The organism is Flavobacterium sp. S87F.05.LMB.W.Kidney.N, assembly GCF_004366435.1.
Classification (GTDB): Bacteria; Bacteroidota; Bacteroidia; order Flavobacteriales; family Flavobacteriaceae; genus Flavobacterium.
The window spans coordinates 370,456-428,126 of record NZ_SODX01000002.1; the positions used below are offsets into that span (position 1 = coordinate 370,456).

59 protein-coding genes and 1 tRNA gene (2 of these 60 only partly in view) are annotated in these 57,671 nt (G+C 32.6%); 8 read left to right on the forward strand and 52 right to left on the reverse strand.

The annotated features are described in order from the left end of the window. The 3 genes from purL to EDB96_RS07420 form a co-directional block, all read right to left on the reverse strand. Positions 1 to 1,241, reverse strand: the beginning of a protein-coding gene (purL, locus tag EDB96_RS07410; RefSeq protein WP_134139952.1) for a phosphoribosylformylglycinamidine synthase. The gene continues 2,413 nt to the left of window position 1, outside the view; 1,241 of the gene's 3,654 nt are visible here — the first part of the coding sequence; its start codon is at positions 1,239 to 1,241; its stop codon lies beyond the left edge, outside the window. A 394-nt stretch (positions 1,242 to 1,635) separates the two neighbouring features. Then, the gene (locus tag EDB96_RS07415; RefSeq protein ID WP_134139953.1) at positions 1,636 to 3,480 is read right to left on the reverse strand and encodes an endonuclease; all 1,845 of its coding nucleotides are present in this window, start codon (positions 3,478 to 3,480) and stop codon (positions 1,636 to 1,638) included. Positions 3,481 to 3,731: 251 nt separating this feature from the next. Further along, complete coding sequence (locus tag EDB96_RS07420) at positions 3,732 to 5,240, reverse strand: hypothetical protein (RefSeq protein ID WP_134139954.1); 1,509 nt, start codon at positions 5,238 to 5,240, stop codon at positions 3,732 to 3,734. A gap of 289 nt (positions 5,241 to 5,529) precedes the next feature. Between EDB96_RS07420 and EDB96_RS07425 the strand changes: the two genes are divergently transcribed. The 4 genes from EDB96_RS07425 (at position 5,530) to EDB96_RS07440 (ending at position 7,967) form a co-directional block, all read left to right on the forward strand. Then, the gene (locus tag EDB96_RS07425; RefSeq protein ID WP_057117009.1) at positions 5,530 to 5,961 is read left to right on the forward strand and encodes a PaaI family thioesterase; all 432 of its coding nucleotides are present in this window, start codon (positions 5,530 to 5,532) and stop codon (positions 5,959 to 5,961) included. Positions 5,962 to 5,964: 3 nt separating this feature from the next. After that, positions 5,965 to 7,029 (forward strand): chorismate-binding protein, encoded by a 1,065-nt coding sequence (locus tag EDB96_RS07430; protein ID WP_134139955.1) that lies wholly within the window; start codon positions 5,965 to 5,967, stop codon positions 7,027 to 7,029. A gap of 81 nt (positions 7,030 to 7,110) precedes the next feature. Then, positions 7,111 to 7,827 (forward strand): bacillithiol biosynthesis deacetylase BshB1, encoded by a 717-nt coding sequence (gene bshB1 / locus EDB96_RS07435; RefSeq protein ID WP_057116665.1) that lies wholly within the window; start codon positions 7,111 to 7,113, stop codon positions 7,825 to 7,827. Positions 7,828 to 7,893: 66 nt separating this feature from the next. Beyond that, positions 7,894 to 7,967: transfer RNA gene (locus EDB96_RS07440), tRNA-His, on the forward strand. A 572-nt stretch (positions 7,968 to 8,539) separates the two neighbouring features. On the opposite strand, the gene EDB96_RS07445 is transcribed toward EDB96_RS07440, so the two are convergent. The 9 genes from EDB96_RS07445 to EDB96_RS07485 all read right to left on the reverse strand — a co-directional run bounded on the left by EDB96_RS07445 (position 8,540) and on the right by EDB96_RS07485 (position 20,812). After that, entirely contained in the window at positions 8,540 to 9,388 is an 849-nt protein-coding gene (locus EDB96_RS07445) for a neutral zinc metallopeptidase (protein ID WP_134139956.1), read from the reverse strand. A gap of 135 nt (positions 9,389 to 9,523) precedes the next feature. Further along, positions 9,524 to 13,576 (reverse strand): PAS domain S-box protein, encoded by a 4,053-nt coding sequence (locus tag EDB96_RS07450; RefSeq protein WP_134139957.1) that lies wholly within the window; start codon positions 13,574 to 13,576, stop codon positions 9,524 to 9,526. Positions 13,577 to 13,663: 87 nt separating this feature from the next. Continuing rightward, a complete protein-coding gene (locus tag EDB96_RS07455; protein WP_134139958.1) occupies positions 13,664 to 14,458 on the reverse strand; it encodes a hypothetical protein in 795 nt (264 codons plus the stop codon). 118 nt (positions 14,459 to 14,576) lie between these two features. Next, positions 14,577 to 15,905 (reverse strand): aldehyde dehydrogenase, encoded by a 1,329-nt coding sequence (locus EDB96_RS07460; protein WP_057116661.1) that lies wholly within the window; start codon positions 15,903 to 15,905, stop codon positions 14,577 to 14,579. Positions 15,906 to 15,981: 76 nt separating this feature from the next. After that, on the reverse strand, positions 15,982 to 16,671 hold the full coding sequence (locus EDB96_RS07465; protein ID WP_057116660.1) for an RluA family pseudouridine synthase: 690 nt from the start codon (positions 16,669 to 16,671) through the stop codon (positions 15,982 to 15,984). Between the two features lie 62 nt (positions 16,672 to 16,733). Further along, positions 16,734 to 17,084 (reverse strand): four helix bundle protein, encoded by a 351-nt coding sequence (locus EDB96_RS07470; protein WP_134139959.1) that lies wholly within the window; start codon positions 17,082 to 17,084, stop codon positions 16,734 to 16,736. Between the two features lie 135 nt (positions 17,085 to 17,219). Beyond that, on the reverse strand, positions 17,220 to 18,038 hold the full coding sequence (panB, locus tag EDB96_RS07475) for a 3-methyl-2-oxobutanoate hydroxymethyltransferase (RefSeq protein ID WP_057116658.1): 819 nt from the start codon (positions 18,036 to 18,038) through the stop codon (positions 17,220 to 17,222). Positions 18,039 to 18,088: 50 nt separating this feature from the next. Further along, the gene (locus tag EDB96_RS07480) at positions 18,089 to 19,282 is read right to left on the reverse strand and encodes an SH3 domain-containing protein (protein ID WP_057116657.1); all 1,194 of its coding nucleotides are present in this window, start codon (positions 19,280 to 19,282) and stop codon (positions 18,089 to 18,091) included. 102 nt (positions 19,283 to 19,384) lie between these two features. Then, complete coding sequence (locus EDB96_RS07485) at positions 19,385 to 20,812, reverse strand: L-serine ammonia-lyase (protein WP_057116656.1); 1,428 nt, start codon at positions 20,810 to 20,812, stop codon at positions 19,385 to 19,387. A gap of 301 nt (positions 20,813 to 21,113) precedes the next feature. Between EDB96_RS07485 and EDB96_RS07490 the strand changes: the two genes are divergently transcribed. Genes EDB96_RS07490 through EDB96_RS07505 form a run of 4 tightly spaced genes read left to right on the forward strand, consistent with a single transcriptional unit; the run spans position 21,114 to position 24,524 of the window. After that, the gene (locus EDB96_RS07490; RefSeq protein ID WP_057116655.1) at positions 21,114 to 23,261 is read left to right on the forward strand and encodes a cation:proton antiporter; all 2,148 of its coding nucleotides are present in this window, start codon (positions 21,114 to 21,116) and stop codon (positions 23,259 to 23,261) included. 12 nt (positions 23,262 to 23,273) lie between these two features. Continuing rightward, on the forward strand, positions 23,274 to 23,714 hold the full coding sequence (locus EDB96_RS07495) for a hypothetical protein (protein ID WP_134139960.1): 441 nt from the start codon (positions 23,274 to 23,276) through the stop codon (positions 23,712 to 23,714). Between the two features lie 2 nt (positions 23,715 to 23,716). Beyond that, positions 23,717 to 24,139: an SMI1/KNR4 family protein gene (locus tag EDB96_RS07500; protein ID WP_134139961.1), complete on the forward strand. Its 423-nt coding sequence runs from the start codon at positions 23,717 to 23,719 to the stop codon at positions 24,137 to 24,139. Between the two features lie 22 nt (positions 24,140 to 24,161). Continuing rightward, positions 24,162 to 24,524: a glyoxalase gene (locus EDB96_RS07505; RefSeq protein ID WP_134139962.1), complete on the forward strand. Its 363-nt coding sequence runs from the start codon at positions 24,162 to 24,164 to the stop codon at positions 24,522 to 24,524. A gap of 70 nt (positions 24,525 to 24,594) precedes the next feature. Here EDB96_RS07505 and EDB96_RS07510 read toward each other — a convergent pair whose 3' ends face one another. From EDB96_RS07510 to EDB96_RS07705, 40 genes are all read right to left on the reverse strand, one after another. After that, positions 24,595 to 25,278, reverse strand: a complete 684-nt coding sequence (locus tag EDB96_RS07510; protein ID WP_134139963.1) for a 2'-5' RNA ligase family protein — start codon at positions 25,276 to 25,278, stop codon at positions 24,595 to 24,597. Between the two features lie 6 nt (positions 25,279 to 25,284). Beyond that, on the reverse strand, positions 25,285 to 25,653 hold the full coding sequence (locus EDB96_RS07515; protein WP_134139964.1) for an iron chaperone: 369 nt from the start codon (positions 25,651 to 25,653) through the stop codon (positions 25,285 to 25,287). 264 nt (positions 25,654 to 25,917) lie between these two features. Beyond that, entirely contained in the window at positions 25,918 to 26,385 is a 468-nt protein-coding gene (locus EDB96_RS07520; protein WP_134139965.1) for an SRPBCC family protein, read from the reverse strand. 114 nt (positions 26,386 to 26,499) lie between these two features. Next, a complete protein-coding gene (locus EDB96_RS07525; RefSeq protein WP_057116648.1) occupies positions 26,500 to 27,177 on the reverse strand; it encodes a porin family protein in 678 nt (225 codons plus the stop codon). Positions 27,178 to 27,231: 54 nt separating this feature from the next. Continuing rightward, positions 27,232 to 27,813, reverse strand: a complete 582-nt coding sequence (locus EDB96_RS07530; protein WP_134139966.1) for a TIGR00730 family Rossman fold protein — start codon at positions 27,811 to 27,813, stop codon at positions 27,232 to 27,234. Between the two features lie 183 nt (positions 27,814 to 27,996). Further along, positions 27,997 to 28,533 (reverse strand): GNAT family N-acetyltransferase, encoded by a 537-nt coding sequence (locus EDB96_RS07535; RefSeq protein WP_057116647.1) that lies wholly within the window; start codon positions 28,531 to 28,533, stop codon positions 27,997 to 27,999. Between the two features lie 61 nt (positions 28,534 to 28,594). Beyond that, positions 28,595 to 29,719, reverse strand: coding sequence for a lactonase family protein (locus EDB96_RS07540; protein WP_134139968.1), 1,125 nt, complete (start codon positions 29,717 to 29,719; stop codon positions 28,595 to 28,597). Between the two features lie 206 nt (positions 29,720 to 29,925). Next, positions 29,926 to 31,029 (reverse strand): MBL fold metallo-hydrolase, encoded by a 1,104-nt coding sequence (locus EDB96_RS07545; RefSeq protein WP_134139969.1) that lies wholly within the window; start codon positions 31,027 to 31,029, stop codon positions 29,926 to 29,928. Between the two features lie 2 nt (positions 31,030 to 31,031). Beyond that, positions 31,032 to 31,454 carry a DUF1801 domain-containing protein gene (locus EDB96_RS07550; RefSeq protein WP_134139970.1) on the reverse strand — a complete coding sequence of 141 codons (423 nt, stop codon included), beginning with the start codon at positions 31,452 to 31,454 and terminating at the stop codon, positions 31,032 to 31,034. Between the two features lies 1 nt (position 31,455). Then, on the reverse strand, positions 31,456 to 32,505 hold the full coding sequence (locus tag EDB96_RS07555; protein WP_134139972.1) for a serine hydrolase domain-containing protein: 1,050 nt from the start codon (positions 32,503 to 32,505) through the stop codon (positions 31,456 to 31,458). Positions 32,506 to 32,625: 120 nt separating this feature from the next. Continuing rightward, positions 32,626 to 32,994, reverse strand: coding sequence for a nuclear transport factor 2 family protein (locus tag EDB96_RS07560; protein WP_057116642.1), 369 nt, complete (start codon positions 32,992 to 32,994; stop codon positions 32,626 to 32,628). An 80-nt stretch (positions 32,995 to 33,074) separates the two neighbouring features. Beyond that, positions 33,075 to 33,287: a hypothetical protein gene (locus tag EDB96_RS07565; RefSeq protein WP_057116641.1), complete on the reverse strand. Its 213-nt coding sequence runs from the start codon at positions 33,285 to 33,287 to the stop codon at positions 33,075 to 33,077. A gap of 58 nt (positions 33,288 to 33,345) precedes the next feature. Then, positions 33,346 to 34,260: a helix-turn-helix domain-containing protein gene (locus EDB96_RS07570; RefSeq protein WP_134139975.1), complete on the reverse strand. Its 915-nt coding sequence runs from the start codon at positions 34,258 to 34,260 to the stop codon at positions 33,346 to 33,348. Positions 34,261 to 34,272: 12 nt separating this feature from the next. Beyond that, on the reverse strand, positions 34,273 to 35,169 hold the full coding sequence (locus EDB96_RS07575) for an NAD(P)H-binding protein (protein ID WP_134139976.1): 897 nt from the start codon (positions 35,167 to 35,169) through the stop codon (positions 34,273 to 34,275). A 103-nt stretch (positions 35,170 to 35,272) separates the two neighbouring features. Beyond that, a complete protein-coding gene (locus EDB96_RS07580; protein WP_134139978.1) occupies positions 35,273 to 35,758 on the reverse strand; it encodes an SRPBCC family protein in 486 nt (161 codons plus the stop codon). Between the two features lie 206 nt (positions 35,759 to 35,964). Then, the gene (locus EDB96_RS07585) at positions 35,965 to 36,501 is read right to left on the reverse strand and encodes a hypothetical protein (protein WP_134139980.1); all 537 of its coding nucleotides are present in this window, start codon (positions 36,499 to 36,501) and stop codon (positions 35,965 to 35,967) included. Positions 36,502 to 36,530: 29 nt separating this feature from the next. Then, positions 36,531 to 36,971 (reverse strand): hypothetical protein, encoded by a 441-nt coding sequence (locus EDB96_RS07590; protein ID WP_134139981.1) that lies wholly within the window; start codon positions 36,969 to 36,971, stop codon positions 36,531 to 36,533. Positions 36,972 to 36,991: 20 nt separating this feature from the next. Beyond that, entirely contained in the window at positions 36,992 to 37,588 is a 597-nt protein-coding gene (locus EDB96_RS07595) for an NAD(P)H-dependent oxidoreductase (RefSeq protein ID WP_134139983.1), read from the reverse strand. An 85-nt stretch (positions 37,589 to 37,673) separates the two neighbouring features. Then, complete coding sequence (locus EDB96_RS07600; RefSeq protein WP_057116634.1) at positions 37,674 to 37,880, reverse strand: helix-turn-helix domain-containing protein; 207 nt, start codon at positions 37,878 to 37,880, stop codon at positions 37,674 to 37,676. 10 nt (positions 37,881 to 37,890) lie between these two features. After that, a complete protein-coding gene (locus tag EDB96_RS07605; protein WP_057116633.1) occupies positions 37,891 to 38,433 on the reverse strand; it encodes a DUF2975 domain-containing protein in 543 nt (180 codons plus the stop codon). Positions 38,434 to 38,713: 280 nt separating this feature from the next. Beyond that, complete coding sequence (locus EDB96_RS07610) at positions 38,714 to 39,394, reverse strand: DUF4919 domain-containing protein (protein WP_243839317.1); 681 nt, start codon at positions 39,392 to 39,394, stop codon at positions 38,714 to 38,716. A 109-nt stretch (positions 39,395 to 39,503) separates the two neighbouring features. Continuing rightward, a complete protein-coding gene (locus tag EDB96_RS07615; protein WP_134139985.1) occupies positions 39,504 to 40,496 on the reverse strand; it encodes an ankyrin repeat domain-containing protein in 993 nt (330 codons plus the stop codon). A 108-nt stretch (positions 40,497 to 40,604) separates the two neighbouring features. Continuing rightward, entirely contained in the window at positions 40,605 to 41,339 is a 735-nt protein-coding gene (locus EDB96_RS07620) for a DUF2625 domain-containing protein (RefSeq protein ID WP_208326185.1), read from the reverse strand. Positions 41,340 to 41,352: 13 nt separating this feature from the next. Then, positions 41,353 to 41,754 carry a DUF1801 domain-containing protein gene (locus EDB96_RS07625; RefSeq protein ID WP_057116631.1) on the reverse strand — a complete coding sequence of 134 codons (402 nt, stop codon included), beginning with the start codon at positions 41,752 to 41,754 and terminating at the stop codon, positions 41,353 to 41,355. Between the two features lie 19 nt (positions 41,755 to 41,773). Next, positions 41,774 to 42,205 (reverse strand): GNAT family N-acetyltransferase, encoded by a 432-nt coding sequence (locus EDB96_RS07630; protein ID WP_057116630.1) that lies wholly within the window; start codon positions 42,203 to 42,205, stop codon positions 41,774 to 41,776. A gap of 12 nt (positions 42,206 to 42,217) precedes the next feature. Continuing rightward, positions 42,218 to 44,563, reverse strand: coding sequence for a hypothetical protein (locus EDB96_RS07635; RefSeq protein ID WP_134139986.1), 2,346 nt, complete (start codon positions 44,561 to 44,563; stop codon positions 42,218 to 42,220). A 95-nt stretch (positions 44,564 to 44,658) separates the two neighbouring features. Then, on the reverse strand, positions 44,659 to 44,997 hold the full coding sequence (locus EDB96_RS07640; RefSeq protein WP_134139987.1) for a n-acetylglutamate synthase: 339 nt from the start codon (positions 44,995 to 44,997) through the stop codon (positions 44,659 to 44,661). 10 nt (positions 44,998 to 45,007) lie between these two features. Then, positions 45,008 to 45,655, reverse strand: a complete 648-nt coding sequence (locus EDB96_RS07645; RefSeq protein WP_134139988.1) for a suppressor of fused domain protein — start codon at positions 45,653 to 45,655, stop codon at positions 45,008 to 45,010. 107 nt (positions 45,656 to 45,762) lie between these two features. Continuing rightward, positions 45,763 to 46,254 (reverse strand): TPM domain-containing protein, encoded by a 492-nt coding sequence (locus EDB96_RS07650; protein ID WP_134139990.1) that lies wholly within the window; start codon positions 46,252 to 46,254, stop codon positions 45,763 to 45,765. Positions 46,255 to 46,398: 144 nt separating this feature from the next. Next, positions 46,399 to 47,148, reverse strand: coding sequence for a DUF2314 domain-containing protein (locus EDB96_RS07655; RefSeq protein ID WP_134139991.1), 750 nt, complete (start codon positions 47,146 to 47,148; stop codon positions 46,399 to 46,401). A 93-nt stretch (positions 47,149 to 47,241) separates the two neighbouring features. Then, positions 47,242 to 48,009, reverse strand: a complete 768-nt coding sequence (locus tag EDB96_RS07660; protein ID WP_134139992.1) for a hypothetical protein — start codon at positions 48,007 to 48,009, stop codon at positions 47,242 to 47,244. 122 nt (positions 48,010 to 48,131) lie between these two features. Continuing rightward, a complete protein-coding gene (locus EDB96_RS07665; RefSeq protein ID WP_134139993.1) occupies positions 48,132 to 49,085 on the reverse strand; it encodes a DUF6620 family protein in 954 nt (317 codons plus the stop codon). A gap of 23 nt (positions 49,086 to 49,108) precedes the next feature. Further along, positions 49,109 to 50,044, reverse strand: a complete 936-nt coding sequence (locus tag EDB96_RS07670; protein ID WP_134139995.1) for a hypothetical protein — start codon at positions 50,042 to 50,044, stop codon at positions 49,109 to 49,111. A 13-nt stretch (positions 50,045 to 50,057) separates the two neighbouring features. Further along, complete coding sequence (locus EDB96_RS07675; RefSeq protein ID WP_057116621.1) at positions 50,058 to 50,300, reverse strand: hypothetical protein; 243 nt, start codon at positions 50,298 to 50,300, stop codon at positions 50,058 to 50,060. After that, complete coding sequence (locus tag EDB96_RS07680; RefSeq protein ID WP_134139997.1) at positions 50,300 to 51,250, reverse strand: SPFH domain-containing protein; 951 nt, start codon at positions 51,248 to 51,250, stop codon at positions 50,300 to 50,302. The genes EDB96_RS07675 and EDB96_RS07680 overlap by 1 nt, the downstream gene beginning before the upstream one ends. A gap of 251 nt (positions 51,251 to 51,501) precedes the next feature. Beyond that, positions 51,502 to 52,890, reverse strand: coding sequence for a dihydrolipoyl dehydrogenase (lpdA, locus tag EDB96_RS07685; RefSeq protein WP_134139998.1), 1,389 nt, complete (start codon positions 52,888 to 52,890; stop codon positions 51,502 to 51,504). A 468-nt stretch (positions 52,891 to 53,358) separates the two neighbouring features. Next, complete coding sequence (locus EDB96_RS07690) at positions 53,359 to 53,943, reverse strand: NUMOD4 domain-containing protein (RefSeq protein ID WP_111285499.1); 585 nt, start codon at positions 53,941 to 53,943, stop codon at positions 53,359 to 53,361. A 223-nt stretch (positions 53,944 to 54,166) separates the two neighbouring features. Then, the gene (locus tag EDB96_RS07695; RefSeq protein WP_134140000.1) at positions 54,167 to 54,931 is read right to left on the reverse strand and encodes a LytR/AlgR family response regulator transcription factor; all 765 of its coding nucleotides are present in this window, start codon (positions 54,929 to 54,931) and stop codon (positions 54,167 to 54,169) included. 148 nt (positions 54,932 to 55,079) lie between these two features. Continuing rightward, positions 55,080 to 56,399: a RagB/SusD family nutrient uptake outer membrane protein gene (locus tag EDB96_RS07700; RefSeq protein ID WP_134140001.1), complete on the reverse strand. Its 1,320-nt coding sequence runs from the start codon at positions 56,397 to 56,399 to the stop codon at positions 55,080 to 55,082. 11 nt (positions 56,400 to 56,410) lie between these two features. Then, positions 56,411 to 57,671: the 3' end of a SusC/RagA family TonB-linked outer membrane protein gene (locus EDB96_RS07705; RefSeq protein WP_134140003.1), read on the reverse strand. Its footprint extends 2,078 nt past the window's final position; only the last 1,261 of its 3,339 coding nucleotides appear in the window; its start codon lies beyond the right edge, outside the window; the stop codon is at positions 56,411 to 56,413.

Here is a 57,671-nt window from a genome sequence, read left to right on the forward strand (position 1 = left end):
ATTCCTGAACCAAAAGCGCCAGTATCTGCAGATGAAACCGCAGCACCACCCATTCCGATTCTATAATTTTCTCCACCAAGAATTACAATTTTATCGCCTTCTTGTGGTTTCTTTTTAATGGATTGATCCAGTTTTCCGTATCCAATTCCTCCCGCCTGCATGATTACTTTATCGTAACCAATTTTACGGTCGTTTTCTGAATGTTCAAAAGTTAAAACAGAACCTGTAATAAGTGGCTGCCCAAATTTATTTCCAAAATCAGAAGCTCCGTTTGAAGCTTTGATCAAAATATCCATTGGGGTTTGATACAACCATTTTCTTTCTTCAACAGCATTTTCCCATTTTCTGTCATCGTTCAAACGAGAATATGAAGTCATGTAAACTGCAGTTCCTGCTAATGGTAATGAACCTTGTCCTCCAGCTAAACGGTCACGGATTTCTCCTCCAGAACCTGTTGCAGCTCCGTTGAAAGGCTCAACTGTTGTTGGGAAATTGTGTGTTTCTGCTTTTAATGAGATAACAGAATCAAATTCTTTTATTTCATAAAAATCAGGTTTGTCGGCAGATTTTGGTGCAAACTGCTGCACTTTTGGTCCTTTTACAAAAGCAACGTTGTCTTTGTAAGCAGACACAATATCGTTAGGATTTTCCTGAGATGTTTTTTTGATTAATTTGAAAAGAGAAGTCTCTTTTTCTTCACCATCAATCACAAATGTTCCGTTGAAAATTTTGTGGCGGCAGTGTTCTGAATTGGCTTGAGAGAAAGCAAAAATCTCAGAATCAGTTAATTTTCTTCCTAGTTTTGAAGCAAGATTATTTAAGTAATCTACTTCTTCTTCGCTTAAAGCTAAACCTTCAACTTTGTTGTAAGCTGCAATATCATCAATTTCCAGAATTGGTTCCGGCTGAATGTTGATAGTAAAAATCTCTTGATCTAATTCATTGAATTTTTGAAAAAGCATCGGATCAAAATCAGTAAAATCTTCCGTTGCAGGATGAAATTCTTCAATTCTGATAATGCCCGGAACACCCATATTTTGAGTGATTTCTACAGCATTTGTGCTCCAAGGTGTGATCATAGTGGCGCGTGGACCAACAAAAAAACCCGTCAATGCGGATTTTTCGATCTTATTCGAGTCGGCAAATAGCCAGTTTAATTTTGAAATGTCTTGAGCTGAAATTTCGTTTTGCGTTTGTACGGCAAAAACAGTTTTGCTTTGGTTTTCAAAGAAATGGATCATTGTGATGTGTAGTTTGTTGTATTGAGCTGCAAATTTAGTTTAAATAAATAGTAAGCGCAAATTTGATAACAAAGTCTTTAGAAAAAATATAAAACTGCTTTTTTCTGGCAGATTTCGTTTAACCACAATGGATGCAAAGTCATAAACTTTTTTTGAATCAAAGTCTTTTGCAAAGGTTTTTATTTCAAGAAGATTATGAAAATGACGGCAATTTTTGAGCTGCGAAAAATCCAAAATTACCAAACCTTTTGTTTTTCGTAGATTTTGCAAATTTTGCGGATTTTTTTCAGTTTATAAAGTGAAAAAGTTCTGCGAAGTATATTATTTCACGCAGATTTTAGTGATTAAACAGGTTTAATTTTGTAAAATCTGCGTGAAAATATAGTTTTCTGACTTAGTTAATAATTATCTTTTCAATAATAGTTTTAGAGTCTTTGACAATTTTAACTAGATAAATTCCTTTTGGAAGATTCCCTGCGGTAATTACAGCATCTGTACTATTTTGTTTTTTAAACACTTTTTGTCCAGTAAAAGAAATAATCTCTATCGAATAAGGAGATTCAAAATTGTTTAAACCAACATTGAAATTTCCATCTGAAGGATTTGGAAAAATAACAATATCCTCTGATGTTTCAGCAATTTCCTCTTCAATTGGCAGCGCTTGTTTGCTTGCTAAGTTGCCGCACGTGTCGGTTGTATAAGAATCCCATTGTGAGCTTAAATTGAAAGTTGTACTTGGAGAAGTCACAGTAGATTTTCTTCTTAAAGTAACATCAATAGCAAAATTAGCTGTTCCGCCATTAAAAGTTCCAATGATATCAATTAGTACTCCGTTTTTGAATAAACCTACAGCGTCATTTCCGTTAAAAGTCAATTCGGTTGCCGTTGTCGAAATATTGGCTGAACTTGTAGAAAAACAGCTTGAAGAAATAGAGCTGTTTACAATTACAAATTTACTTCCAGTTGTTAATGTTCCCGTTAAAGCCAAACCTGTGCTCCAAGAACCAGCACCATTAGTTTGTTTTTTGATTGTATAAGCAGCTAAACTAACCGAACTACCTGTATTATTGGCAATTTCCAACGCTTTGTTGTTTCCAGAACCTTCAATGTATTCAGAGAAAAGCAAGTCGGTTGCTGTTCCAGTTCCGCTGCTGTTGGTTGTAACTGAAATTGTATTGCTTGAAGCAGAAGTGTTTCCAGCTGCATCTTTTGCTTTTACATAAATAGAATAAGTGGTAGAAGCTGTTAATCCAGTAATTGTTGCTGTTAACCCAGTAACAGTTGTTTTTAAAGCACTGTTGGCGTAAACATCATAACCTGTAACTCCAACATTATCTGAAGAGGTATTCCAAGCAAGTGTAATTGAAGTTGCAGTTTTTGATGTTGAAGCCAAACTCGCAGGTGCAGTTGGCGCTTGAGTATCTGTAGAAGATGTTCCGCCCCAAATTTGATTTACATATTCTGGATGGTCTATGTATGGATTTCTATTGCCTTGACGTGCATAAATAGCATTATTTCTAGCAATTTCTCTTGCACTAACAGGATCTTGAGCATGCCAGGCTAATAAAGTATTTAGAAAAGCAGTTGTAAAAACTTTATTGCTTGAACCATCAAACATAGCATATGAATAACCTGCAACTGTATTTTCATATCTTGTTGCAAAGTAAAAATACATTCTAGCAATATCACCTTTAAAGGCATTGATAGGTTCAAATACAGTCCCTGAATATCCAGATACTGAACTTGATCCTAATTTACTTCCGTTTTGAGAAGTGTACGTCACAGAGCTTACCGTTCCGTGCGGGTAATTAGAACGTATTCCATTTACTTTTCCATCTGTAGGAGTAATAAAATGCGCATCGGCTACCATTGGAGACTGCTCATTAAAAACAGATTGCGGAATAATGTGTTCTCTGTTATAACAATCGCCTTCTACAGAATAGCTGCCGCATCTTTGCGTGCTTCCAGTACTGTAGCTGTAAGGATCTGTTCCTGATGGATTTTCAGAATACATATCTAAAACTGTTCCGTCGTTTTCGTAAAAATTGTCAACATCAGATGTTTGGTAGGTTGTGTATAAACCTGCATAACCGTTATCAGTATGTCCTTTGATAATGTTGTACAATTGAGTTTTTAAGGTATAACCTGTGCCAGTTGCCGTGTTGTAGTAGCCGGATGGAATTTGAGCAAAACCAACAGCGGTAAACATCAATAAGAATAAAAAGTAGTTTTTTTTCATAAATTAATAGTTAAGATTTGGGTTAATAAATGCATTTTAAAAATCTGATTTTTAGAAGTTTAAAAATGTATTGTAACAAATCTACTACTTTTATGAATGCGATACGTTAAGCGATGTTTAATTTTAGATACATTTTCTTACGATTTGTTTTTTAATCATATAAGTTATGTAAGTTCATTTAAAAGTATTAGTGATATACTTTAAATAGAAAAAACTTAAATTTCTTATATGACTTATATGGTTTAAAAAAGTTACTTCGGAAAATCTTGACTCTGATAAGCACCTAAATCTGGTGGAGAAGTTCTCGTAATTCCTAAAATATCTAACGAAATTATATATGCCGGATTCCCTTTCGCGAAAGCGGCAGAAGTTTTGTCAATATTGAATTTATTCTGAGCAGCATTATAAAACTTCGGATTTTCATTTAGAATAATGTTGTTATAATGCTCTGTATCGGTTTTAAATTGATAATCAGGATTTGTGGTATTTCCGAATTTCAATAAACAATTATTGAGATGATATACAAAAGCTGCATTTGCATTTTTACTCAAATTCAATTCGTTAAAATTAGAACCGTAAATAATGCAGTTGTTGAAAGTTGCATTTGTCAACGAATTTGCTTCAGGAGTTTTGCCAGTTAAACTATTGCTTAAAGTAACTGCGAAATGCGAAGGGTTTGACCAATTGTTATTAAAAGTACAATGTGTGAAACTATAATTGCCGCCGTAAACGCAAGATAAACTTGCTATACCAGCATAATTGATTACGATGTTTTCGCCAATGATATGAGTGTTTTCAGCTAAAATTCCGTATTCAACACAATTGTAAATTTGGGTGTTTTTAATTTCAACCGTATTAGATGGATTTTTAAAGTCTAACCCAGTAACCGCATTTTTTAAAGTTAAATGATTGATAGAATGATTGGCACTTCCATTAGAAAAAATAACCGATTTCCACTGTCCAGGAATATCAGAATACAAAGATTCTAAACGATCTCCTTCAAAGATAACTTCATTTTCTAATTGATCGGTTTTTGAGATAGTTCCGTTAATCTGCAATGAAGCATTTTTACCAACATATAAACCAGAATTAGCATGAAAATGGACTCTTGCGCCGGCTTCAAAAGTTACTGTTTTGTTCTCTGGAACTCCTGCATATCCGTAAATTACGTAGGGTTTTTGTTTGGTGAAAATCAATTCATTTCCGTTTACGGCATCATCTTCACTCAAATAAAATCCATCAACATCTTTGCCGTCAATTTGTATTTTTTCTTTTGTTCCATCAGGATTTTGGTTAGGATATAAGAAAACAGCATCTTGGATCAAAGTAACTAAAGCTACTTCCTGAAGATTAGCCCCGCTGTCGAACTGAATTTCATCAGTATATAAAAAATCAGTAGGGTTGGCGTCTGTAATATCAGCCGTTGTTTCTATAAAAATATACAAACTGTCTTTCGCTAAAAGCGTAACATCTTTAAAAATCTTGCCGTTAGTGCCGGTCATTCCGTCAACGGTCATGCGGTATTTAGAGCTTAAACCTTTTTTGAATTGAACAATTGGAATCGAAATGTCGTTTTTACTTCGGTTGTAAACTTTCAGCTGGTAAGTACTCGAACCAATATTTTTAAAAACAGTATCTAAATAAACAGTGTCTTTTGAAAACTTTAAATCTCCAGTGCTGGCAACAGTATCAAAATCAGTTCGACAGGAACTAAAAGCTAGAATTAAACTCAGAATTAAGATTGTAAAGTATTGACGCATTTCTATGTTTTTTTTGCCAGAAAAGAATTTTTTTTCGCCACGAATTTCTCGAATTTTCACAAATTTAATTCGCGGAAATTCGTGCAATTAGTGGCTATGTTTTTAAAATCCTTTAAATCTGTGAAATCTGTGGCAAAAAAACATTGCATTTCAGCCTCAGATGTATATTGATAGTTTTTGTAAAAATAGCAAAAAACTGACAAGTTCATAAATGATTTTCAATTTAGAATCCGATTTTTCGATTTGTGTCTTATCTTTCTTTAATTTTACGTTTTTAAAGTTTATTTTAATGAATCATACAAAAGAGCAGATTTTAGCGCGATGCAATGAGTTTTCTAAAAATACATTGATGGAAACGCTGAAAATAGAATATATCGACGCCGGAGAAGATTTTTTAACTGCAAAAATGCCTGTAAATCCAAGTGTTCACCAGCCAATGGGATTGTTGCACGGCGGAGCTTCTGTAGCTTTAGCAGAAAGTGTAGGAAGTGCAGCTTCTTTCTTTTTTATCAATCCGAAAGAGCAGGAGGTAAGAGGTATCGAAATTTCGGCAAATCACCTAAAAAGTATTCGTGAAGGTTATGTTTTTGGTACAGCCAGAATTATTCACAAAGGAAGAACGGTTCATTTGTGGGAAATTAAAATTACAGATGAAGCTGGAAATTTGATTTCGCTTTGCAAATTGACGAATATGGTTTTGGATAGAAAGAAAAGTGAATAAATTATGAATCCATTTTTCTTAAAAATTAAAAATCATAAAGAGCAAAATTTACCATTTGTACTTTATTCTAAACCCAATACTACTGATCTTATTGGGATTTTACAGCAAAATAATACTTTGCACACCGTTTCGGATTACAGCGAAAAAGGATTTGTTTTTGCTTCTTTTGATGAAAAGCAATTGATTTTAATTCCAGAAAACGAATCGGAAATTATTACTTCCGAAAAAGAAGTTACAGCATTTGAGCCCATTAAAATTGATGATTTAAATTTTGATCCTGAAGCGAAGTTTCAATATGAATATTTAGTTGCCCAAGGAATCAATGCCATTAAAAATGGAGAATTCAAAAAAGTAGTTTTATCAAGATTCGAAGAAGTTCCGTTAACGGAATTTGATTTTGTTGAAACCTTTCAGCATTTGGTTCAATTGTATCCAGCGACTTTTTGTTATTGCTTTTTTCATCCAAAAATTGGACTTTGGATGGGAGCAACACCCGAAAAGCTTTTAAAAGCAAATGGAAATGTTTTTGAAACTATGGCTCTGGCTGGAACGCAGAAAGATAATTTGGAAACTGAAATTGTCTGGCAGCAAAAAGAAAAAGACGAACAGCAGTATGTAACCGATTTTATTGTAAAAAGACTTCGCGAATTTGCGGCTTCGGTTGTAGTTTCTGAACCTTACAGTCTTAAAGCAGGATCGATCTGGCATATAAAAACCGATATTTCAGGAGTTTTAAATGATAACTCCACTTTAGAGGAGGTTATTGATACATTGCATCCAACGCCTGCCGTTTGTGGTCTGCCAAAGAAAAAAGCAAAAGCGTTTATTATTGAAAATGAAAACTATGATAGAACTTTCTACACAGGTTTTTTAGGAGAATTAAACAGCAGTTTTGCTGGAAATAATGCAAGTTCTGATTTATTTGTAAATTTACGAAGCATGCAGATTCAGGAAAACAAAGCCATTTTGTATATGGGATGCGGTATTACCAAAGAAAGTATTCCAGAAAAAGAATGGGAGGAAAGCGTCAACAAATCGATGACGATGAAGAGAGTATTGAAAAAATAGTTTCAGGTTTCAAGTTTCAAGTTTCACGTTCTGTACGTAACCTGAAACCTGAAACTTGAAACAAAACAAACAAAAAAACAAATGAAATTAGACATATTAGCCTTTGGTGCGCATCCAGATGATGTAGAATTGGGATGTGCGGGAACAATTTTAAAAGAAGTATCACTTGGAAAAAAAGTGGGTATTGTAGATTTAACACGCGGCGAATTAGGAACCCGTGGAACTGCAGAAATTAGAGATCAGGAAGCAAAAGATGCCGCAAAGATTTTAGGTGTCGCTGTGCGTGAAAATTTAGCAATGCGTGATGGCTTTTTTGTGAATGACGAAAAACATCAATTAGAAGTCATTAAAATGATTCGTAAGTATAAACCCGAAATTGTATTGTGTAATGCAATCGATGACCGCCATATTGATCACGGAAAAGGAAGTAAGTTGGTTTCTGATTCTTGCTTTTTATCAGGTTTGATGAAAATTGAAACGTCAATTGATGGCGAGAAACAAGAAGCTTGGAGACCTAAAGTGGTATACCACTACATTCAGTGGAAAAATATCACTCCAGATTTTGTAGTGGATATTACAGGTTTTGAGAATAAAAAAGTAGAAGCGATCTCGGCATATAAAACACAATTTTACGATCCGAATTCGAAAGAACCTGCTACGCCTATTACTAGTAAAAACTTCTTTGAAAGTTTAAATTACCGCGCGCAGGACTTAGGAAGATTAGTTGGGAAAGATTTTGCCGAAGGTTTTACTGTTGAAAGATGTTTGGCAGTCAATAGCTTAGAAAATTTGTTGTAAATTTTTCATTTTTTTCTTTGTAGAAGTAAACCTTTGTTATATATTTGCACTCGCTAAGCAAAAATGGTGGTTGTAGCTCAGCTGGTTAGAGTAGCGGTTTGTGGTGCCGCGGGTCGCCGGTTCGAACCCGGTCAGCCACCCAGATTCAAAGCCTTGAAGAAATTCAAGGCTTTTTTTGTTTTCTGCCCAAAACAAAAAAAGTAAAATTCCAATTTTTTGAAATTTCAGTTTTTTGAAATTCCAAAATTCAAAATTCCAAAATTCAAAATTCAAAATTCAAAATTCAAAATTCCAAATCCCAAATTCCAAATCCCAAATTTCAAATCCCAAATTTCAAATCCCAAATTTCAAATCCCAAATTTCAAACGCCAAAATTCCGAAACCAATTTTATATTCCATAGGAATATTTCATCGGTAGAAAAAAAATGGTGTTGTTTTTCATTGTGTCCTGTAAGGACACTTGATTTATCGAAAAATAATACATCTTCTTCCCATCAAACGCTCCTATGGAGCGTATAACCGACTATCTAAATTTGATTCTACCAATGAGACATTCCTATGGAATGTATGTGATCGATTAAAACACACTATTGTTTTTCTTCTTGTTAATTCTACCGACGAGACAATCCTATGGAATGTATTGTGTTCGATAAAAAAAAAAGCACAACTTTTAGGTTGTGCTTTCTGGTGGTTAATATATTTGGTTTATGTATTATCGAATTTCTTCAAATGTAGTTCCTTGTTTAATATCACCGGTTTTAAAACCTTTTTTAAACCAATACATTCTTTGTTCAGATGTTCCGTGTGTGAAAGAATCTGGAACAATTTGGCCCTGCATTTTACTTTGAATTGCATCGTCACCAACTGCATTTGCAGCACTTAATGCTTCGTCAATATCGCCCGTATCTAAATTTTCCTGATTATAATGTGCCCAAACCCCAGCGTAAAAATCTGCTTGCAATTCTAACGCAACAGATAATTTATTGGCTTGTGCTTCGCTTTTTCCTTCCTGTTCCTGACGCATTTTTGCAGATGTTCCTAATAGGGTTTGAATATGATGACCTATTTCGTGTGCAATTACATAAGCAATGGCAAAATCTCCGCCTTTAGCACCAAATTTGTTTTTTAATTCTTCAAAAAAAGCTAAATCCATATAGACTTTACGATCGCCAGGACAATAAAACGGACCAGAAGCAGATGATGCACCGCCACATGCTGTTTGTACAGAGCCTCTAAAAAGTACTAATTTTGGTTTTTCGTATGTCATTCCGTTTTCGGCAAAAATTTTGCTCCAGATGTCTTCGTTATCAGCTAAAACAACTTTTACAAAATTCCCCATTTCTTCATCTTCTTTGCTTAAGGGAACTGCAGTTTCAGTTTGTGATTGCCCGCCTTGCATTTGTTCTAGGATTGGTGCTATCTGCTGGCCGGTTTCTCCTCCAAATACATTAAGTAGTAAAACTATAATACCAATAACACCACCTCCAGCGATTACTTTTCCGCCAGATAAACCTCTTCTGTCTTCTACATTATCACTTTGTCTTCTACCGAGCCATTTCATATTGAATTCTTTTTAAACTTATTATCAAATTGATTGTACGAATTTATATATTTTTTATGATAAATTTCACATTCGAAAGATGAATGTTTAAAAAATGTACAGAAATAATATACTTATTTTTTGATACATTTAAAATTAGGTAAGCCATTTGATTAATGTCTCTTCGACACTTCCTTTCATGATTGGTTTTGAAATGTAGTCATCCATTCCAGCAGAAAGGCATTTGTTTCTTTCGTCTTTTTCTGCACCAGCTGTAACCGCAATTATCGGAATATCACGGCCTTTTTTGGTGTTTCTAATGGCTCTTGCAGTTTCATAACCGTTCATAATTGGCATCTGAATATCCATAAAAACGATTGTTGGATTTATTTTTTCAAATTGCTGTATCGCTTCATATCCATTTTCGCATTCATGGATGTATGCATTGTTGTAGAGATTTTTAATAATTGTTTTAAGTAGAAGCATGTTTACTTTGTTGTCTTCAACAATTAGAAATGTAATTTCATTATCGTTCCGTTCGATTTCTTCAGGATCCAATTCGATATTGAGACTTTTCAGTTCAGCATTGTATCGGTCACTAATACTTTGATTGCTTGTTTTTAGGTTTAAATCAAAGTAAAAATTGCTTCCTTCGTTAATTTTACTTTCAAGCTGTAAACGGCTTTCCATTAATGCAAGTAATTGGTTTGAAATGGTTAAACCTAATCCCGTTCCTCCAAATTTTCTCGTTGTAGAACTATCCTCCTGCGAAAAAGCTTTGAAAATTTTCTTCTGATTCTTTTCAAGAATACCAATTCCGGTATCGATTACCGAAAAGCGAATCACACAATTATTGTTTTTCTTTTTTTCTAAAACTGACACATTTAATTTTATTGAACCTTCAGTCGTGAATTTTACTGCATTTGACAGAAGATTGATCAAAATCTGCTTTATTCTCACAATATCTGTCCAGATGTATTTGGGAACATCAGGATCGATATTTAATTCGAGTTCCAAATTTTTCTGATTGGATTCGTAAACAATTAAATCGAAAACTTGGCCCAGAACTTTTTTGATATCATAAAGGTCAATAAAGAGTTCTAATTTTCCAGCTTCAATTTTAGAGAAATCCAAAATGTCATTTATAATTTCAAGCAGTGAATGTGCCGATTGATTGATAGTTGTCATGTATTTTTCCTGAATTTCTTCAAGATCAGTTTTCATTAGTAAATGTGTAAAACCTATAATTCCGTTAAGAGGCGTTCTAATTTCGTGCGACATATTGGCCAGAAAATCCGACTTCGATTTATTGGCTGCTTCGGCTAATTGCTTGGCTTTTATAGCGTCTTCGATTTCTTTTTTATTGGTGATATCAAAATAAATACCGCCGACAAACTCAATTTCGTCATCTCTTTTAATTACGTCTCCAAATTCTTCAATCCAAATATATTCTCCAGTTTTACGTTTAATGCGATATACATTATGCAGAGGCATTCCCTTTTGCAGATTGTCGATTTGGCTGTTTATCACTTCTTCTTTATCATCATGATGAATTAAAGAAAGAAACGATAAATTATTTTCTATAAATTCTGATTTAGAATATCCAGTTAAATTTAAAACTTCATCATTAAGAAATATTTTAGTTGAGAAAGCATCAAATTTGGATAGATAAACTGTGCCAGGAATATTGTTTGCTATTAATTTGAATTTTTCTTCGCTTTCAAGAATTTTAGTTTCATTTCGATTTCTCTCCAATGCAGAAGAAATGTTATTTGCTAAAACCTGAAAGATGTAAATTTCTTCATCAGACCATTTCTTTTCTTTCGTACAATCGTCAAAACCTATAAAACCAGTAAATATATCGTTAATATAAAGAGGCAATATTAAAATAGATTTGATTTCATTATTAATCAAAAGGGTTTTGAAAAATCCTTCGTCAAGTTTTCTGGTGAGTGTGTTTAGAATTTTTTTCTGTGTGGCTGCTTCGTAAATTTCCTTTAAATTTTCTTCGGTCATGTGACGCAAAGGTGTAATTTGATGCTCGATTCCTTCGCGGGACCATTTGTATTTTTGGCTGACGGTATTGTAAATTGGATCTTTTTCATAATAGTACATATGATCCACTTTGGCAGCTTTTCCAATAATATCATACGTTTCTTGAAACATTTGCTGTGTGGTTTTACTCAGCAGAAATTTCTCGGTGCATAAGGAAAGGGCAGATAAAAGATGGCTTTTGAATTCTAATCTTCTTTCTGCTTCCAAGCGCATTTGAGACGAAATAGCCAGCGAAATGACATCAGATATTGTTCTCGCATAATTGATGTCTTCGTTGTCCCATTCGCGTTTTTTTTCGGTGCTTTCAAAACAAACCACACCTGCCAATTGTCCCGTTAAAAAAATAGGCACATCAAGCATTGATTTGATGTTATTCTTTGTAAAATATAATTTTTGAAATTCAGATGTTTCTAATTTATTAAATACATCCGGCGCATTTATAATCGCTTTATTATTTAAAGTTTCAAAATAAATTGGATACGATTCTTTATTTAAAATGTTTTTGTCAGTTAGATTTTGATTGTCAAGACTGAAAAGATTTTTACAAATAATTAAATCTTTATGATATTTCCAGAAGCTCACACGATTAGCATTGCTTATTGTTGCAGCCTCTTGTAGAATTAAATCAATTACAGTATTTAGTTTGTCGTATTTACTGAAATCAGTCGTTGATAATTTTTTGGTCGAATTATTATAGGCTTCAATTTTTTTGAGACGTCTTTTTTTCTCGTTTTCTATATTCTTTTTCTCTGTAATATCTCTTGCAATTCCAGAGAATCCTGTTGTTAATCCGAAGTCATTTCTGCGAACAATAATTTTTTGTGAAATCCATATTTCTTCTCCATTTTTCGTTAAAATCGGGATTTCAATTATCGGATAATTGTTTTCATTAAGCACTAAATTTTCGTAAAAGTCAACCGCACTTTTAATATAATTTTCGTGAATGAAATTAGAATAATGTTTCGAGATAATTTCATTTTCAGGATATCCCAGAATAGAGAAACCAAATTCATTTAAAAAAGTAAAATGTCCTTCGGCATCAATTTCAAAAATAATATCAGTTGCTGTCTGAATTAGGTTTTTATATTGATCTTGAACAATAATCTGCTCTGTAACATCCTGCCCAATACTGATAATTAAATCGTCAGAGAATTTTTTATCTTTCCATTGAATATATTTAAACTCGCCATTTTCACTTTTTAGTTTTCTAATGTAAAGTTTGTCTTCATGATTTTTAACGGGATTTGATTTTTCTATGAATTCTGAATCTTGTGTCAATTCCCAAAACTTTAATCCCATTACATCTTCGGGTTCATAACCTAAAATAGCAGTTACGGTTTCGCTGCAAAATAAGATTTCCCCTTTTTGGTTATAAGCAATTGTTAGAGAATTTCCTTTATGAACAATTTCGCTGGCAAATCTAAAATTGTCACGATTGTTTAATAAAACAGCATATTTTACTTGATTAATAATGAAAATTAGAATACAGAAATTAAGCAGTAAAATAGAGGATTTAATTGGAATTAATTGAAATATAATCGTCGTAATTAAAAAAGTAAAAGTTAAACCAACAAAGAGCCAATAAATTTTGATCGGTTTAAGGATACTGTACGAAAAGAAAAAAGAGATGAGGAAAACGATAATAGGAACAACATCATTATCAAGAGTTACGATGTTGAATCCTACGTATGCGATATAAATGAAAAAAGAGAAAATAAAGATTTGCTGAATTTGATCTCTCAGCCATTTAATTTTGTCTGTAATTGCGTATATGATAAGTACACCAACACCAACTGAAACATTTACTATAAGTAGACTTTTGGGTCTAATTTTAAAAATTTCGTTGATGATTTCAATTACAATTACTGCAATACCAAAAAACAAAATATAAAGCTGATATTCTTTACTAATCGTATCCTGTTCTTTCTTTTTTTCGATGAAATATCCAATTTTAGCTTTGATCCTAAAAAACTGGTATACTAACAGCGAAAGAAATGCGAAGAGTGATAATCCTAATAAAATGAGTTTAGGATTATTGTAAAAAATAATATCATAGTTTACTACGTACCATCCTGTCATAATTGATTTTAAGGTATTACCAATGCTGGCAATTCCTGAAATAACCGAATTAAAAAAACTATAGTCAGCCGCCATAGAATTTGGATGTATTGGTTTAGTAAACAGCCTTTTGAGAATTCTTAAAAGAAGTGGTTAAGTTCTTTACAAATAAGAATTTCTATTTTAATCTAAATTAGATTTTCCAATTGAATCAATTGAATCCTCTTCTTCTTGTATTCCAAAAATGGCAAAATAAGTAGCATAAATCATCGAGCTATTAAATACGACCGTAAAGATAATTCCCACGCAGCACGCGAAAATACCAATCAGCGAACCAATAAAACCTATGATGAAAAATGCAAATATGTTAAGCGGATTTTTAGTAACAAGAGTAATGCTTGATTTTATGGCATCTATTGCACTCAAATTCCCGAAAACAATTAACGGAATTGATAAATACATAAAGAAAGAGACCATAAAAGAAATAACATTTCCAACATACAAAACGTCGAAGCTGTCAATAAAATTCGACAGAGCAGTTCCTACAAGAGCTGGAATAAACGCTGCTACAAAAATTTGTCCAAAATACGGACCTTTATAATAGCTGAAAATAGTAGAAACATTAAACTCGATATCTTTATCTGCACAATCTGCCATTTTTAGAAAACCTGCGCCAAAAGGAGCCGTAATTCCTGCTAATGCAGACACGGTAATAGTTTGAATTACAAGTTCTAATGCCGTAAGTTTTTGGTTTTCTAGATTTTCAAAAAAATCTTTCGTCATACTTCCCACTCCAAAATAAGCAATTATTACTCCCATAAATACCATCGCAGCTATAATTGAAAAAACTAAGATAATAAGACCAGAATAAAGCGCAATTTTTTTATAGTTTTCGAAGGCGTGATTAAAAACTGTAGCAAAATCAAGGGAATAGCCATTTTTTTTAATGTCCTCAATTTGGGCAAGTGTAGATTTCATTTGGTGTAAAATTGTTTTATAGACTTGTAATATTTGATAAGTATCTTGACGTAAATATAATATTTTTAATCAATTCCGTATAAAAATCTATAAAACATTCCGAAAGGTTTTAACTAATTTAAAGCCAGTCTAAAATCCTTTTAATTGAAGCTAATTTTTCTTTGTAGGGTGCGTAGCGCATAGGTAAATCAAGCCAGTTTCCTTTTTTAACCATGGCTTTGTGATGCGAAAATGTGTCGAAGCTAAGCTGGCCGTGATATGCGCCGATTCCGCTGTGTCCAACACCACCAAAAGGAAGTCTTTTATTAGAAAAATGAACGACTGTATCATTAATGCATCCGCCTCCAAAAGAGTATTTTTTAATTAATTTTTTAGTAAATGAATTATTTTCACTAAAAATATAAAATGAAAGAGGTTTCTCATAACGGCTGACGACCTTTTCAATGTCATTTTCGTTTTCATATGTAAGAATTGGTAAAATAGGGCCAAAGATTTCTTCTTTCATAACAGGACTATCCAAATCTGGTTCTTCAAGTAAAGTTGGAGCGATATAAAGTTGATTTGCATCACTTTCACCTCCAAACAATACATTTTCGTTCTGGATCATATTGGTTAATCTGTACCAGTTTTTGATGTTGATAATGCGCGCAAAATCTGGCGATTTGTCAATTTTTTTTCCGTACGCTTTAATGATTTCTTCCATTAAGTAGGTAATAAAATTGACTTTCATGTTTTTCTGCACCATGATATAATCTGGCGCAATGCAGGTTTGTCCTGCGTTAATGAATTTTCCCCATACAATTCGTTTTGCTGCTAGTTTTAAATCAGCAGTTTCGTCGACAATACATGGGTTTTTTCCGCCTAGTTCCAATGTTACTGGGGTTAAATTTTCGGCTGCAGCTTTTGCAACGATTTTTCCAACAGCAACACTTCCGGTAAAAAAAATGTAATCCCAGCGCTGCGCTAATAATTGATTAGAAACTTCAACACCGCCTTCGAAAACTTCGACGTGATTGATGTGAAATGTTTTCTCAATAATTCTCGCAATCACAGCAGAAGTATGCGGAGTAAGTTCTGATGGTTTTAAAGTAACTCTATTTCCGGCAGCTACAGCGGCAATTAGAGGGCATAAGGCTAATTGAAAAGGGTAATTCCAAGGAGCAATTATTAAAACGTTCCCATAAGGTTCTTTATAAATTTTATCAGTAGAAGGAAAGTTTAAAAGAGAAGGAAAAACGCGCTTAGGTTTAGCCCATTTATGAATGTTTTTAATAACATCTTTAAGTTCCGAAATAACATAACTTGTCTCTGTAACAACAGCCTCAAACTCTGGTTTTTTAAAGTCATCATACAAAGCTTTTATAATTAAATCTTCGCTTTTCTGAATGTTATACAATAACTTTTTCAGCGTTTCTTTTCTATACCCGATGTCACTTTTATAATCCATTTTACGATTAGCTTGTTTTTTACTCTATGCAAGTTAATCGATAAAAATTAAAAAAATAAGAATTAAATCATAAAAATCATACAGCATTCCAGATTGGATCCTCTGGAGTGGGAGCAACAATAGTGACATTTTCTTTAGAAACTGGATGCACAAAAGTGAGTTTTCTAGCATGAAGATGAATGCCGCCGTCAGGATTACTTCGATCTGCGCCGTATTTCAAATCGCCTTTAATTGGAGAACCAATCGCAGTTAATTGTGCGCGAATTTGATGATGACGCCCAGTGTGCAAATTGATTTCCAGTGCTGTATAATTTTGAAGTTCTTTGATTATGGTATAATCTAAACTAGCCAGTTTACTATCTGGAACTTCTTTTAAATGCGCTTTTGAAGTATTGTTTTTTTCGTTTCTTTTTAAGTAATGAACCAATTTGGCAGAGGCTTCTTTTGGTTTATTTTTCACAACCGCCCAATATGTTTTTTTCGTTTCACGATTACTGAACAATTCGTTCATGCGTGTCAATGCTTTACTCGTTCTTGCAAAAACAACAATTCCAGTTGTTGGACGATCCAAACGATGAATCACTCCTAAAAAAACATCTCCAGGTTTATTGTATTTTTCTTTAATGTATTCTTTTACAATATCAGACAATGGTTTGTCTCCTGTTTTATCTCCCTGTACAATATCGCCAACACGTTTGTTAACCACAATTATGTGATTGTCTTCGTGTAGAATTTGGAGATTGTTTTTGTTAGAAAGAATTTTCATTTTTAGACTAGCTTAGATTTTTAGATTTTAGACTTCTTAGACTGGATTTTTTTTGATAAGTTTTACAGCAAAGTTGCTCTAAATCTTGATGTCATTTTTGTTATTTCTTCTAGTAGATTTATTAATTCGGTTGTGTTTTCTTCATTTATGAATCCTAAATCAGAAGAAATTAAAAGTTGTGTTTCTACTTCATAAGCAGAACCAATTGCGATTTCTAAGAATCGAGCAAAATCTTTATTAGAATTTCTCGAAGAGCCCTCTGCAATATTTGAAGGAATTGATACAGATGCTCTTCTCAATTGATTAATTATTCCAAACTTTTCTTCATTGGGAAATGTGGCTGTTATAGAATAAATCTTAGAACAAAATAACCTGCTTTTTTTCCAAATCAAAAGCTCTTTAAATTGATGCATTTTTAAATAGTTGATAGATTTTGGTAAAGACTTTAGATGTTAGAATGAGACTTCTTAAGACTTAGTCAAATGAATAAAAGTAAGACAAAGTTCTAAGAAGTCTAAGTCAGTCTAAAAATCTAAGCTAGTCTAATTTTAGTACTGTTCACTAGCATTAGGAAAATCACTAGACTTAACATCAGCAGCATATTGACCAATTGCTTGTGTCATTTGCTCGTATAAATTTAAGTAACGACGTAAGAAACGCGGACTAAATTCATTATTCATTCCTAACATATCGTGAATAACCAAAACCTGACCGTCAACACCGCCGCCGGCACCAATTCCGATAACAGGAATAGAAATGCTGTCTGCTACTTTTTTAGCAAGATCAGCAGGTATTTTTTCAAGTACAACTGCAAAACATCCCACTTTTTCAAGCATTTGAGCATCTTCAATCAGCTTTTCTGCCTCCTCTTCCTCTTTGGCGCGAACGCTGTAAGTTCCAAATTTGTAGATCGATTGAGGAGTTAAGCCTAAATGGCCCATAACTGGAATTCCAGCATGTAATATTTTTTTGATTGATTCTTTAATTTCTTTTCCGCCCTCTAGTTTAACTGCATGTCCGCCGCTTTCTTTCATGATTCTGATTGAAGAACGTAAAGCTTCTTTAGGATCGGATTGGTAACTTCCAAAAGGTAAATCGACTACCACTAAAGCTCTTTCGACAGCACGAACTACAGACGAAGCATGATAGATCATTTGATCTAGCGTAATTGGCAGTGTCGTTTCGTGACCAGCCATAACATTTGATGCCGAATCACCAACTAAAATTACATCAACACCTGCAGTGTCAACAATTTTCGCCATTGTATAATCATACGCAGTAAGCATAGAGATCTTTTCTCCGTTGCTTTTCATTTCAATTAATGACTTTGTTGTGATTCTTTTATAATCTTTTTTTGCTACTGACATTTTATTTTTTTTTGATATTGTAAAAGTATTGAATAATTGTAAACTGAGAATCAGCAATAATAGAATATTTCGACAGAAAATAGCTTTCCGTTTTTAAATTCTAATCTAAATTGACTGTCTTCCATTATGATAGAGTATATGTGTGGTGATTTTAATGAAGCTTCAATATAAGTTCCATATTTTTCAATGAAAGCTTTTTCAGACAGCGTATGATCTAAAACTGCATTTTGATTTAGTATAAATTTGTTGTTTTCGTTGATGAAAACTTTAATGATTTCGGCTTTGTTTTGTTTCTCATCTACAGAAACTTCCAAATCTGGATAATAATAAAACAAGTCACTTAAGTAAAGACCGCATTCGTCTGAAATACGAGTTTTCTTGGGCGGATTTCCAAATGTTTTAACCAGATCAGCCTGCGATATATAAACAGATTTTGTTTTAAATCCTTTTAACGAATATTGAGATTTCTGGATAAAAGCAATAATTTCTTCAGGCTGTTTATGTTTGGATAAGGCTTTGGCTAAAGCCATATTCAATTCTGTTTCAGCTATTAATTTAGGATCATTTATCTGCTTAACCACTTCATAATATCTTTGATACGCTGGAACTAAGCTGGAATAATCGCTGTTCCAAGCCAATTCTACAATTCTTTCGCTCAATGTTTTACGCTCGGCAATCGCATTAATATCTAATTTATCAAAGTCTTTTATTAAAGCATTAAAATTAGGTCTTGAACCGAGAAATTTTCTCAGTGTAAATTTGGCATATTCTTCAGAAAAACTACCGTTAATATTTACCCATTCGTCTGGATTTACAGGAAGATAATTTACCGCAGCAGGATCGCCGGTAAAAAGAATTTCTCTAATTTTTGAATTTTTATCTGGTAATGCCCTTGCTTTGAGTCCAGCTGCTAAAACAAAAAGGTGATTGCTGCCGTAATAAGCATCGCCGCCTTCAAGAATTGGGTTTTGAGGATCTTTAGTTTTTACATCTTTAGCATTCAGTCTTGTTGCTAAAAATTTCTCTTCAATAAATCCTTCATTAAAATTATCGGCTTGTACTTTTTGCCATCCATTTTGACTTTCACCCAATAAACGAACTTCCGCACCGTATTTAAAATAACCTAAAAAGTCAGCCGATGACTTTGGAGAAGTGTATAATCTTGTATCAGAATTTAGAAAATAACGTTCTTGGGAATGCAGTAAAAGCGAACAGAAAAAAAGTAAAAAGTAAAGTTTTTTCATGAAAGTAGATTTTGGTTTTGCCACAAATTACACGAATTTACACGAATTTTTCACGAAGTGAATAAGAAATGAATTCGTGTAATTCGTGGCAAATAAATATTTTTAACAATCAGCCATATTAACAGCAATTGCAAGTCCGCCTTCTGAGGTTTCTTTGTATTTGGAATTCATGTCTTTTGCTGTTTCCCACATGGTATTAATTACTTTATCCAATGGTACTTTAGCATTTTTAGAATCAGTTTCTAAGGCTAATTCAGCCGCATTTATAGCCTTTATAGCACCCATTGTATTTCTTTCGATACAAGGAATCTGAACCAGACCGCCAATTGGATCGCAAGTCAAGCCAAGATGATGTTCCATCGCAATTTCTGCAGCCATTAAAACCTGAGCAGGAGTACCGCCCATTAGTTCGCAAAGCGCCGCTGCGGCCATTGAAGACGAAACGCCAATTTCTGCCTGACATCCGCCCATTGCAGCTGAAATTGTAGCACCTTTTTTGAAAATACTTCCAATTTCGCCGGCCACTAATAAAAATTGTTTGATTTCTTTTTCGCCTGCATTGTGGTTTTCAATAACCATATAATACATTAGAACAGCAGGAATTACACCAGAACTTCCGTTAGTTGGAGCAGTAACCACACGGCCTAAAGACGCATTTACTTCGTTCACGGCAAGTGCAAAACAGCTGACCCATTTTAGGATCTGGCGAAATTTAACTTCGGTTTTTCTAATTTCTTCTAACCAGCTTTGCGGATCATTATAATTAGATAAACCGATAAGATTTTGATGCATGTCAAAAGCTCTTCTGCGCACATGAAGTCCGCCTGGAAGAATTCCTTCAGAATGACAGCCAATGTACATACATTCTAACATCGTATTCCAAATACGCATTAATTCAGAATGCACTTCTGCTTCAGGACGCATTGAAATTTCATTTTCATACACAATTTCAGAAATCGATTTGTTTTCAGAAATTGTATAATTTAATAATTCCGCAGCTTTCTGAATTGGATATGGAAAAGCACATTTGATAACCTCTTTTCGTTTAGCATTTATGCGTTCTTCTTTTACCACAAAACCGCCGCCAATAGAATAAAAAGTGGATTCATATTCCGAATTATCAGCTTTGTAAGCCGTAAATTTCAATCCGTTGGCATGGAAAGGAAGGAATTCTTTGTTGAAAACAATATCTTGGAGAAAATAAAACGGAATCACTTTTTGGTTTCCCAAATTGATTTCATTTGTAGTTTCGATCTTTTTGATAATTCCAGCAATATCCTCAACTGGAATATATTCAGGATCCTGACCGCTCAATCCGAGCATAACGGCAAGATCTGTTGCGTGCCCTTTTCCAGTTAAAGAAAGAGAACCGTATAAATCAACTTTTACCCTTGTAATATCTTCTAAAATTGCTTCGTCTTTCAGTTCTTCCAGAAAGCGTTCCGCAGCGCGCCAAGGACCCAAAGTGTGTGAGCTTGAAGGGCCAACGCCAATTTTAAGCATATCAAAAACAGAGATACATTCTTCCATTGTTCAATTTTTGTTAAGACAAAGATAATTGAATAATGCAATGAAGATTTATTTTTGAATGTTAATCTTGCGTATTTGTTAAAATAAATATTAAATTTTAATAATTCAGCAACGAAATAAATTTAAATCCGTAATATGCAGTTTTCGTAGAAAGTTCGTGTTTTTTAGGTATTTTTGTAGTAAATCAAGCTGTGAAAATCAGCGCGATTCTTTCCAATTATTAATACTTCAGGGATTTTGTTCTAATTCTGAAAAATGTCTTTTTACAAATTATAATGCCACAAGAAGATAAAGTTACAATATGATAGAATTTTTCAAACATCTATTACAAGAATTCGAATTACCGCTCACCAACCCCGTGTTAATTTTTTCTTTAATACTTTTTATAATTCTGCTTTCGCCGATTTTACTAAAAAAAATTAATATCCCCGGAATCATCGGACTTATTATCTCGGGAGTAATCATCGGGCCGCACGGATTAAACATTTTGGCCAAAAATTCTGCTGTCGATTTATTTTCCACAATCGGACTTTTGTACATCATGTTTATTGCGGGTTTAGAATTGGATATGAATGAATTCAAAGCCAATCGAAATAAGAGTTTATTATTCGGTTTTTTTACTTTTATATTTCCGCTCTCTATAGGTTTTCCAGTTTGTTTTTATTTGTTGAAATATGATTTCAATGCCAGTTTTTTAACCGCCAGTATGTTCGCGACACACACATTAGTGGCGTATCCAATTGTGAGTAAACTGGGAATTGCTAAAAATCAAGCCGTTGCTATTACAGTCGGCGGAACAATTTTGACTGATACTGCAGTTTTGATAATTCTTGCTGTAATTATGGGAAGCAGTCAAGGGAATCTAAATCAAGCTTTTTGGATCAAATTAGGGGTTTCATTGGCGATTTTTTCTGCCATAATGTTTTTGGTTATTCCAAGAATTGCCAAATGGTTTTTCAAAAAATTAGAAAGTGAAAAACACGCCCATTATATATTTGTACTTTCTGTTGTTTTCTTTGCAGCTTTCTTAGCCGAAGTAGCAGGAGTAGAGCCTATTATCGGAGCATTCGTTGCAGGTTTGGCACTAAATCCTTTAATTCCGCATTCTTCTGCTTTGATGAATAGAATTGAGTTTATTGGGAACGCTTTGTTTATACCATTTTTCTTGATTTCTGTTGGAATGCTGGTTGATGTAAGCGTCATTCTTAGCGGACCAACTGCTTTAATTGTTGCTGGAACTTTAAGTGTTGTTGCCATATTTGGAAAATGGATTGCAGCATTTTTTACACAGCTTGTATTTAAATATACCAAAACCGAAAGACAGCTTATTTTCGGATTGAGCAGTGCGCACGCGGCCGCAACTCTAGCCGTGATTTTAGTTGGATTTAAAGCCAAAATCTTAGATGAGAATATCTTAAACGGAACCATTATTTTAATTCTGATAACTTGTATCGTAGCTTCATTTGCAACTGAAAAAGCGGCCAAAAAAATTGCCATCTGCGAAGAAGAAATTTCACATGAAGATACTGGAAGAGATCAAATTTTAGACGAACATATTTTGATTCCGCTTGCGAAAACTTCTGCAGCAGCCAGTTTGCTTGATTTTGCTTTATTGATTAAAGATAAAAAATCATCGAATCCTGTTACATTGCTGACGATTGTTCCGAATAACGGTCAAGCCGAAAAGAATATTTTGAAGTACCGAAAAGCAGTTGATAAGTTTGTGGTTCAGGCTTCTGCCTCGGAAGTAAAAATTAATACAATTGCCAGAATCGACCACAATCCTGCAAGTGGAATTGCGAGAACTTCGAAAGAAATTATGTCGGATATTGTGATTGTTGGATGGCCGAGAAAAACAGGATTTATTGATAAAATTTTTGGAGAAAACGTTGATTCCATAATTAATAATGTGGATAAAAGTTTATTCATCTGCCGTTTTCAAAAGAATTTTATCGAAGAAAAAAGATTGGTTTTTGTTTGTCCGCCGTTTTCAGAAAGAGGAGTGGGTTTTCATTTACTGCTTCAGAAAATTTGTCGTTTATCGCAGGAATTAAGTATTTCGATCGTGCTTTATGCCGAATATAAAACGCATGAAACCATTCAGCAGATTGCTAATAATTTGAAGTTGAATGCTAAATTAGGGTTTAAAAATGTTTCGGATTGGGAAGATTTTGAATCTATTTCTGATGAAATGAAATCAACAGATTTAGTGGTTTTCAATCTTTCTCGAAAAGGTTCTGTTTCTTACCAATCGATTTTTGATAAACTGCCTCAGAAGTTTGAAAAGTCTTTTGGGGAGAATAATGTAATTTTAGTTTATCCGCAAGACGACCGTAAAGAAAGCGCGATGGACGCTTACGAAGATTTTACAGCATCTCCATTGGCAAAAGGTATCGAGGCTATCGAACAAATTGGACGTGGTTTGGGAAGTATTTTGAAGAAGAGTTAAAACTTATTTCTTATGAAATACAGTACAGTTATTTTTTTCGTTCTTTCGGTTATTTTTATAAGTTGTAAAGAGAATAAAATCCAGCAAAAATCAAAATCGGATTCTTCGGTTAAGAAATTGGAAAAAAGTGAACCAGCAGAAAATTTCGACGAATTCAATAAAAAGTTTCATTCAGATTCCGTGTTTCAGGTTTCAAGAGTTGATTTTCCTATTGAAGGGAAACATGTTTCTGGTTTTGAACAATACGACTGGAATAGAAAAAACTGGCAGTTTCAAGCTGTTCCTGTAGCTGAAAAAACTGAAATTGGAGAATATCAACATTCTTTAGTACAAACGGATACTTTAATTACGGAAAGATTTTGGATTCCAGACAGTGGTTTTGAAGTCGAAAGACAATTTAAATTGATTGGGAATAAATGGTTTTTAATTTATTATAACGACATAAATTTATAGTAATGGAAGTGTTGAACGAGATTTTAAGAAAGTATGATTTTTCTAAAAGGGACTCTAAATCTTCTATACAAATTGAGGATATTCAGGCGCATTTAAAATTCGATCTTCCAGAAGATTATGTTTTTTATATAGAGAATTATTTAGGAATAGATCAATTTATTGGAGTTGAGTTTATAAAACTTTGGAGTTTAGAAGAAATAATTGATGCAAATTTAGAGTATCATATATTTGAGCGATTACCACAAACACTGGCTATCGGAACTAATGGAAGCGGTGAATTTATTGGAATTGAATTTGAAGACAATAATTCTGTAAAAATTATTCTTTCTCCTTTTATTGATTTAAATACCAAATATCATATCGAAATTGGAAATTCCTTTACTGATTTTTTTGATCGACTTGATAAAGGAATTGAATGGTTTTAATAAAGTATAAAATCTAAAAAAAATGAATCACAACGTAAAGTCAATTCGACCATTTATTGGTGCTAAAAATTTTGAAGTTTCAAGAAGTTTTTATCGTGATCTAGGATTTGAAGAAACAGTTTTAGACACAAAAATGTCTGTTTTTAAATCCAATGAAATTGCATTTTACCTGCAAGATGCTTACGTCAAAGATTGGATTGATAATAGTATGATTTTTATTGAAGTTGATGATGTTGAGCGTTATTATAATGATCTTCAAGTTTTAAATCTTCCTGAAAGGTACGACGGGGTAAAATTAACTCCGATTCGTTATTTAGATTGGGGAAGCGAATGTTTTCTGCATGATCCGTCTGGAGTTTTATGGCATTTTGGAAAGTTCAAATAAACTTTGAAGAGTTGCTTGTTAGTTGAAATAAATAATTAGTGCAAATTAGTGGAATTCGCGGCAAAAAAAATCACCTCAAACCAAAATCACCCAAAATACGCGTAGTACTTTTACGCTGATACCAGTCATTATATACTAATTCTATATTTTTTACATCAAATTCTCCAAAATTGTAATCACGGAATTTTTCTGTTATTTCCATTAGTTTTTTGGGATCATGAAGTTTTTCCTGAAAACGCATTATCGTAGAATGCGCGGCGAAAATTTCATATCGACTGTCTATACTCTGTTGTAAACCAGAATTTTTAAAATTTTCGCGAAGTCTGTTTCTTAAATTATTCAAAGTATCATCAGATGGAAATCCTTGAATCATAATTGCCGAAGGTGAGGCAGTTACACCTTTGTAGTGAATTTTAATTTTATCTACATCAACCAAACTCCTGCATATAATTTCAATGTATTCGTTTGGCGAAATCTGACTTAAATGAAATGCTGTAGAACAAGAAATAATCGACATTACAGTAATATGAATGTCAGAATCAGGATAGAAATATTGTTCTGGTTCGGCTTTTCTTAATTCGTTTATAAAAGTTTGAATGTTCTCTTTTATTTCTTCGTTTGGACGAATAAGCAATGTAATCCCGAAACGGGAATCAGATTCGTTTTTAAGTTCTGAATCAATACCATAGTTCCCTGCTGCAATAGTTTGAGAAGAGGTTTTATAAAGTTGATTATAATGTTCAATTAAATTCATAAAGGCTTATTTCTTTTTCGCTTTTTCGAGATTTTCTTTCACTCTGAATTTTACAATTTTGGTTATCAAATCATAAGGTATTTTTTCTTTCAATGGAAATTGAACAGAGCCTTTCCCGGATTTATATTTAGAAAGTTCTGCATCAAAAGCTTCATGTCCGCTTGGCAATGCGTAAAGTCCGATATGATTTTTAAAAGCAGCAAAATAAACTACAATCCCGTTCTGTTCAAAAGCCGGCATCGAATAACTGATTTTTTCTTTGGCTTCTGGCGCAGCTTTTTGAATCGTCATTCGAATTTTCTCCAAAATTTCCTGAACTTCATTCGGAAATCCGCCAATGTATTCGTCTATGTTTTCAGGTTTTTTAACTTCCATTATGTGTTGTTTTTTTTTTAGTTTCAGGTTTCAAGTTTCTCAAGCAAGCTTGAAATTAAAATCAAAATATGCCTTTTGTTTTTAACGCAAAGTGGGCTAAGGTATTTTAATTACGAGACTTGGGAGAAACCTATATATTAAGTTCGAAAAGCTTTGTCTGTAAAAAAAATAAATAAAGCTTGTGAACTTTCCATTTTAAAGACCCTCCAAAAAACTTCTCGAACTTTGCTAAAAACCTTTGTGTTCTTTGCGTTTAAATAACCATCAAGCAAGACCTTTCGGAAAACGATCTAAAACTAGATTTAATTGTAAGTTATGCTCTAAATAAGCTTTTGCACCCGCTAGAACCAAAGTAAAACCTTCTGTAGAATTGCGAACCTGATCGATTATTTTATCTGTATCACCATGAAAGCCTGAATTTGTAATACTCACAAAAGTTTCATTTTCGTTTAACGGACTAAAAACCCATTCTACTAAAGTGATTTCGTCAGGATTTCCCCATTCAATAACAATCTTTTTATTTTCCTGTAAAACCAATGTTTGAACCGTAAGTGAAAAACCATACATTTCCCAAGTCCATTCTGTTTTTTGGTTTTCTTCCAGCTTTCCTGAACCTTTGGTAAACCAAAATTTGCTAGTAATCTGTGGATTTACAAAAGCCTCAAAAACTTCTGAAACCGGTTTCCGAATCAGCATTTCGGCTTTTGCAAATTTGTTGTTTTCTGTTTTCATTTGTTTGAAGGTTAGATGTTATAAGTTCTATGTAAAACAATATTTTACAGTCAAACTTCAATTTTTTCTTCCGACCTCTAAATTATGAAATTGCTGTAGTAAAAATGTCAAAAATTAATTAAAAGTGTAACCTACTAATAAATTAAGTGAGTTGGTTTTTATAGAACCATCGTTTATAACTGGAGTGTCAGAAATATTTGTTAAGCCAAGATTTTCTCTTAATTCAATATAAATTTGATTAGTACCATTTAATTTAAATTCTTTTCCAATTCCTGCTGAAAAACCAAAATCTATAGATTTTTTATTTTTTGTGTCCTCATCATTTTCATTAATTAAACCTGGAATATTTGAGTTTGATTTTAGACCAGATTTAAGTAAATAACCTAAATAAGGTCCACCATTTATGTAAAAACTTTTATCATCAGAGAAATTGTATTTTAACAAAATAGGAAGTACGATATAATTTAAATATGCTGTTGCTTTAAATTTATAAGTTCCAAATGGTTCTGTTGGAAGCGTTGGTTCTAATACTTCGATTGTACCTTTCGAAATCTGAATTTTTCTCTCATAATTCAAATCTGCTTTTATCGATAAATTTTCTTGAATTTGATGTTGAAAAGAAAACCCTAATACGTAAGCGAAACCAGGATTGCTGTCTACATAAGAATCGTAACCTCTAAGGCTGGAGTAGTTTAAACCTCCTTGTATTCCGAATTTAACTTTTGAATCTTGTGCCGTTGTTTTGAAAGTAATTAAAGAAATGATAAATAATAATAAGGTAATTTTCTTCATGTTTTTTGGTTAGTTAATTTTGGTTGAATGTTTTACAGTATTTTTAAAAAGGTTTTAAACTTCCTTTTTATCAATCCATTTTCCAACTGTTGGAGGAGTATAATTTTTCATTTGGTTTAGTAAATCTTCTATATCCTCACTCACCAAAAGCATTTTTTGATTTACTTCTTTTAAAAGACCTTTTTCCGTCATAGTTTGAAGCAATTCTAAAAGTGAATCGTAGAAACCATTTATGTTTAAAATTGCAATAGGCTTTTTATGAAGTCCTAATTGTGCCCAAGTCAGCATTTCGAAAAGCTCTTCAAGAGTTCCAAAACCACCTGGAAGCGCAATTACACCGTCGCATAATTCATTCATTTTGGTTTTGCGTTCATGCATACTTTCAACCAAAATCAATTCGGTTAAGCCTTGATGTGCAATTTCTTTAGATCTTAAGAAGTTAGGAAGAACGCCAATTACTTTTCCGCCTGCATTTAAAGTTCCATCGGCAACTGCGCCCATCAAACCTACATTAGCACCTCCATATACTAATTCTATATTTTGTTCGGCTAAAGTTCTACCCAATGCAATTGCTTGTTCTTCGTAAATTTTATCAGTACCAAAACTTGAGGCACAGAAAACTGTAATTCTTTTCATTTTTTTTTTGGAGTTAAGGGTTAAGGGTTATTGGTTATGAGTTAAGGATTATTGGTTATGAGTTATTGGTTATAAGTTGTGAGTTTGGGTAAGCGCCACAATAATTAGCTGATGACTCTAGTTTGATTTCTAACTTCTAACTTCTAACTTCTAACTTCTAACCAATAACTCATAACTTCTAACTTATAATTCATTACGCTTCTTCAGTTCATATTCAAAGTGGGGTAAATTTATCCCATTATTAACAACTACCATTGTATTCGTTTTTTGCGCTCCAAGTTTTAAAACGGCTTTCTGCGAACGGAAATTTTCTGCTGCAACATGAAATATTATCGAATTTATATATTGAAAAGCATAATCAATCAATAGTTTTTTACAAGATTTATTATAAGGTCCGCCCCAAAATTTTCTTGCTAAGAAAGTATATCCAATCGCAATATTTGAGTTTTCTGGTTTATAATCGTAATAACGGGTAGTTCCTATAATTTCATTGGTTTGTTTATCTAAAATTAAAAAAGCGCCTTTAGAATTTATTCCTGTTTCAAAAAAGGTTTTAAAGCCTTCTCTGTTACTTCTGTCTTTTGCAGGATGCTGTTCCCAAATTAAAGGATCTGAAGCAACTTTGAACAGCTCTTCAAAATGACTTTCTTCTAAAGGAATTAACTTTACGATTTCATCTTCTAAAAAATCGGGTTGCAAGTTGAAATATGGTTTTGTCATTTTTTGAAGTTTTATAGTTAGTTTTTAATTGAGATCGTAGAATATGTCATTATAAAATAAATTAAATCCTTTTAATCTGCACACACGAAACATTTTCCATTTTAATTTCTTTACCAACTTTTTTTAGTAATCCCGTTTTGGGATCTCTTCTAAAAACAATCACATTCCCAGTGAGAACATTCGAAGCAACCAAAAATTTGCCACTTTCATCAATGGCAAAAATTCGAGGATGTTTTCCTAAAGTCGGTTGATAACCAATATTTTTCAAAAGGCCATTTTCGTCAATAGAGAAAATAGCAATATTGTTTTCATTTCCTCGGTTTGTGGCATAAAGAAATTTTCCGTCTGGAGAAATATGAATGTCAGAACTTTCAAAACCTTCTTTTATTTTGTCAGGATGAGTAGCAATGCGCTGGATTTTGTTTAAAACGCCATCATTATATTTGTAAACACTTATTTGACCCGCCATTTCTTCAATACAATACCCAAATTTTTGATTCGGATGAAAGGTAAAATGTCTTGGACCAGCTTCTAAATCGGTTTTGGTAAATGGATTTTTAGTTTCCATTAACGGCTTTTTCTGATTTTCATCAAAAGCATAACAACGGATTTTATCGGCACCCAAATCAGGTAAAAACAGATAATCAAATTGCGGAGAAAATACAGAGGAATGAACGTGAGATCTTGTTTGTCTTTCTTTGTGTGTGCTTCCTTCCATATATTGGAAATTCTGTGCAATAGAATCTATTTTTCCGTTTTCTAAAATCGGGAAAACAGAAACGCTTCCTTCTGTATAATTGGCATTTGCAATCCATTTGCCACTTTTGTGAACGGCAACATAAACAGGATTTTCGCCTCCGCTTCTCTGACTGTTTAGAAAAGTCAGACTTTTAGCTGCAGGATTAAATTCAAAACTGCTAATGCTTCCCGCGTTCGGCGTTTTTGTATCGGTACACGCGTAAACAAATTTCCCATTTGGAGAAACAGTTAAATAAGAAGGATTAACAACGTTCTTAACCGAAGTAAACTTCACCAATTTACAACTTAAAGTATCGAGCTGATAAACTTGAATAGTCTCTGCCGATTTATCACGATTATAAGATCCTAAAAAGACATAAGTGTTTTGAGCAAACAGATTTATCGTTAGGAGAAACGTAATCGTTAAGAAGGTTATTTTTTGTCTCATTTTTATGAAGTTTCAGGTTTCAAGTTTCAAGTTTTTGCCCGCATTGTCAGGCTGAGCGAAGTCGAAGCCCTTTACGTTGTGTCCTTCTCCCGAATTCTCGGGACGCTCAGGGTGACGTTGAAAATGTTTAGTTTCAGGTTTCAAGTTTCAGGTAAAATCAACAATCAACAATTAACCATTAACCATTCACAATTCACCATTAAAAATTACCTAACCCCTTTCCACCATTGTTTAAATTCTTGGTTTTCGTTTTTCAACTCTACTGCTTCACCAATCATAGGTGTGATCAAAGAGATTGGATTATCAGATAAACTATTTAATTCTGTCACTCTGATTAACGGCTCATCCCAAGAGTGAAGTGATAAAGCAAATTTAGAAGAATGAACTGGAAAAACCCTTTTCGTTTTTAAATCTTTCATGGCTTTTATCACATCATCTGGCATGTTGTGAATGTATTTCCATTTTTCGTTGTATTGACCGTTATCAATTAACGCAACATCAAAAGGTCCGTATTTTTCGCCGATTTCAGCAAAATGCGAATCGTAACCGCTGTCTCCGCCCAGATACATTTTAAAATCTTTAGTTTCTAAAACAAAAGAAGTCCAGAGCGTATTGCAGCGTTTAAAACTTCTGCCCGAAAAATGTCTGGAGGGCGTCGTGTGAATAGTAAGATTTTCATCTAATACTATTGTACTGTACCAATCTTTTTCGATGATATTTTCTGGGAGAAAACCCCAGAATTCAAAATGAGAGCCTACTCCAAGAGCAGTAATTATTTTTTTAGTTTTGGGTTTTAATTTTAGGATAGTTTCGTAATCCAAGTGATCGTAATGATCGTGTGTAATCAATAAATAATCAATTTCTGGAAGATCATCAACAGTATAAATATCAGATCCTTTAAACGATTTTGTAGTGCCGGGAATAGGAGAGGCGTTCCCGCTGAAAACCGGATCGATTAGAAAACGCTTTCCTTCAAGCTGAATGAAATAAGACGAATGCCCAAACCAAACCAAAATATCCTGATCGATAGGTAATTCGTGTAAATTGGTTTTTACGGACGGAATCAAATCGGTTGGAATTTTTCTGTCTACTTTTTTAAAGAAAAATTCAAACAAAACTCCCGCAAAGCTAGCTCCTTCGGCAAGATCTGGCGTGAAATGCTGGTTTTCGAATTTTCCGTTTTTATATTGAGGTGAATTTTGAATTGTGGTTAACCTTTCACCAGAAGGTGCTTTTCCGAATTTTGGATGTTGTAAAAAGTTATAAGTTATAAAAACTATTAGAACTAGGATAATTAAGAATGTGATCATTTTTATTGTTGGGGATATAATTTTTGGGTAAATTCAATTGAAAGTAAGATTATCTTTTTTAAGACTTCAATATCGATATCAGTCAATTTATTGATGTAAATGCAGGCTTTTGAAGATTTGTGTTTTCCTAGTTTGGACAAAAGTTCTTCTCTATTTTCTTCGGGCAAATAAAAATAAACTGTGGTGGCAGCTTTTCTAGGAGAAAAAGCGGTAAGAGGTGCATCACCTTCGTGTCCGCTATCGTATTTATAATGATAGCTTCCGAAACCAATTATACTTGGACCCCACATTTTTGGTTCAAAACCTGTGGTCTCCTGCATTGTTTTTAAGAGTTCAAAAGCATCATTTCTTTTTGCGTCATTTTCGACAGCATTAATAAAATCAGTTACACTTTGCTGCGTTTCGGTAGTTTTATTTTTTGCCATTTTATAATTTTTGATTGAATAATTTGCTCTTCATCAAAATGTCTTTGATCTTAATTTCTGAAGCATAAAAAAGATCAGATTTAGCGTTCATTTGATTTTCTAGAATAATTAAACTAATTCCAGAATCAGGAAAATATAAGTTAAGAGAAGAGAAACCATCTCCTAAACCTGTGTGTCCCAAATATTTTATAGGCTCGTTGTCGATAATTCTTATGCCGTAACCGTAGCCTTTTTTGTCTTTTCCGAAGACATTATGCTGCGACAAAATATTATACTTTATCATTAATTTATAGGTTTCTGGCTTTAAGATTTTCCCGTTGTGCAGCTTATTATTCCAAATTACCAAATCTGCTGCGGTAGAAACAACGCCGTCTGCACCTAAACTTTGCGGTGTGATCTGGCTTTGGGTTACTTTTTCTAAAACATTGTTTTCATTAAAATATCCTGAAACTAAATTTTGAATTTTGCTTTTATCGTAAGAAAAAGTATTCTTCATTTCCAGTTTCTGAAAAAGTTCATTTTGTAATGCCGAAACACTTTTTTGTGCCGAATATGCCGCAATTTCACCAAGTAAATTAAAACTCAAATTTCCGTATTTAAAATCGGTTCCAGGTTTAAAAGCCAAAGGTTTATCTAAATCTATAATTCCATGAGTATGATTTAATAATTGATGAACGGTAACCGAATCTGCCCAAGTTTGTTTAAGATGAGGCAGATATTTTTTAATTGGAGATTGCAGGTCAATTTTTCCTTTTTCTACTTCCAATAAAATCAAAACAGCTGTAATCTGTTTGCTGTTGGACATAATCTCAAACTGACTTTCTGGTTTTAAAACTTTTTTAGAATCAAAATCAGAATATCCTTTTGCTTTAGAATACAAAGTTTTTCCCTTTTGCGAAATAAGAACAACACCATTAAAAAGCGGATCTGCATTTTGAATTAAACTGTCAATACTTTTTTTATAATCTACTTTTTTTTGTGCCGTCGAATGACAGCTGGATAAAACAAGTACTAAAAATAAAAAAGACGAAAGTTTAAAAAATGATTTCATTGATGGATTAAAAGATTGTTGATTAGTGTTTTATGTGTTTTACAATTAAAAATTAAAGATTAAAAATTAAAAATTTATGATTGAAAATTAACAATTCACAATTCACAATTCACCATTAATCTAAAACATTCCATTTTCATTGATAGTTTCTTTAGGAATTGGCTGACCTAAATCCCACAGTTCGATGATTTTATCCGATTCAAATTTAAGGATATGAACAACGGCAAAACCAATATCTGTGGGTGTTTGTTTGAGGTGCGAATGTACTGCGACAAGATTTCCGTCTTCTAAAATATGGTGAATTTTAAAAACCTTATTCGGATTTGTTCTGGCAGATTCTTCCATAGCCAGCATCAAAGTTTCGGCATCACCTTTGAAGTGCTGGTTATGATGTTTGAAATTCTTTCCGACATATAATCTAAAACCTTCGTGAGAATGCCCTTTTGCGGCCAATTTCAGAAAGTTCTTAGCGATTTCTTTCTTAGTCATAATTCGAGATTTAAAAGCAAACTAAGGTAAGGAATTCGGCTCGATAATTATTGCAGAAAATGACTGGAAATTTTATAAAATTAAACTTCTTCAGATTTAATTTTTGAGAGATCAATTCCTAATTTAGAAAACTCTTTTTCGCCCAATTCTGTAATGTAAAAATGTTTGTCTGAAGGCGATTTTTTAGCAATCCAGTTTTTATCTGCAAAGTTTTCTAAAAGGAGTTCACCAAGTTTACCGCCAAGATGTTCGTAGCATTTTTTGGCAGGTTTTATTGTAGATTTTGTGCTCATTTATTTTCGTTTTTAGTACAACGAATTTATGAAATAAATGAATCGTTTCGCTAAATGTTTAATTGAAAGATTGTCTGAATTCCAGAGGAGAAACATTCGTTTTGGTTTTAAATAATTTGCTAAACGACTGCTGATGTTCGAAACCTAATTCAAAAGCAATTTCGCTTATAGATAAGCTTGTGGTCGATAGTTTTTCTTTTGCTTTTTCAATCAGTTTATTGTGAATGTGCTGCTGGGTGCTTTGTCCGGTAAGATGTTTCAATAAACCGCTTAAATAATTGGGAGAAACATTCAGGCTTTCGGCAATATAGTGTACGGTTGGCAGACCTTTTTTACTAAGGGAATCGTTGTTGAAATAATCTTCAAGTAATTTTTCTAAGCGCGCCAGAATCTGATGATTGCTTATTTTTCTGGTAATAAACTGACGGTTATAAAAACGCTCCGAATAAGTAAGCAATAATTCGATTTGGGCAATAATTACATCTTGGCTGAATTTGTCAATATTCGATTGATATTCCTGCTGAATATTTTTGATGAGATCGATAATCATTTTTTCTTCCTTATCAGAAAGGTGCAGCGCTTCATGAACGGCATATCCAAAATATTCGTATTGTTTGATTTTCTGCGCAAGCGGTGTATTCCATAAAAAATCAGGATGGATCAATAATGACCATCCTGTATGCTGCATTTCGGAATTTCCTTCTATAGAAAAAACTTGACCCGGTGAAATAAATAACAAAACTCCTTCTTTAAAATCATATTCCTGCTGGCCGTAGCGCATTTTTGCATTTGCATTTCTTTTGAGTGCAATAGAGTAGAAATCAAGCATCAGGCTTTTTGGTTCATTTTCGTTTAAGTATTTTAAATCTTCAAAATTATAAACACTTACAAGAGGATGTTCCGGTTTAGGCAGATTTCGAAATTGATGAAATTCGCTGATACTTTTTATTCGAACGGGTTGTTGATTTGCCATAGTCTAAAGTACTTAATTTTGGTTGTATATAGAAGCAAATTCTTTGGCATATTCAGCCAGTTTTGTTTTTCCTAATTCAGAAGCGCGATTCTTATAATAATCTTCACCTAGTGTACCGTTGTAAAGTCCGGCATACATTTCAACTAAACCTTGGGCAATTTTTGGCTGCATCCCAACAGAAACTAATCCGTTTAGGACTTCTTCGTCGCTGATTAACTGCCATTTTAAATCTGGTTTTCCAATGGCATCGCCCAGAATTTTAGCTGTTTCATCACCCGTTAATTCTTCACTAGAAACATAACGAATTTTTCTTCCGTCAAGCGGAGTTGTGATTTCTTCTGCAATAGCGCTGGCAATATCGTTTGGAGAAACCCACGGAATCAATTGATCTCCACCATAATTTGCTGCAATGATTCCTTGGTTTTTAATCATCGGAATATAAGCCAGCAAATTGTAATAAAATGAAGTCGGACGCATAAACGTAATCGAAACATCTGAAAGTTTATTCAGAACTGCTTCAATCTCGTTATAACGCTGGATAATTCCAGAATTCTGTTCTAAATGTGCACCAATACTGCTCAGAAAAACAACACGTTTTACACCAGATTGTTGGATTGCTTCGGCATAATTATTTCCTATTTTTCGTGTAAACGCATCCAAATCAAGATTCGGATCAAAATAATTTGCTCGAGGAATCATACAATAAACGGCATCTGCTCCAGTAAAAGTTTTGGTTAAAAAACTCAAATCTTCTACAGAACCAATTGCTGCCGATGCACCCAATTTTTCAATTTCTTCTTGTCTTGCATTGCTGCTTGCAATTACGGTAACCGAATGTCCTTTTTGTACTAAAGCTGCAGTTAAAGGCTTGCTGATGTTCCCTAAAGAACCTGTAATTATAATTTTCATAATTCTATTTTTTTGATGATACAAAGTTGCGAAGCATCTATCAAAGAGATGTAGCCAAATCTATTATTGATGTAGTCTAAAAATAGAATTATGAATCTGTATTTTATTTTTCAGATAATTTTCGTTCGGTTTCTGTTTGAGGTTTTCCAGTTGCATTCGGTTCACCCTTACCAGTTGTAATCAGCTTTTTTAAACTGTTTTGAATATAATTCGTCCAGCCAGATTTACAGACTTCATAACATTCATATTCAGGAACTAATCCGAAATGGGTGAATGTAAGTTCTGTTTTTCCGTTTTCTTCTGCGATTTTAAAAGTTGGTTTTGTTCCCGTCCATTCGGTTTTATCTTCGGTGAATTTAAAATAGTTTTGCTCAACCAGCCAGACTATTTTTTCATTTTTAATAACTTCAACCAGTTTTATTTTGCATCGATGAACATCTTCATAATGGTAATCAAATTCATCATTAAGTTCGGCAGTGTTTCCTTCAATTTCTTCAGACCACCAGCTTCTAACATTTTGTATGGCTTTAAAAACTTCTTCTGGAGATTGATCTACTATTATTTTTGTGGTAAAACTTTGTGCGCTCATTTTTAGTGATTTATAAATTAGTAAAGTAAAATTACAATCTAAAAATCAATTAGTTGAGGTGTTTAAAAGACAATTTTACGGTGTGTTTCGGACAAGGAAGGGGGGAGGGATTTTAGACTTTAGATTTTAGACTTTAGATTTTAGACTTTAGATTTTTGATTTAGACTTTAGATTTTAGACTTGATTTTTAGAATTTAGATTTAAACTTAATGTTGAATCATTTCTGTTTTACTTTTTCTAAAAATTCCAATTAATAAATTGATTATATAAATTGGAGTGGCTACGAAAATTATGATTAAGAATTCAGACACTAAAGTAATATTGATTAATTCAAAATCATCAAAATAATTATAAGTACGATTATTAAGATGGAGCTTGCCAAATACTACAACGATCCAATAAAAGAGAAAACTACCGATTAAAATTACGGTATGAATAATAGTCAAAAGTTTAAACAGCTGTTTATTTAAAATTTTTAGAACCAGCCAATACCCAAGCCCCATTAATAGATAAGAAAAAAATAAAATAATAGCTAAATGATAATTTGAAATGACAAAGTAAGTATCTGAAATGTTTATATCTAATGATGAGTTAGGATAATTGCTTGACACTAATGCAATGAATGCAACTATTACAGCAACAAACCAAAATAAATGATAAACTTTTATTTTTTTAAGATTCATGTTTATTTTAATAAAGTCAATAGAAATTTTAGGTAGAAGTGTTCTTAATCCTTCTTCCAAATTATTAACAAATTGATTTTAAGATTTAATTAAATACCGTCAATTAATGTGGAAGCACCTAAAACAAGACTTAAAAAAATCAAAATACTGATCAAACCAATCAAACAAGTTCTCCATCCGCTGAAAGTTTCTCCACCTTTTTCGATATGGTTTTGAATATTTTTTTCTTGATAAGTTTGAACAGCATAAGAAGCCATTCCTAAATAAGCCGCTGGAAACAAAATTGAAGGAAAGTTATCAGGAAGCCAGAATACCAATACAATAACTATTATTGTAGAAATTATAGTGAAAATCCATGTTTTTCTTGCTTTATCAAAATCATTAAAAGCTTTAAAATTTTCGGCAATGCAATATCCTCCAACTAGAATACCAGCAAAAAATGTTGCTGTTTTTATGGCTTTGGAAGAGTAAATTTTTTCGGTTGGAATTTCTTCAAATACTGATTTTTGTGACTCGTCTTCTTGTATCATTTTTTATTAATATTGGGTAATTACTGCTTTATAGTTTTTATTTTTTCTGGAATTAGATTCATCTGGTCAAAGTGCTTTTGCATCACATTTTCCAAGTCCAAAGTACCGCCTAGAATAATCATTTCTTTATTTTCAAAACGTTTTCCAAGTCGATCTTGGAGCATTACTTTTTCCATGCTTTGGGCAATTTCGATTTCATGTAAAAAATCATTTGGATGTCCAGCTGTACAAATTACAAGTCCAAGGGGAATTGTTTTCATTTTTCTTGAAGTTTCATTTTGACCGTATGCATATCCAACAGAATAAACACGATCAAACCAGCCTTTTAGTTTAGCAGGACAATCGCTCCACCAAACGGGATAAAGAAAAATAATGCAGTCTGCTCTTTCTATTTTTTCTTGTTCACTCCAAACATCTGCCGAAATCGGCAGTTCTGTTCTTCCAAAACCTTCACGTTCGTATTCTTCTTCAGACATATCGCTGTTGAAATTGGAAGCATATAAATCGGAAACTTCTACATTCCATTTTTCAAGAGCTAAAACAGATTTTAATTTTTCTAAAACTTGAAACGTATATGATTTTCTGCTGGGATGTGCGTAAACAATTAAAATATTCATTTTTAGATTCTTTAGATTTAAAACCTTTTGAAATAGAAATAATTTTGTACGAAAATACAAATTAAATCGAAAAAAGCTATCTAATTTATTCTTCCGAAAATTCTAGAATATCTCCAGGCTGACAGTCCAATACTTTACAGATTGCTTCAAGTGTACTAAAACGAATGGCTTTTGCTTTTCCTGTTTTTAAAATCGAAAGATTAGATAATGTCAAGTCTACTTTTTCTGAAAGTTCGTTTAATGACATTTTTCTTTTTGCCATCATTACATCTAAATTTACTATTATAGGCATAATTTCTAGTTTAAATAGTTAAGTCAATTTCAGACTGAATTTCAATTCCTCTTTTAAAAACCTGTCCGATAACAAATAGTATAACACCCATAAATATCCATACACTGGCACCTTCTAAATTTAATGTTTCTAGCGCAGGAAGCTTTACACCATTTGTAGTGAGCCAATTGTTGAATTTTGAAGCCCAGTAAGAAAACAAACCAATTCCAAAAGCCAGATAAGCCATGTAAAATATAAAACGATCCATTTCTGCAGTGAAAGGCTGTGTCACATTTAGCTTTTTCTCATGCAGCATTTTTACAATTAGGTAAAACATAATCGCTTTTAAAACAGCGACAATACTCATAAGAATCATTTCCTGAATATAATGGCTGGGACTGAAATTATAAAGATCTAGTAAATTGAGAAACCGTGCGTTGTATGAATTTATAGTCATTGTATAAATACCATTAAATAAATACATACCCGCTTCTATGCATAAACCAATAAAAATGATCCAAGATAAAATATTCAAAAATTTCAGGATTTCTGGTGTTCCAATTTTAATTTCCATTGTAATTAGATTAAAAGTTATGCTGCTAAAATAATAAATATTTATTGATAAACAATAAAAATATAATTTTTATCAAAAAAAAACTCCAGTAGACAGAAATCTATTGGAGTTGTTATTTTGTTTTTATAAGCAGTACTTTAGTTTTTCAAAAGACCACTTGTCCCGCTGTCCACTATATCTTTTTTGGCAGACAATAGGAGTGAAGAGCCAAAAAAGGATGCCGTTTCCATCGGGGCTAAAAGAGAAATTTAATTTTTTATAAGAGCAAATTTGAAAAAAATTATCGAATTGCTTTTCTTTCGTTTTCCAGCATTTTTTCGATATTAAAGTAAATACCGTCAACATTGTAAGCACCTTTTTCAAAACTTAGATAATCGCAGTTGTCGACAAGAGACTGACCTTTCGATTCGATTTCGAAAACGTTCAAAAGAACATATTCGTGTTCGACCAGTAAAACATGAAAACCAGTTTCGCATTTTTTTCCGTCACCAGAAGATAAAATCACATTCATAATACTGTGAAATCTAAAAGAAGTGATTTTAGATGAAGTTTCGTCGCCCTTTAAATGGTAAATATAAGAGAGGTAATTGAGTTGTTTGAGGTCAAAAGGAAATTCACTTAAAGAATGATTGATTAATTTAATAATCTCATCATAATCTGCGTTTTCGAGTTTTTCTTTTCCAAATAATTCGTTTAGTTTTTGCTCATCTGGCGATTTCCAAAAGGCATTGTATTTAGGCTGAAAAACGTATCCTAGATACAAATGGCGGTATTCTTCATGCGATAATAAAGTGTCATTTTTCGTCAGCCTTTCCATTAATTTGGGATAAAAGAATTTGGAATTCTTATCGTTAATTTCTTTTTCGATTGCTTTGTAATCTGGAATCGTGAAACCAAGTTCTTGAGAATACGTTTGAATTCCCAAACAAAAAATTAGGAGAAGAAAAATTTGTTTCAGCATGATTAGAAGGTTTTAGGTTGTAGTTCTGATCTTACTAAAATACAAATTAATTTAACGCAAAACGTTGTTATGATAATTGATTATATACTAATAAAGACCTTAAGTTTTATTATTTTCCGAACTGCCACCATTTCTTTTTACTAACTTCTTTCTTGTTTTTGTGATTGTGATAAATGCAAATCTGATCCGTTAAATAATCGTAAACATCATTATGTAAATATGGCTTTTTAGAACTCATAAGTTTTTTAGCCACACTGTTGATTTTCTTAATTTCTTTTTCGTCAAAAATTGACGACTCAGTTAATGTTGTTTGTATAAATTTCGCAAAATCTTTATGCTGTTCATTATAATTAATATTTCCGTTTCTAAAGGCTTCATCTTGAAGATTGTCTAAACCCCTTAACATTTCTGATTCAATTGTATTAGCTTTTCCGCTAGAAGGAATAAGACTTCTTAATTGTTCAACAACTTCTGGAAATTTGTAATTTGTTGGGAATTTAGGATAAATAGTATCACTAGGTTTATATAAACGCTCTTTTTTTTCACATTCTTCTACAAGTTTCTTTACATCTTCTGATGTGTGCTCGAGCCATTTTCTAGGTGTTATATCAAACTTGTTTTTTAAATCCAAATCAGCACCGAGCATAATTATTTTTTCAATAACGCTCAAATGAATTTGGCGTTCGTCACCTTCTGTTCGCCAAGGAAATCCTTGTATAGCCCAATAAGCAACTGTTGCTCCTTTACTGTCAGTTAAATTCACATCTCCTCCATAATCGAGAAGTAAATCCAGTGACTTTATAAGATTATGGCGTTGTACAGCTATGTGTAGAGCATTATAGCCACTTTTACAATACATATTAGGATTAGCACCATTTTCTAATAAATAATGTATCATTTCTGTTCTTTCAATTTCATCTTTGCATCCATATGATGTTAGAACTTCAATTATTAATGTGTTATAATATTCAGCATTTATATAGGAGTTAACATTGATATTTTCACTATTAATAATTTGCTTTGCAGAATCAAATTCTCCATTTGAAATTTTTGTAGCTAAGATTGAAGAGAATTGCTGTGGGAGTAGCTTTAAATTATTCATTGTAAATTTAATTTGTAATTTTCAAATGTACGTTTTTAATTACAAAAAATAATTTCTTGATGCAAAAACATAAAGTTTAGCTGTTTTAAGTTTTGAAATGAATTCATTCTAATGCCCAAGCTGTTTTCTTAAATCTAAATTTAAGCTGTATTGTTCTTCAATAGGAATTATTTTTCTCTGCACTTTGTTGATATCGTTTCCTTCTTCTGACCACAAGAATGGATAAAAATTAAAAACTTGATCGCCTGGCAGTACAGCAACTTCTTTCTTCCAATTTTCCCATCTGCTGCCTGAATAAAATTTGTCTAAGTCATTATTAAAGCAGAATTCTAAAAATTGAGAATAGGTAATATCAAGCGGTTCGTATTCTAAATTATCTGGAGCAAAATAATAAACATTGCCAAGATCTGTTCCTAAAGCGCCTCCGTTTAATATATAAAAACCACCCAGAGCATCGTCTGCAATTAAAAGATAAGAAGGAGCTTCTCCAAATTCTTTAAAAGATTTTCCTTTATTCCAATCCGGAAGACTGCGGTTGAGTTTGGAACTGCCTGAGCCTAAAATCCTAATCCAGCCGTTGTCTACTATGATTCCGCCGGTTTTATATACAATCGCACCCATTGGTGATTTTGTTGTTACTTGTGTATGATACAAAGCATCTTTGGCTTTTTGTGGATCTGCTGGAAGAATTTCTACTTTATTTTTGGCAGTATCAATCCATTCTTTTACTAATTTCCATCCAGAATCTTTTGGATCTATGAGTTCGTTTACAGGGCGCATTTTGGTTTGTGAAAAGGTTGTTGATGTAAAAAAAATAACGGCTAATAATTGAAAAAATTTCATTTTGGTTTTTAAGTTAATAGGGTTTGGTCATTAATCGAATAAGAACTCCTTTTCGTTTTACAAGATTTTTATAATCCCACTGAATTTCTTTTCCTTTTTCCAGCCAGCGTTTTAAATCTTCTTCATTGATTTGATCGGAGTTTGTATAACGGATTTCGGCAGCTTTAAAAGAACCTTCGTTTTGAAGTTTTTCTTCGTCAAAAGATTGTCCGCTCCAAAAAAGCAATCTAACAGAATCTTTCAATTTGCTATAACCCACAATCGGATTTCCATCTAAAAACCAAACCGGGTGTGCATGCCAGATTTTATTTTCCGCTTCAGGCAGCAAATGGTTGATTATAGTACTTAAAACTGTGCATATCTTTTGATCTTCATCGCTTTGAGAATCGTTATATGCCTGAATTTCTTTATTCATGTTTTTTAAGTTTAATGTGTTAAACTATTTCTTCAGAAGATTTTAAAAAAATACAGCTGCCATGTTGAGAGTATGCCTTTTCTTTTTCTGTAAATCCTCTTTTTTTATAAAATTCAATTGCTTTTGTATTGTTTTCTAGACATTTTAAAGTTACGGCAGATTTTGTTACGCCAATAGCTGCTTTTAATAATTCTGTTCCAATTTTTTTGTTTTGATATTTTTCGTCAACATATAAATGATGAATAAAATTTGTCGGCATCCAAATCGAAATAAAACCAACAGGAATATCATTTACTAATGCAGTGAGAATATATTCTCCCTGTGTGTATTTTTCGAAATCATCTAGATGGAATTTGGATGTATCGAGCCATGAAAAAGTTTTTTTTCTTTCGTTTAAAAATAATTCTTTTAAAGCTGGATAATGTTTATTTTGGACTTCTTCTATGATCATTTACGAATTCGTTTATTGATTTATTTTGAAATTTTCTGAAATCAAAGAACCATCTTGTGCAAAACCTTGAACTGAAAATAAATAACCTTCTAATTGAGGATTGGATTTTATTTTGAATGAAACCTCTCCATTATTCGTTTGTAAATCTGGTTTCCAATCAATTTCTGTCCAATTACTGTACTTTTCGGTATTGAAAGTGTAAATTGGTGAATAGTATTTTTTGTCTTTATCAAATCCGTCTGTAATGATGTATTGATTAAAAAGTTCAACGATATTATTTTGATAGTTTTGTGTGGTGAAAACCTGAAAAATTTTATTTCCTTTCACAGTTTGAATCATAATGTTTTCGATGTCTTTTATTTCTAAAGAAACACCAAGTAATTCATTAGATGAAATATATTTTCCATCAATATACAAAACGGCTTCTTTGTCAATTCCAGTTTCAAGATAGGTTTCTTGACCTTTCCAGGTTACCATTTTGACATTTTGATCAAAATTTAAAAAATACATTAAATCTTTGTTCTTAAAATGTTCTGCAATTTCTATATCATAATATTTCCCAATATCAAAAACCAACGGCTGGTATTTTTTAATAAGCTTTTTTCGATCGACAGCTCTTTTGTTTTGGGCAGTAATTCTTATTTCATCCAATTTTATAGAGCCTGCCGTATACATCTCATTCCATGAATTCTCGTTTAAAATAGAAGTTTGTTTTATTCTGTTTTCAATGTTTAAATTAGTCAGCGACGAGTTTTTTAAATTATTAAGCTGAATATTTTCTGGTTTTATGGCCTCATTATTGTTGTTTACAAATGAAATTTTGACAGCATCTCCCTTGTAAATGAGAAGATTATTGAAGCTGAAATCTTTTTTTCCATTCAAAAATATTTTATCAATAATTATATTATCTGTTGTTAATAGAGCCAGATGATTTGCAGGAAGAGTTGACAAGCTGCCCTTTAGCTTAAATCCTGCTTCAAAATCATATTTATAAACAGGATTTAAGTCAGCAATCATTTCTTTTAATGTAAACTGAGTCCAGCCTTGCGTAAGCAACAGTAAATCTAAATGCTGGTTTCTGTTATCATTTTTTGTATTAAAATAATAGGCAGGATTTTCAATATATCCTTTTACGTACGGGGATAGGAGGAAAGCACTTTTTATAGTATTGTTTTCCGTATAATTTAATGCGTTTAGAGGTAATACTGACGTACTCAAATTTGCATTTATACTTTGATCTAAGTGAGATATTTTTAGTTTGTAGTTAATAGAATCATTTTCGACTGTTGTTTTTTCTATCGCAACGATTGGTTGTACTTCTTTTTCAACATAAAATTTTCTTTCTGCAATTGGCTGATTATCTTTAAAAAGGGTAATCTTATTAATACCATTATAGAAGTTTTTTTTGTCGATTTCTAGATTTAATGCTTCTAAGTTTTGAATTTCGAGATAATCTAGAATATTATTTTTTTGATGAAATAACAGTTTGTAACGATTCTTTTTTATTTCAGGAATAGAATTGCTGTTTGTCTTAAGACTTAGTTTAATATACTCAGGCGATGTATTGTCAAGATTTAAAAGAATACCTGTCCTTTGAGCAGCAGGCAGATTTACTTTTATTAAAGTGTCATTAATATGGACTACGGCACTGTATGTTTCATTTGGCTCATAGATAAAGTTACACCTAGTCATTCCCAAATGCTGGCTTTTAAAAGTGGCAACTTCCTTATTTTTTGTATTTATTATCTTGCCTAAATAATCAATTCCTTTTCCATTACATAATGATTTAATGCCAATTGTATTTTCTACATTCTCCAGTAAATAACCTCCTTCTGGAAAGAACTGAATATCATATTTATTCTTCGAAGAGGTTTGTTTTACGGAAATGTTGTTCAGAATATTTATTTCTTGAATAAACGTATTGTCATCTCCAAAATTTCTCATGTAATTTGTCGCAGCTTCAAGATAATAAACTCCAGTTTTTAGCGAATCGTTTAATATAAACTGTCCTTTTCCGATTCCTTTATAAATAAAAACTTGCTGATTTTGAATTATTTTGCCTTTTACATCCAAGAGATTCACATTGAGACGTGTTGTTTTTAGAGAAGGTTTGTTCGAAATGTCACCAACATAAGCTTTAAACCAAACAATGTCATCAATAAAATAAGATGTTTTATTGGTATGAAGAAACACTTTTTCAAAATATAACGGATTTTTTTTAAGCGGTTCAATAACAGTATCAAGAAAGGATTCTTTTTGTGAAAAGGTTGTTTCGGGATTTTTCACTGCATTTTCCTGAGAAAATGAAATGCCGCAAAAACATGCTGTAATAATAAAAGTTATAATCTTTAATTTCATTTAGAGATGTCTTTTTATATTGAGGTTATGTTTTTAGGCGGGCTAATTTTTTTAAAAGACCAAATCAAATTCGACTTGTTTTAAATATCTGATTTCTACTGTTCTTCGATTATAGAATTTCCTTTAGAATGATCTCCAGAGGTCCATTGCCAGGTTTCATGGAGTCTTATTTTTCCGTTCTCTAAAACTTCTGGTTTCGAGGAACACATTCCTGTCATTAATTCGCCTTTGTCATTTACTTGATGATAGCGCATTTCGATATTTCCTTTTTCATCAACCAAACCAATTAAATGCCCAGTAACTATTTTTCCTCCCGAATATTGAGCCGTTAAAATATTCCCTTCTTGTTGATAATGAAATACTGTCTCGTGAGACGTTTCTCCATTGTCACTATTGCTGAAGGGTTTGAAAATTTTACCGTTGTAATTAATCATTTTGGATTTTTTAGTCTTTTCGATTTAAATCTGTAATCAATAACGGATTGTTCTCTTTAAGTTTGTTGACTAATTCTTCGACTGTTCCAGGATTTGCTTTGATATGTTCGAATTCAGATGAAGTTATTCCAACAATCTGTAGAAATGAAACTTCTCCATGCGGGGTATGTTTTTTTTCAATTTCGGGATCATTTACAATAACAAGTGCTGTAATATCGGTATCTGTATCGAGACGAATAGGTCCGTTTGCAGGCATGTAATGAAATTCTTCAAACCAGTTACCGCTGCTAAAAACATATTTTGCAATATTTTGAAGTAGAACCACTGCCCAGCTTGGGTTTCCGTTATCGGCTTCGAAAGGTTTTAGTCTAAAAGTAAGCTCAAAACCCCATTTGCTAAATTCCCCATCAACTTTTTCTTCATTATAATATAATTCAGAAAATCCGTAGGTTATAAAATGATAATGATCTGTTTGTTTTTTACTTTCATACACGCTTATACCATCTAGAGGGTCTTCTCCACCAAGCATATAACTAATCGCAGGTACAAAATGTTTAGGTTCCTGCCCTGGATACAGTCGGTCAAATTCTTTGTCAATTTCTAACCATCCAACGGCGTCATCTTCTGAAAATTCTTTCTTGTATTCTTCTAAAGTCATCTTTATCGGTTTGTAGTTTAAGTGTATACAAGATATTATTTTTATTCGAAAACTGGGAATTTACGATATAAAAAAATCCGACTCGCTTTCGCAAATCGGATCTTGTTTTATTCTATTTTTTTTATCAGCTGCAGAGTGCCTTGCTGTAAACCTTTGTAATAATCGCCTTTTTTTAACTCAGGAACCACATACGCAGCTATGATATCTTTCATTTCTTGATCGGTCATTTTTGCACGTATTTTGTCAACTCCCTGCACTTGAATTTGTCTTAGTTGTTTACTGATTACAATTAAAATTGAAGTGTCGATCTTTAATTTAGAAAGCAGGTATTTATCTAAGTCCAGCGAATAATCTGTCAGATCTGTATAAGGTGCTATTGTTGCGGTTGTAACAATTAGGATTTTGCTTTTTGTTTTGGCTTCACTTGCTTTCAGATAATCATTTAAATCCTTGATTTGTTTTGGAGTAAGGATTTTTTCGAAATCATTTACATAATCGTATGATTTGGCAAAGATGTTTTGTGCTTCACCTTTTGTTTGTGCAAAAAAATAATTTGGAAAAAAAAGAACAATTGCAAAAACGAATACTAATTTTTTCATGGCAGATATGTTGATTTGGGCGATGCAAAACTAATGCTTTATTATTAAAATTCAGGTCTTAAATTGTTACGAAAAATCAATATTTATTTCCCATAACATTCAAATAAAAAAATCCGATTTACAATTGAATCGGATTTTAAAATTTTACTGCAATAAAGGAAGTAAATGATCCCATTTAAGTTCTTTTGCAAAATCTAATGCAGTTTTTCCATTTTCGGTTTTGGCATTTTTATCTGCGCCAGATTCTAATAAAACTTCAATAGAAGTCTGATTTCCTGCAATTGTTTCGCGATGTAAAAACGTATAACCCAATTCGTCTTGAGCTGTTATTTCTTCAGGATTATTTTTTACAAAGTCAATAAGGCTTTCTTTCATGTTTTTACTCATCGGATGTTCAATGATGTTTTCTGGTTTTTCTTTTTGTTCGTTAACCACCAGAATATCATTAAAATCACCAAAATCTAATCCCCAAGCTTCATCATGTGATGCTCTTTCTTCCTCATTCATTTCAGAACGCATTGCCTGAATCGTAAAAGCACCATACGTTTTTCCACCAATTGCAAATAACCAATCGCTGATTTGATTTACTGGAATTTGTACTTCATCACCGTTATTTACATTCGTTAATTCGTCAGGATCATTTACTAGAACACCGTATATATTTTCTCCGTCAAAATTTACATCGTTAATCCACATGTGTTCTACAACAGTTTCATTGTCGATTTCCTGCGTAAAAGCCAGTTTTACACAAGCTACATCAAGTCCTGGAATTATTCTGCGGTATTCCCAAGACAATTCTCTCCAGAAATATTTAAAGGTTTCTTGTGCTTTTTTATAAGCTTCAATCATTTTTGGATTTTCTCCGTCGGCGTAGAATATTTTTGTTTCTTCCATTATATAATATTTATAAGTGATTATCTAGATTATTATGATCTTCTAAACGAATAAAAAACCGATTTGTTTTTGCAAATCGGTTTTTTATATTTGTTAAAATTTAAATCGATTGGTATTGTCACTCCAACCTTTCCATTCAAATATTTCGACTATTTTTTCGGTAATATCTTTTTGTTTTTCTGTCCATTTATTTACGGTTAACAAATAAAAATCTGAGCTATAATGATTTTCAGTGTAGTCAATATAAGCTATTGCATCATTTTTTTCTAGTATTACAATTTTATCAAATGATCTTTTGTAATCAAAATAACTTATAAATTCCGATATTTTATGTTTCATTGCATTATCATTTTTTGGAAAAAGATAAGTGTAAGATCTTGTTTTTATTTTACAGCAATTTGTACAAACGTGATTTATAACAAAATTATATAAATTTAAGTCTTCGTAATAGATAATTTCTTTTGTTTTTATATTTATGAGGGATCTAAAGATGATTGGGTTATCTTTTAATAAATCATTTTTTTTTATACCAAAGTAAAGGTCTTGTTGTCCTTCTTGTAATAATAATAAAAATTCTTCCTTTTTATTATATGAAATGATTAATCGTTGATTTGTAAATATATAATTGTGAGCTGAATGAATATATTTTTTATTTCCATAAATAATCGAGTTATTTAAATCAGTAAAAAGATTAAGAACCTTATTTATGTCATCTGATAAATTAATGCCCAGCCTATCTCCAAAATTAATCTCTTCCTTAGGTTGAATAATATCAATTTCATACCAGGTTTTAATAAATTCTCTTATAATAATAAAAATATTTTTATCATTAATTGTATGAATGATTGGAATATAATTCATAAAAGCTCATTTTTTAAAAAGAAACAAACATAGATAAAATACTACAAATATAATAGATCGGAAACAAAAAAATCCGACTTGTTTTCACAAATCGGATTTTTTATATCAAAAGTAAATCGGGTTTAGAAATTTACATCGTCTGCAATATTCCCGCCTTGTTCTGCGGCAAATTTTGCAGCATATTCTTTTTGTTTTTCCTGCTGATAATTTGTGAATTCCATGATGTCTTCTGAATTCCAATTCTGATTTTGCTCCGTCATCCATTGCATTGCCACAGATTGAAAATCGGCAAGATTGATTCCGAAATTATCCAAAATCCATTGAGCACCGTCAATTCCGTATTCATAAGCTGCTTGTCTTGCTCCGGCAAGTTCTTCGTAGAAATAGCGATCAGTTCTGATTCTTTCTAGATTTGCAGCACCTTCTTCAGAAATTTCAGCTTTAAGATTTTCCAACTGAGGAACTGTTACATTTTCAGCGTAATATTGTCCGAATAAAGTTGTAACCGTAAACGAAGTATCTTCGCCCATACGCTGCGGCCAGATTGTATTTAATTCTTCCCAGATTATTGGTTCAAATCCCATTGCTTTACAAACTTCCAAGTAATCTATTCCGGCGCTTATTTTAAGACACATTGCGGTATAAGTTCTTAAATCTACGCCATGTACAGGTTCTAAAAACGGATTGTTGTCATCTACTTTTACAAATCCTGAAGTTTGAATTCCTGAGTATTTTAATGAATTAGCATGTTCAAATCGTATCATTTGATCAGAATCGCAATTGTTCCATTCTGTGTAAACTGCTCTTCTGTAGTTGAAATATATATTTTGAATATCTTTTTCATCTAGATTTTCGCCGTTTGCTCTTTCGTCTGCAATCCAAGCTTCCGCTCTTGCAGCTACTTCATTATCAAAATCTTCTACATCGTAATGTGTTCCGTGTAAAGTTTCAGGATCGTATTCTGTTTCTTGATAATTGTTATCGTCTTCGTAATTGTTATTTGAAGTCTGGGCTTCGTAATTTTGGTTTTCCTGTTTATTGTCTCCGGTTAGAGATCCAAAAAGCTTTTTAAACATTTGTCGATTTTTAGGGTTAATAACTATTTATATTTCAATTGATTTTGATACATTTTTTCGTTGTGTTCTTTCAAATCTGGGGTAATTTTATTCCACTCATCATACATTGCTCTTAAATAAGTATGATATAATTTTGGAGCATTTTGAATTGCAGACTGTCTTTGTTCTTCCAGTTCATCCATTTTCGCATTGATTTCACTCAAAACTTTTTTGTCTGTTTCGTGTATTGTGCTCAAACTTAATTCATGTCGCTGATGGTAAAAGGCACGCTCTCTTTCATTTTCAATTTCATAAGCCTCTTGTAAATGGGCAGTTCTCTGTTCGGCAAGTCCCCGTGCAATATGTTGTAAATTCCTTCCCTGTGTGCTTGGCACAAAAGTATTCTGTGTTTTGCAATACGGACATGAAATATAGGTTTCGATTAAAAAGATTTTTTCGATTGTGATATTTCCACCGCATTGTTTACAGCTGAATTTATCTTTAATAGATTCAAATTCATCTAAGATTTTCTGATATTCTATTTCAAGATCACGCTCCTGTGTTTTTTCTATTTGTTTTCTCCAATATTCATATTTGTCTTCAAAACCTCTATGATAACGATCGGAACAAACAGTTCTAAAATCAGAAATTAACCCGTAATATTTACTTAGAACAGAAACCTGCGAATTGATGTTTTGGTAAGTATCCAATATTTTTTCTTCAAAAGTATCTCTGGCTTTTTCTCTTATATTGTTTAATTGCCCATTTACACCTGAATAAACTTTCTGAAAAGTTCTTTTATAAAGATCATCGTCTTCTTCTAAAATCTGTTTTAGTTCTGGAATTGCTGCCGTTGCAAACTCTTCTATTTTGGTTTCCAATTTTTCTAAAAAACTAAACCATCTTTCTTGTGATTCCTGAAGTTCACAATACCAATCGGGTAGACTTTCTTCTTTTTCTTTCTTGAATAATCCGAACACTTATCTTGATTTTTTAAATTGAATTATCTTCTTTCTTAATGTAAACTCCGTCTGTAAGTTGTACTGTTATGAACTCAAATCCGCAATAAGCGCAATGTGTTACGCCATCTTGTTTGGCTCTTCCAGCGCCGCAATTTGGGCAATCCCTTACATTCATTTGGGCTTGGGTAATTTCTAATTCACCGCCGTAATTAGATTGTTTTTTTGCGTTTGCTTTAAGTTTGTCTAGAAATGAATTGACTTTTTTTTCTTCCATTACAGTTCACTTAATAGTTCAGATTTCTTTGTTTTAAATTCCGCTTCGTCAATTAAACCAGCATCAAACAAAGATTTGAGTTTTTGTAGTTTAGAAGTCAGATCGTCTGTTTCTTGTTTTGGAGTTTCTTTATTCTGCTGTATTTGGTTTAAAAGAATTCCCATACTCAGTGCATTTTGTGTTGCATCGTGAAGCGCTGTTCCTTTGTCTCCAATAGCAGTTGCGGTGTTAAATTTGGTAAACTTATCCATATCAGTTACCATATTCATATTGGTGATTTTATCGTAATGAGCGGTAACTTCTTCTGGCAATGTCACGCTGGTAATAACAAACTGCGTTAATTCAATTCCCAATTGTAGAAAATATGGTTTAAGATAAGGCTCTATTTTTTGACCTAATTGGGTAATATTTCCAGCAACATCAGTAATTGTAATATTTTCATTTGCGAGAACTTCACCAAATTTTGGCGCAACAAAATCTCTTAATTGATTCTGTAATTCAAAAATGGTCAACTGTTGGTATGTTCCTGCATATTGACGAAAGAATTTGGCAGCATCAACAATCTTCATATCAAAACTCCCAAAAGCACGAACCCTGATTTGCCCAAACTGAGAATCATTTAATAGGATAGGAGCAGGAGTTCCCCATTTGTTATTGATAAATTGATGAGTATTGAAAAAGTAAACGTCAGCTTTAAACGGACTTTCAAATCCGTATTTCCAGCCTTTTAGTTTACTCAGAATCGGAATGTTTTCTGTAGATAAGGTGTAAAGTCCCGGTGAGAATACATCTGCAAGCTGTCCTTCATTTAGTAACATTGCCTGCTGACTTTCTCTAACGGTTAATTTTGCTCCTTTTTTGATTTCTTTGTCTTCATCATAATATTTCCACATTAATAGATTGGGATCAATTGTAGTGGCTTCAATTATTTCTATAAATGGTAATTTCATGCAAAATTATTTAGAAATAATAAAAATAAGAATTTTAAGACGATGAGAAAATTTTTTAATGTCAAGTTTTTAACAAATTTTTCTTTATAAAAGTTTAAGGCTTTATTTTTAAGACAATGTATTATCATTCTTTGTTCCTCGATATGACAAACAAAGCTGTTGATTGGATATAACAATAAAAAAATCCGACTCGCTTTCGCAAATCGGATTTTTAGATTGAAAATTATATATAACCGTAAAACGGTATATTTTTACAAGTGAATTACTTCGCCGTAAGCATCTGCAACAGCTTCCATAACAGCCTCGCTCATTGTTGGGTGAGGGTGGATAGATTTAAGGATTTCATGACCTGTAGTTTCTAGTTTACGAGCTACAACTGCTTCAGCAATCATATCTGTAACACCAGCACCAATCATGTGGCATCCTAACCATTCTCCGTATTTAGCATCAAAAATTACTTTTACGAATCCGTCTGCAGCTCCGGCAGCTTTTGCTTTTCCAGAAGCTGAGAATGGGAATTTACCAATTTTTAATTCGTAACCTTTTTCTTTTGCTTGTTTTTCTGTTAAACCTACAGAAGCAATTTCAGGAGTTGCATAAGTACAACCTGGAACGTTTCCGTAATCAATAGGATCTACGTGAAGACCTTTAATTTTTTCCACACAGTTAATTCCCTCAGCAGAAGCGACGTGAGCTAAAGCTTGCCCTGGAGTAACGTCTCCAATTGCGTAGTATCCTGGAATGTTAGTTGCGTTGTAAGCGTCTACCAAGATTTTATCTCTGTCAACAGCAATACCAACTTCTTCTAATCCGATATTTTCAATGTTTGTTTTGATTCCAACAGCAGAAAGTACGATGTCAGCTTCAAGAACTTCTTCTCCTTTAGCAGTTTTAACAAACGCTTTTACTCCTGCACCAGTTGTGTCTATACGCTCAACAGATGAGTTAGTCATAACTTTAATTCCTGCTTTTTTCAATGAACGCTCAAATTGTTTTGAGATATCTTCGTCTTCTACAGGAACTACGTTTGGCATAAATTCTACGATAGTAACATCTGTTCCCATTGAGTTGTAGAAGTGAGCGAACTCAACTCCAATTGCTCCAGAACCAACAATGATCATAGATTTTGGTTGTGTTGGCAATGACATTGCCTGACGGTATCCAATTACTTTTACACCATCTTGAGGTAAGTTTGGTAACTCACGAGAGCGAGCTCCAGTAGCGATGATAATGTGGTCAGCGCTGTATTCTGTAACTTTATTATCTTTATCAGTAACGTCAAGTTTTTTTCCTGGTTTTAGTTTTCCAAAACCTTCAATAACGTCAATTTTGTTTTTTTTCATTAAGAATTGAACTCCTTTGCTCATTCCTTCAGCAACACCACGGCTGCGTTGAATTACTGCTGGGAAATCTTTGTCAAATTCTGAAACTTTCAATCCGTAATCAGAAGCGTGTTTTAAATAATCAAAAACCTGAGCCGATTTTAGTAATGCTTTAGTTGGGATACATCCCCAGTTTAAACATACACCACCAAGATTTTCTTTTTCAACTACAGCTACTTTAAAGCCTAATTGTGAAGCTCTAATTGCTGTAACATATCCGCCAGGACCACTTCCTAAAACAATAACGTCGTATTTCATTTTTTTGGTTTTTAATATTAACTACCGAAAATGAAGTTTATATTTCCGAAACTCATTTTTCGATTATTATTCTTTTGTTATTTGTGCTTGCGAATTTAATGATTTATTTTAAATCAACGTTCGAAAATTTGTTTTTAGCAACACAGATTTTGGTCTTTTCACAGAAACTGAAGTAATTGTTAATTGTAAATTGTGAATTATGAACTGAAAATTGACATTTAGAAGTTAAATCTGAAAATTTATCGATACCAATACCAATGTCAAATATCAATGTCAAAAATAATGTAGCCACAGATTGTTAGGATTAAAAAGATTTTAAAATCAGTGTTAATCTGTGTAATCTGTGGCTATTATAATTTTAAATTTCATGTGGAATTCTTTGCGTGGCTTCGACTTCCTTATTAATTGTTAATTGTTAGTTGTTAATTTTGAAGTAACATCAAACAATTAATAATCAACCATCAACCATTAAATCTTAACGTGTCCCCAGTTTTCTCCGCTGGCAATTCTTCTGATCTGCATTTCGCTTACTCCGAATTGTTTGGCAATCATTTTAAGACGTGTTTTTTGTTCTGGGCGCGCAAGAATTTTTTTGATTAACATGACTTTCGTTGTTGTTAATTTTCGTCCGTCGGCTTTAAGATTGTGTTCGATTAGATTCTTTTTGGCTTGGATAACTCTCGGACTTTTACGGCTGTGCGCCATCATTTCCTGCTTGGTTGCCCAGCGTAAATTGCTTACATCATCATTTGCTCTGTTGTAATCTAAATGCAGAACATACGTTTGATCTTCGGAATCTTTCGGAATAAAATATTGGGCTACTAATTTGTATAGGAAGAGATATTTGTTTACGATTTTATCGTCTTTTTTAACCTTAAAACGGAAGGTTGGATATCCATCGCTTAATCCGCCTTTCAGGATGCGTCCGTTTTCAATTTCATCAGTAAAACTTATAAGTCTTCCTCTGTTTGAAATTGCATATCTTAATTGTAATGAGGCATTTATTTCTATTTCTTTAAACTGTTCGTTCGGATAAAATCTATTTTGTGGCATTTTCTTTTACATTTGATTTCTATATTCTCAAAGATAAATAATAAACGAAAAATTACCGCTATGTTGTTGATTATGAAAGATCAATTTTATGATTTCTATAACGCTAATTTAACGTTTTAAAGCGATTTCGACAGTTTTTAATCGGATTTTAAATCACAAATTGTGAATTATGTAGTTTTTTAATTTTCCAGTAAGTATAAATTTTAAGATAATGAATTGTTAATTACTGATCGAGCCAATTTTTAAAATTATTAATTTCTTTTTTGCTGATGAAAATAGGGTCGTTTTCTACAGAAGGAACGGTCAAAATTAGTTCGACTTTTTGGTGAGAATGTTTGATGACTTCTTTGATGCTGTTTCTATGAACGATATACTTTCTGTTTATTTTAAAAAAGTTAAAGGTGTCTAGGCTGTTTATGATGTCTGTAATCGTACTATTATATAAGTAACTATTTCCAGATTTCACATAAATAAAAAGATGCTTTCCTGTGGCAGCAAAATAATTGATTTCGCTTTCATTAATTGAAATCAATTTATAACCGTGGTTGACCAAGAAATGACGCTGTATTTTACTGTTTTCTGGATTTTCTAGCGCTATTAGGGATTGAAGCGTAGACTCGCTGTTAAAACTGTTTTTGATTTTTTTGAATTTATGAAGCGCCTCTAATAATTCTGTTTCTTCAAATGGTTTTAAAAGATAATCGATTGTAAAATGCTTGAAAACAGATATCGCATAAAAATCGTAAGCGGTAATAAAAATAACGGGGCAGGCGATGATTGTTTTTTCGAAAATCTCCAAACTCTTTCCGTCGCCCAGATGAATGTCCATAAAAGCTAAATCGACTTTGTTTTCACTAAAAAAAGCAACAGCTTCTTTTACAGATTTTAGAACTGTAATTGCTGTGATCTGTAGAATTTCCTGCTGCTCTAAAATGGATTTTAGATAGCTGGAAGCAAGATATTCATCTTCAACAATAGCAATTTTCATCTTTTAGACATTTTTATACGCTCGAATTATTTGCAAAGATAATTCACTAATTATTTATTACAATAAAGAATGCATTTTGTTGTAAATATTATATCAAAAAAAAAAGGTCCAGTTTTTCAACTGAACCTTTTAAAAAAACAAATAGGTATTATAGATTGGGATTGTTCAATCTCGCACTTGCTGGATAAATAATCGTGTAACGCGGATCGTTTTGTATCAAAGTATAATCTTCACCACCAAATTTGTGAACAATTTGTTTTTGAGATGTTCTTCTCAAATCAAACCAACGCTGTCCTTCAACAGCAAATTCACGTTGTCTCTCGGCTAAAATGAAGTTTGTTAAATCAGCTTCATTCATCGCATTTACATCACTTTCAAGCTGAGCATATGCTGCAGCAGTATATCTGTTTTTGATGAAACTCAACAATGTTGTTTTAGCATCGCCAAGGTTATTTAATTTTGCAGCTGTTTCTGCCTTTGTTAAATACAATTCAGAAGTTCTGAAAGAACATTTTTGATCGTCATTACCGCCTTTTTGAATTCTAAAACGGCTTCCGCTTGCTAAAAAGTAAAGAGGAAAACGTAAATCGGTTGTTCTGCTGTAAGCCGCAATTAATTCAGGCGAAGCATATGAAGCTCCCTTTAATCTGTTAATGTATGCATCTTCTAAAGCTAAAATAGATTCTTTTGAATCGTATTTTGTTGCAAAAACAGAGGCAGCTTTTAAATCAACCAGATTGTTGTTGATTGCCAACGCTTTATTTGCAGCATCTAAAGATTTCTGCCATTGTTGCTGATGTAAGTAAACACGGCTTTCTAAGCTGAATAATGCAACTTTTGAAAAACGATAATTTAAACCTTTTGGTTGTGAATTTAAATTGATTAGTTTTTCAGCTTCTTGAGTATCAGTAATTATTTGATTGTAAATTACTTCAACACTTTGAGGAACGAAAACCTGCTCCAAATCAATTTCTAAAACCAAAGGAACGCCTTTGTCTGAAGCAGCAGTTGCAGCGTTGTATGGTTTTGCGAAAAGGTTAACCAAATCAAAATAAGCCATTGCTCGTAAAGCATAAGCTTCTCCAATTAATTGATTTTTTTCTTCAGAAGCAGCTAGTTTTTTTGATGCTTCGTTGATCACCACATTCGTGTAGAAAATTACATTATATAAATCCTGATATTGAAAATCTCTTGTAATACGGTCTGGATTGGAATCTTTCCAGATAAAAATATCTTTGTAGATATTGACATCTTCGTTAAATTCATCCATCGTCAATTCATCTGTACGAAGTGTTGTCAATGCTTTATGTTCCGGATATTTTGAATATCCTGTTGTTAATACCGCACGAAATTGTTCTTGTGTTTCTGGAATAACACGGCCAACAGGTGTTATATCCAGATAATCATCGCAGCTTGTTACTGCAATTGCAGCAACAAAAAGTAATATGTATTTTGAGATTTTTTTCATCTTTAATTGTATTAGAAAGTTACATTACATCCTAAAGTGAATGATTTAGGAACTGGTTGTGCATAAATGTTTCCGAAAGTTTCTGGATCAAAGTAACCTTTGTAATCTGAACTAATTACGAATAAGTTTCTTGCCTCAACATTAAGTCTGATGCTTTGAATATTGATATGATCTGTAAATGCTTTAGGGAATGTGTATCCTAAACGCATACTGCTTAATCTCATATAACTCATTTCACTAACCCATGTATCTAAATAATTGTAAGTTGGAATTTGATTTTGTCCAGAAAACCATAAGTATGCCATATACGAATCTCCTGTTCCAGAATCCTTACTTGTAATTCCAGGTAAATTAGAAGATGTATTGGTTGGTGACCATGCATTTAAAATATCATTAGTATAATTTTGTCCTCTATCAACTATTGTCCCGTTATAAGGAGGAGTTCTTACTACAGTTTGCTTCAAATTGAAGGCAGCAGCTACTGTGAAATCAAAATTACTTACTTTAATAGTGTTGGTAAGACCACCTGTAAATTTAGGGTCTCTATCGCCTAAGTAAACAAATAGATCTCTCATTTCAGCAGCTGATAAACTTGACTGTGTAAGTTCTCCAGGGAAGAAGTCAGCATAAGGATCATATAATCCGAAGAATTTCTGAGCATTTACTGTTTCTCCTTTTTTGTTTACAAATAAAGGATATCCGTTTTCGTCAATTCCATTTGTTTTATAACCAAAAACAGCATTTACAGGAAGACCTTCTCTACTTGGAAGAAAATCATTATCACGTACTTCAATACGATCTACATTACTTTTGTTGTGAGAAAAGTTAATACTTGTATTCCATTTAAAATTTGGACGGTCAATATTTCTTGTAGACAAAGTAATCTCGTAACCTCTATTGGTTACTTGCGCCCAGTTTAAATTCGTGTATTCAAAACCATTTTCTAACGGAAGTGCTCTTGAACCAATTAAGTCAGAACTTTTTCTTCCGTAAAAATCAGTTACAATGCTGATACGGTTGTTGAATAAGCCAAGATCCATACCTAAGTTGGTATTAGACGTTTTTTCCCAACGTAATTTATCGTTTGGCGGACTTTCAACAGAAATAGTTTGTTCTGTCTGCCCAGGTAAAATGGTTGTGTTTTTATACGTTCCTACTACAAATGGAGAAGTATTTTTGTCAATGTTACCTTGCAAACCATATGAAGCACGGAATCTTAAATTAGAAACTGTTAAGTTGTCTTTTAAGAAATCTTCTTCAGAAACGGTCCAT

Coding starts and splice junctions, on each gene's coding strand:
- EDB96_RS07495 (WP_134139960.1), top strand. CDS start 23,274: ATGAAATACAGTACAGTTATTTTTTTCGTTCTTTCGGTTATTTTTATA.
- EDB96_RS07610 (WP_243839317.1), bottom strand. CDS start 39,394: ATGCTGAAACAAATTTTTCTTCTCCTAATTTTTTGTTTGGGAATTCAA.
- EDB96_RS07640 (WP_134139987.1), bottom strand. CDS start 44,997: ATGATTAATTACAACGGTAAAATTTTCAAACCCTTCAGCAATAGTGAC.
- EDB96_RS07565 (WP_057116641.1), bottom strand. CDS start 33,287: ATGAGCACAAAATCTACAATAAAACCTGCCAAAAAATGCTACGAACAT.
- EDB96_RS07430 (WP_134139955.1), top strand. CDS start 5,965: ATGAATCCATTTTTCTTAAAAATTAAAAATCATAAAGAGCAAAATTTA.
- EDB96_RS07545 (WP_134139969.1), bottom strand. CDS start 31,029: ATGATCACATTCTTAATTATCCTAGTTCTAATAGTTTTTATAACTTAT.
- EDB96_RS07445 (WP_134139956.1), bottom strand. CDS start 9,388: ATGAAATGGCTCGGTAGAAGACAAAGTGATAATGTAGAAGACAGAAGA.
- EDB96_RS07595 (WP_134139983.1), bottom strand. CDS start 37,588: ATGAATATTTTAATTGTTTACGCACATCCCAGCAGAAAATCATATACG.
- EDB96_RS07425 (WP_057117009.1), top strand. CDS start 5,530: ATGAATCATACAAAAGAGCAGATTTTAGCGCGATGCAATGAGTTTTCT.
- panB (WP_057116658.1), bottom strand. CDS start 18,038: ATGTCAGTAGCAAAAAAAGATTATAAAAGAATCACAACAAAGTCATTA.
- EDB96_RS07570 (WP_134139975.1), bottom strand. CDS start 34,260: ATGGCAAATCAACAACCCGTTCGAATAAAAAGTATCAGCGAATTTCAT.
- EDB96_RS07680 (WP_134139997.1), bottom strand. CDS start 51,250: ATGAAATTACCATTTATAGAAATAATTGAAGCCACTACAATTGATCCC.
- EDB96_RS07530 (WP_134139966.1), bottom strand. CDS start 27,813: ATGAAAAGAATTACAGTTTTCTGTGCCTCAAGTTTTGGTACTGATAAA.
- EDB96_RS07480 (WP_057116657.1), bottom strand. CDS start 19,282: ATGAAAAAACTTTACTTTTTACTTTTTTTCTGTTCGCTTTTACTGCAT.
- EDB96_RS07620 (WP_208326185.1), bottom strand. CDS start 41,339: ATGAAATTTTTTCAATTATTAGCCGTTATTTTTTTTACATCAACAACC.
- EDB96_RS07490 (WP_057116655.1), top strand. CDS start 21,114: ATGATAGAATTTTTCAAACATCTATTACAAGAATTCGAATTACCGCTC.
- EDB96_RS07625 (WP_057116631.1), bottom strand. CDS start 41,754: ATGAATAAAGAAATTCAGGCATATAACGATTCTCAAAGCGATGAAGAT.
- EDB96_RS07615 (WP_134139985.1), bottom strand. CDS start 40,496: ATGAATAATTTAAAGCTACTCCCACAGCAATTCTCTTCAATCTTAGCT.
- EDB96_RS07600 (WP_057116634.1), bottom strand. CDS start 37,880: ATGCCTATAATAGTAAATTTAGATGTAATGATGGCAAAAAGAAAAATG.
- EDB96_RS07630 (WP_057116630.1), bottom strand. CDS start 42,205: ATGATCATAGAAGAAGTCCAAAATAAACATTATCCAGCTTTAAAAGAA.
- EDB96_RS07465 (WP_057116660.1), bottom strand. CDS start 16,671: ATGAAAATTCTTTCTAACAAAAACAATCTCCAAATTCTACACGAAGAC.
- EDB96_RS07525 (WP_057116648.1), bottom strand. CDS start 27,177: ATGAAGAAAATTACCTTATTATTATTTATCATTTCTTTAATTACTTTC.
- EDB96_RS07415 (WP_134139953.1), bottom strand. CDS start 3,480: ATGAAAAAAAACTACTTTTTATTCTTATTGATGTTTACCGCTGTTGGT.
- EDB96_RS07645 (WP_134139988.1), bottom strand. CDS start 45,655: ATGACTTTAGAAGAATACAAGAAAGAATTTTCAGAAGATGACGCCGTT.
- EDB96_RS07605 (WP_057116633.1), bottom strand. CDS start 38,433: ATGGAAATTAAAATTGGAACACCAGAAATCCTGAAATTTTTGAATATT.
- EDB96_RS07675 (WP_057116621.1), bottom strand. CDS start 50,300: ATGGAAGAAAAAAAAGTCAATTCATTTCTAGACAAACTTAAAGCAAAC.
- EDB96_RS07450 (WP_134139957.1), bottom strand. CDS start 13,576: ATGGCGGCTGACTATAGTTTTTTTAATTCGGTTATTTCAGGAATTGCC.
- EDB96_RS07655 (WP_134139991.1), bottom strand. CDS start 47,148: ATGGAAGAAACAAAAATATTCTACGCCGACGGAGAAAATCCAAAAATG.
- EDB96_RS07690 (WP_111285499.1), bottom strand. CDS start 53,943: ATGCCACAAAATAGATTTTATCCGAACGAACAGTTTAAAGAAATAGAA.
- EDB96_RS07510 (WP_134139963.1), bottom strand. CDS start 25,278: ATGAATTTAATTGAACATTATAATCAACTTTATAAAACCTCTTCTCAA.
- EDB96_RS07580 (WP_134139978.1), bottom strand. CDS start 35,758: ATGAGCGCACAAAGTTTTACCACAAAAATAATAGTAGATCAATCTCCA.
- EDB96_RS07470 (WP_134139959.1), bottom strand. CDS start 17,084: ATGCATCAATTTAAAGAGCTTTTGATTTGGAAAAAAAGCAGGTTATTT.
- EDB96_RS07500 (WP_134139961.1), top strand. CDS start 23,717: ATGGAAGTGTTGAACGAGATTTTAAGAAAGTATGATTTTTCTAAAAGG.
- EDB96_RS07635 (WP_134139986.1), bottom strand. CDS start 44,563: ATGAAATTAAAGATTATAACTTTTATTATTACAGCATGTTTTTGCGGC.
- EDB96_RS07520 (WP_134139965.1), bottom strand. CDS start 26,385: ATGAAAACAGAAAACAACAAATTTGCAAAAGCCGAAATGCTGATTCGG.
- EDB96_RS07660 (WP_134139992.1), bottom strand. CDS start 48,009: ATGAATTATATTCCAATCATTCATACAATTAATGATAAAAATATTTTT.
- EDB96_RS07535 (WP_057116647.1), bottom strand. CDS start 28,533: ATGACAAAACCATATTTCAACTTGCAACCCGATTTTTTAGAAGATGAA.
- EDB96_RS07555 (WP_134139972.1), bottom strand. CDS start 32,505: ATGAAATCATTTTTTAAACTTTCGTCTTTTTTATTTTTAGTACTTGTT.
- EDB96_RS07515 (WP_134139964.1), bottom strand. CDS start 25,653: ATGGAAGTTAAAAAACCTGAAAACATAGACGAATACATTGGCGGATTT.
- EDB96_RS07455 (WP_134139958.1), bottom strand. CDS start 14,458: ATGAAATCTACACTTGCCCAAATTGAGGACATTAAAAAAAATGGCTAT.
- EDB96_RS07485 (WP_057116656.1), bottom strand. CDS start 20,812: ATGGAAGAATGTATCTCTGTTTTTGATATGCTTAAAATTGGCGTTGGC.
- EDB96_RS07650 (WP_134139990.1), bottom strand. CDS start 46,254: ATGAAAAAATTAGTATTCGTTTTTGCAATTGTTCTTTTTTTTCCAAAT.
- EDB96_RS07700 (WP_134140001.1), bottom strand. CDS start 56,399: ATGAAAAAAATCTCAAAATACATATTACTTTTTGTTGCTGCAATTGCA.
- EDB96_RS07695 (WP_134140000.1), bottom strand. CDS start 54,931: ATGAAAATTGCTATTGTTGAAGATGAATATCTTGCTTCCAGCTATCTA.
- EDB96_RS07505 (WP_134139962.1), top strand. CDS start 24,162: ATGAATCACAACGTAAAGTCAATTCGACCATTTATTGGTGCTAAAAAT.
- EDB96_RS07665 (WP_134139993.1), bottom strand. CDS start 49,085: ATGTTTAAAAAGCTTTTTGGATCTCTAACCGGAGACAATAAACAGGAA.
- EDB96_RS07420 (WP_134139954.1), bottom strand. CDS start 5,240: ATGCGTCAATACTTTACAATCTTAATTCTGAGTTTAATTCTAGCTTTT.
- EDB96_RS07460 (WP_057116661.1), bottom strand. CDS start 15,905: ATGGATTATAAAAGTGACATCGGGTATAGAAAAGAAACGCTGAAAAAG.
- lpdA (WP_134139998.1), bottom strand. CDS start 52,890: ATGAAATACGACGTTATTGTTTTAGGAAGTGGTCCTGGCGGATATGTT.
- EDB96_RS07590 (WP_134139981.1), bottom strand. CDS start 36,971: ATGATACAAGAAGACGAGTCACAAAAATCAGTATTTGAAGAAATTCCA.
- EDB96_RS07575 (WP_134139976.1), bottom strand. CDS start 35,169: ATGAAAATTATAATTACAGGTTCTTTAGGGAACATCAGCAAGCCTTTA.
- EDB96_RS07550 (WP_134139970.1), bottom strand. CDS start 31,454: ATGGCAAAAAATAAAACTACCGAAACGCAGCAAAGTGTAACTGATTTT.
- bshB1 (WP_057116665.1), top strand. CDS start 7,111: ATGAAATTAGACATATTAGCCTTTGGTGCGCATCCAGATGATGTAGAA.
- EDB96_RS07560 (WP_057116642.1), bottom strand. CDS start 32,994: ATGACTAAGAAAGAAATCGCTAAGAACTTTCTGAAATTGGCCGCAAAA.
- EDB96_RS07540 (WP_134139968.1), bottom strand. CDS start 29,719: ATGAGACAAAAAATAACCTTCTTAACGATTACGTTTCTCCTAACGATA.